Below are 57,222 nucleotides of genomic sequence, written 5' to 3'. Positions count from 1 at the left end.
CTGGCGGCGGCAGCCCTGCTGGGGCAACTCGCTCAGGCGCCTCCCCGTGGTCTGTTGTGGATCACCGCGTACCGGCCGCGGCAGATGCCCTCGCGTACGACAGCCGCGCTCGCCGCCGGGATCCATTTGAGCCGTCGGGCGGTCACCCTGACGCCGCTGGACCCGGCGAGCGTGGCCGCACTGCTCGGGCTGCCCGAGGGCCGGGCCGCGCAGCGGGTACACGCGCTCTCCGGCGGCGTACCCCGCTATGTGCTCGCCTACCGTCCGGGCGCCCTGGACGGTCCGGTCGCGGCACTTCGTGGGCTGCCCGCGGAGTTGCCCGTCGACGTCACCGGCGCGGTCCAGCTCGACGTCGACGGGTTGACCGACGAGCAACGGCGGATGCTGGAGGCCACCTCGGTGTGCGCGGAAGGCTTCGAGCCGACGTTGGCCGCCGCGCTGGCCGGCCACCCGCCGGAGTGCGCCAGCGACCTGCTCGACGCGCTGGTGGCCGCCGACCTGTTGCGGACCGACGCCACCGAGGCGTCCACCCTGCGGTTCCGGCACGAGGTGGATCGCACGGTGGTCTACCGCTCGCTGTCCCCCGGTCGGCGGCGGCGTCTGCACGCCACCGCGGCCACCGTCCTGCGCGATCTCGGACACCCGGTCATCCGGTACGCCGAACACCTGTCGGCCAGCGGTCAGTGCGCCGAGCCGGCGGCCGCAGACGCGCTGATCGAGGCGGCGGAGAGCGGGCTGGTGCCCCGCCTCGACGCGATCCGGTGGTTGGCCAACGTGCAACGGCTGCTACCCGCCGCCGGGCCGACCGACCCGCGCCGGATCCGGCTGGACTTCGCCATGGCCGACGCGCTGGTCGGTGCCGGCCAACTGCGCCAGGCCCGCACCCTGCTGCAGGAGCTCACCCGTCGCCCACTGGCCGACTGCGACCAGCGGCTACGGGCGCTGGTCGCGCGGGCGCGGGTGGAACGGTTGCTGGGCCGACCCTTCGACGCGTACGCGTTGCTGCTGCCACGTCGGGACGAGCGCGTCGATTCGTACAGCCGCTTCCTGCTGACCACCGAGGCGGCGATCGCCGGTGTCCTGTGTGGCTCGTCGGGTGCGGGCGAGCACGCACGTGGCCTGGACCTGCTGGCCGAACAGACCGGCGAGCCGGTCTGCGGCACCACGGCGGCGGTGGTGCAGTCGTTCGTGGCGGCGTACGCCGACTGCGGGATCCGGGTGAAGGAGACGTTGGACCGGGCGTCGGCCGAGGTGGACGCGTTCGCCGACACCGATCTCGCCCGATACCCGGACCTGTTGGCCCTGCTGGGCTGGGCGGAATACTTCCACGAGCGGGAACAGTCCGCGCTGCACCACTTCGACCGGGCACTGGACATCTGCTGCCGGGCCGGACTGGTGGCCCTGACCCCGTGGCTGCTGGCCGGCCGGTGCCTGGTCACCGCCAGGTTGGGCAACCTGGACCGGGCCCGGGTCGAGGGCGAGGACGCCGAAGAGGTGGCCGTGGCGATGGGTATCGACCCGTTGGTCGGGCTGGCCCGGGCGTACCGGGCGATCGCGGTGGCCTGGCGCAGCGGCCCGGTGGCGGTGCGCCAGTTGGCCGACACCGCAGTCCTGGACGCCGGCAGCCGGCGGGAGAACTGGTACGACGGCGCGAGCCAGCGGGTGGCCATTCGCCTGCGGTTCCTGGCCGGCGACCGGGCCGGCTCGACGTCGGCGCTGCTGCGCGCGTGCGGCGGGAAGGACCTCAACCAGGTCGAGCTGACCAACCGGGCGTGCTGGGCTTCGGCGCTGGCCGAGATGGCCCACAAGTCCGGCCGTCGGGACGAGGCGAGGTGCTGGTTGGACGTGGCCGAGCGGTACTCCGCGAGCCTCGGCCTGCGGGGGCAGACCGCGCTGACCCGGACCGCCCGAGCCCGGTTGACCCTCGAAGCCGATCCACGGCGCGCGGCGGAACTCGCCGCCGCCGCGGCGGACACCTTCGCGACGCTGGGTTGGCGGCTGGAGGAGGCGTCGGCGCGGCTGGTGCGGGCCCGGGCCCTGTGCGAGGCCCGGGAGTGGGCGGCGGCCGAGGTCGAACTCGCCGAGACGCGCCGGATCGCCGAACTGGTCGACTCCCCGCCGTTGCGCCGAGCGGTGGCTGGCGAGCAGAGTCGCGCGGCCGGGGCGGCGGGACGGCTGCCGGACGCGGCCGCGGGCGGCGAACTGACCCTGACCCGCCGAGAGTGGGACATCGCCCGGCTGGTCGCGGCGGGTGCGAGCAATGCCGAGGCGGCGGACCAGGTGTACGTGACCGTGAAGACGGTGGAGGCCCACCTGACCCGCATCTTCCGCAAGACCGGGGTGTCGTCGCGGGCCGGCCTGGCCGCGTTGCTGGTCTCCGGGGCGGTCGGCCATCGAGGGTCCGGTGAGGATCGTGTGGTTGCACCCCGTAGAACCCGATTTGACCACTGATACTCGCCGCACAAACGGAGATGAAGGATAGGCATCAGGTTGGGAGTGTCGGATATCTCGTCTTCTGCCTGCGGGAATCTGATATCTTGTCTCCCACTACCGACCAAACCCGACAGGGCCGGTCGGCGGGCCGGAAGCCACACTGGCTCGACCGGAGATGCGCAGGAAAGGCATCGTCGTGAGTCAATACATCATCACCATCGTGCCCGTGGAGGACGACGGTGAGGAGATCACCGGCCCGGTGGCCCAGACCGTCGTACGCCTCGAGACCGGCAACGGTCACCCGGTCGTACGCGAGCTCACCGTCCGGGCACCGCAGAGCGCCGGGCTGACCGGCGAGCTGCCGTACGTCGACTTCGACGCCCTGCTGCGCGCCTTCATCCCGCCGCAGGACCGGGACAGGGGCCGCGCGGGCGGCGATGTCGAGCCCCCCGTGCCGCGCCCGGCCGTGACCGTCGGCCCGGTCCCCGCTGCCGCGCCACGGCCGCAACCGCCCCGCCCGGCCCGGCGGGCCGGCGAACCCGACCGGCTCAGCCGCCTCAAGGCCGGCCGCGCCTACCGGCGGGCGCCGGACCCGGCGGACCTGGAGGCGGTCTACGAGCAGGTCGGCACGATCAGCCGGGTGGCCGAGCACTTCGACGTTCCGGTGCACACGGCACAGGGGTGGATCAGCCGGATGCGTCGCAAGCACGACGAGGTCAGCGCCGGCTGACGCCGGACACGTCGACCAGCGCGCCGGTGACCGCCGGCGCCGCCCGGTCCAACCAGCGTTCGATGCCGACCTCCGCCGTGTCGAACTCCCGCTCGAGCACACACAGGCCCGGCGTGGGTACGCACGCGCCCACCTCGGCCAGCAGCGCGCCCAGGTGGGTGTCCACGACGTGCTGGTGACCGGCCCGGGCGGCGGTCATCAACGGCACCGCCACCACGCCGACGAGCGCGCCCCGGGGCAGCACGTCCACGAAGAGCTTCAACAGGCCGCTGTACGCCGCCTTGAACGTGGGACTGGCCACCAGCAGCAGCCCCGGTCGGCGTACCGCCTCCAGGACCTCGTCGAGGGTCTCCGGCCGGCTGCCCTGACCGACCAGCTCGGCGGTCAACTCGGACAGGTCGACCACGGTCGGTGAGTCGACCGTGATCGGGCCGCCGGTCAGCCGGGCATGCAGGGCCGCCGCGGCGGCCAGCGCCACCGTACGGGTGCGGGAGTGCGGCTTCGGGTTACCGATCAGCACGGTCAACGGCAACTCGGCGACGGACGACGTCATCGGCCCACCGCCAGTTCCGGTGTCCGTACGGCCTCGGCGCCCAGGAGGCCGTCGTGCCGCAGCAGTGGCAGCACCCCCTCGCCGAACCAGTACGCCTCCTCCAGGTGCGGCTGCCCGGACATGATCAGGTGCTCGACCCCCGCGGCGTGGTATTCGGCGATCCGCTCGGCGACCTCCTCGTGGCTGCCCACCAACGCCGCGCCGGCGCCGGGGCGGATCAGCGAGTAACCCGCCCAGACGTTCGGGTACACCTCCATCCGGGCATTGCCGCCCGCGTGCAGCGCCGCCGCCCGCCGCTGACCCTCGGAATCGGTGCGGGCGAACCGCTGACGGGCGGCGGCGATCCGGGCCGAGTCGACGCCCGCGAGCAGCCGGTCCGCCTCGGCCCACGCCTCGCGCGCGGTGTCCCTGGTGATCACGTGCAGTCGGCTGCCGGTACGCAGTGTGCGACCCGCCTGTGCCGCGAGGTCCCGAGCTCGACCCAGCAGTTCCCCGAGCAGGGCCGGCGTCTCGCCCCAGGCCAGATAGACGTCCGCGTGCCGGGACGCGGCCCGCTGCGCGGCCGGCGACGACCCACCCAGGAAGACCTCCGGCGCGACGGCCGGCGGTCGGGCCAGCAACCCGCCCTCGACCCGGTAGTGCTCGCCACTGTGGTCGACCGGTCGACCGGCCCAGAGACCGTTCAGGACGGTGAGGAACTCCTCCGCGCGGGCGTACCGGGCGTCGTGGTCCAGCCAGTCGCCGTACCGGTGCTGCTCGTCCGGGTCGCTGCCGGCGACGATGTTGAGCAGCACCCGGTCGCCCGAGACGCGTTGCAGGGTCGCGGCCATCTGGGCGACCAGGGTGGGCGAGGCGAGCCCCGGCCGAAGGGCGATCATGAACTTCAGCCGCTCGGTCTGCGCGGCCAGCGCGGATGCCACCACCCACGGGTCCTCACAGAACAGCCCGGCCGGGGTGAGCACGCTGGTGAACCCGAGCCGGTCGGCGGCGCGGGCCACCTGGGCCAGATAGCCGATGTCCGGCGGCCGGCGGGTGACCCGGGCCGGCCTGGTGCCGCCCCTGGCCGGCTCAGCCAGGTCACGGCCGTCGCCGTGCGACGGCAGGAACCAGTGCAGGTCCAGTGGCATGGGGTCACTCCCCTTCTGGCGCGGCGTCGAAGCGCGCGGGCATCGCGGTGATGGCGTTCATGAAGTTGGTCCGCATCCGGTGCACCGGACCGGTCAGTCGGAGTCCGCCCAGGTGCGGGCGGATCGCGGTGAGGAAGGCCGCCATCTCCATCCGGGCCAGGTGTGCGCCCAGGCAGAAGTGCGGTCCGATGCCGAAGGCCAGGTGGGGGTTGGGATCGCGGCCCAGGTCCAGCCGGTCGGGGTGGGCGAACGCGGCGGAGTCCCGGTTGGCCGAGGTGTAGAAGACGACCACCTTGTCCCCGGCGGTGATCGGGGTGCCGTCCAGGATCGTGTCGCGGGTGGCGGTCCGCCGGAACTGCATGATCGGCGTGACCCAGCGCAGCAGCTCCTCCACCGCCGGCCCGGTCAGGTCCGGATCGGCGATCAGCCGGTCCCGCTGCTCGGGGTGCTCCAGCAACGCCTGCACCCCATTGGAGATCAGGTGCCGGGTGGTCTCGTTGCCGGCGATGACCAGCAGCAGCCAGAGCTGACACAGTTGCGCGTCGGTCAGGCCCCGGCCGTCGGACTCCGCGTGCACGAGCAGGCTGAGCAGGTCGTCGGTCGGTCGGGCCCGCCGCTCGGCGGCCACCTGCCGCACGTACCCGAAGGCCGCGGCGAAGGTGTCCCGGTAACGCTGCACGCTGCCCCCGCCGTAGCGCGGATCGTCGAACCCGACCAGGTTGTTGCTCCACTCGAACAGCAGCGCACGGTCCGACTGCGGCATACCGAGCAGGTCGGTGAGCACGAGCAGCGGCAGCTCGGCCGCGAGGTCCGCCACCACGTCGATCTCCCGCGCCGCCACCGCCCGGGCGACGACCTCCTCGGCGTGCCGGGTGACCAGCTCGCCGAGCCGCCCCACCGCGCGCGGAGTGAACGCCCCCGCGATCAGTCGGCGTACCCAGGCGTGCTCCGGAGCGTCCATGTTGATCAGAAGCTGCCGGTTGCGTTCCAGGTCCTGCGGAGTGCGGGGGTCGGCGAGGAACGCCCCACCGACCGCGGACGAGAACGTCGCCGGGTCCCGGGACACCTCGGACACCGCCGCGTACCGGGTGACCGCCCAGAAACCCGGGCCCCGCGAGCGGACCGCACGATCCTGGTCGGTACGGGTCAGCTCGACCTCGTCGACCCACGCCACCGGGGCCTCGCGCCGACGACGCGCGAACTCGTCGTGCGGTACGCCGGTCAGGTAGCTGGCCGGATCCGCCAGCAGACTCGACTGGTAACGGTCCCGCAGTGCCCGCCGGGGAACCTTGCCGGTGGGCTCACGGGGAATCCGGTCGACCACCTCGTACGAGCGTGGCACCTTGAAACCGGCCAGGCCGGCACGGCAGTGCGCGTCCAGGATCTTCTCGATGCCCTCGGCCGGCCACGCCGGGTCGAGTTGCACCAGTGCCCGGATCCGCTCGCCGAACTCCGGGTCCGGCACACCGATGACCACCCCGTCCTGCACGGCGGGATGGGTCAGCAGCACCGCCTCCACCTCGGCCGGATAGACGTTCACCCCGCCGGTGACGATCAGCTCCGCCGAGCGGCCGGTGAGGAACAGGTAACCGTCCTGGTCCAGGTAGCCGAGGTCACCGACGGTGAAGGTGTGCGGGGCGACGTGCGCGTTCTCGGTCTGCTCCGGGGCGTTGTGGTAGTGGAAGCCGCGGCCCGGGGGACGCCGCACGGCCACCCGGCCCGCCTGCCCGGCCGGCACCGCACGACCCTCGTCGTCGACCACCACGACCTCGGTGGGCGGAGCCGGCCGACCCACCGTGCCCGGTCGGGCGAGCCAGGTGTGCGAGTCGGCGAGCGTGACGATGCCGGCCTCGGTCGCGGCGTAGTACTCCACGAACACCGGCCCCCACCAGTCGATCATCGCCCGCTTCGTCTCCGGTGGGCAGGGACCGCCGCCGTGCCAGATCCGGGCGAGGCTCGCGCCGGAGAACGCCGCCCGGGTGGCCGCGTCGACCCGCAGCAGGCGGATGAACTGGGTCGGCACCAGGTGGCTGATCGTGATCTTCTCCTCGTCGATCAACCGCAGCACCTCGACCGGGTCGAAGCCGCGGCGGATCACCAGCGTGCAGCCGCGCAGCAGCGGGAACTGGGCGAAGAACAGCTGCGCCGAGTGGTACCAGGGGCCGACCAGCAGGGCCTGACCGTCGGTCGGGATGCCCAGCCCACCGCCGAGCGCCTCGGTGGTGGCGGCCACCCGGTCGATCGGGGCGCCGACCTTGAGCAGCGGGTTGACCACCCCCTTGGGGCGTCCACTGGTGCCGGACGTGTAGAGCAGCACCCCACCGGAGACCGCCGGCACCACCGGGCCGACCGGGAGGTCGTCCAGCGCCGTGAACCTCTCCCCGCCGTCGACCGTGACCAGCAGCTCGGGGCCGGCCGGTGTACGCCGCACGGCGTCGCGCACGACCTCGGCGTACGCCGCCTCGGTGAGCACCGCGCGGGCGCCGCAGTCGGTCAGGATGTGGGCGATCTCCGGCGCGGTGAGGTGCCAGTTGACCGGCACCGCCACCAGCCCCGCGTGTACGCAGGCGAGCAGCGCCTCGAACGTCTCGTGCCGGTTGCCGAGCACGAACGCCACCCGGTCGCCCTCGGCCAGGCCGGCCCCGCGCAGCACGCCGATCCACCGGTCCACCGACCGGTCCAGTTCCGCCCACGTGCGGGTCGTCCGCTCGTCGGTCAGCGCGACATCGCCGGCCCGGTCCCGGACCATGTTCTGCAGCAGCTCGGCCACTGGTCACTCCTGTCTGCGCGTCGTTCAGTCCGTGAGGTCGGTGCTGACGGCCAGGACGTGTTCCGCGACCGGCCGGAAGTTCAACCGGGCGATCTGCGGGGTGCCGATGTCCGAGCGGGCCGCCCGGGCGGCGTCGGCGGGGATCAGCACCAGGTCGCCGGCCGCCTGGGCGAGCAGCTGCACCTGGCAGCAGCGGTCCATCGCGAGGAACCACCAGGCGGCCTCGGCCACCGAGCCGCCCACCGTGAGCAGACCGTGGTTGCGCAGCACCACCGCCTTGGCGGTGCCCAGCGTCGCCGCGATCCGGTCCCCCTCGGCACCGTCGAGGACCACCCCGCCGTACTCGTCGTGGACCTCGTGGTCCTCGAAGAACGCGCAGGCGTCCTGGGTGATCGGCGCGAGTGGCCGGCCCAGCGCCGAGAACGCCCGACCGTGGATCGAGTGGGTGTGCGCGGCGGCCACCACGTCCGGACGGGCCTTGTGGATGGCCGAGTGGATGGCGTACCCGGCGGGGTTGATCCGGCCCGAGCCGGCGACCACGTCCCCGGTGTGGTCGACCCGGAGCAGGTCGTCGTCCCGCACGTGGCCGAAGTGCCGGCCGAACGGGTTGATCCAGAAGGTGTCCGGCTCGATCGGGTCCCGGGCGGTGACGTGACCGCCGGCGCCCTCGTCGAACCCGGCCAGGGCGAAGGCGCGCAGCGTCAGGACCAGCTGCCGACGGCGGTGGGTCCGCTCCTGCTCCGGGTCTCGTCGCTCAGCCACAGCCGCCTCCGGTGTCGGTGTCGTAACCGCCCACGCCCGCCGGCACAGGTGGCGGCGGGACCGGCGTACCGGTCCGTTCGGCGTACGCGGCGAGGAAGTCGTCCACCCGGTCCACGCCCCAGAACCGGTGCGGGCCGAGCCGCAGATAGGGGATGCCGAAGATGTCCTCCTCGTACGCCCGCAGCAGGCAGTCCACCCCGGCGGCCCGGATCGCCTCGTCCTCGACCGCGCCGAGCACCACCGTCGGGTCCACGCCGGCCCGCTCGGCGACCCGGGAGAGCACCGGCGGCGTGCACACGTCCTCGCCCCGCTGCCAGCGGGCGGCAATCACCTCCCGGTAGAACGCCTCCCCCGCGCCGTGCTGCCGGGCCGCCAGCCAGCCCAGGTGCGGCATCTCCCACCAGGGGTCGATGTCGATCGGCCAGCGCATCGGCAGGTCCAGCCGCTGGGCCTGGCGCTTGGCGTCCTGCAGCAGGTAGAGGTGCTTCGGCTTGCTCATCTGCACGTAGTGGAACGTGCCACCACGGGCGGTCAGCGCCGCCTCGGTACGCGCGTCCGGGTCCCAGTAGGGGACGAACTCCAGCACCTCCTGCGGACGGCCCAGCGCCCGGGTCAGCCGCTCCACCGCCAGCCAGCTGTACGGGCTGCGGAAGGAGAAGTACAGCCGGGGCCGCTTCGCCGCCATCACCGACCCCCGCCGGTGATGGCGGCGACGGTGTCCGGGTCGAGGGTGGCCAACCGGCCCGCCTCCGGGCCACGGCTGACCGCGTACCCGTGCAGGATGCTGGCCGTCGCCACCCGCACCAGGCGTCCGTCGCGGACCACGTGGCAGTCCATCCGCGCGTCGTACGTGACGTCCTTGAGCACGTCGGTGACGGTGAAGGTGACCCACATCGGCTCGTCCAGGCGGGCATCGCCGAGCACCTCGACGCGGGCCCGGGAGACCACCGGGATCCAACCCCGCTCGCGCAGCATCCGGGGCACCGACACGCCCCGCTCGGCGAGGTAGCGGTCGACCACCTCCTCGAGCAGCCGGACGTAGCCGGAGTGCTGCATCCGCTGCGAGTACTGGCAGTAGAAGTAGGGCACCCGCCAGGCCCAGACGAACCCCGCGCCGCCGCAGCGCAGGACCTGCGCCGGATCGCCGCCGGCCGCCGGCCCCGGCTCGCCGATGGCCGGCTCCTGCACCAGGCCGGCCAGCTCCGCCGGCACCGGCGCCGTCGGCGGTACGTCCGCCTCCCGGATCAGGGCGACCCGCACCCGGGCCCGGCAGACGGTGACGTCGGTGGCGCGTCGGACACCCATCCGGACCGCGAACCGGCCGTTGGCGGCGGGGGTCGTCACCACCGTCGCCTCGTCGTCGACGTCGAGTACGGCGGGCAGCAGCAGCGAGCAGTCCCGGATCGACAACCCCACCCCGTGCTCGTGGAAGAGCCGGCCGGGGCCGTGCCCCTGTTCCCGGAACCATTGCAGGACGCCCTGTTCCACCAGGTACGCGAAGTGCTTGAAACCGATCCAGGTGCGGATGTTCGCGCCCTCGAAGCCCGGTCGGGCGCACAGCGTCACGGACGTGTTCTGGACCGCCGTGGTCACGGCGTACCTCCTCGGATCGCGGGGGCGGGGCAGACCTTCTCGACGAAGCCCGCGACGTGTCGGGCCACCTCGGCGGCCCGGTCGAGATGACAGAAGTGGTGGTAGTCGGGCTCGACGACGATGTGCGCGTCGGGCAGGTGCGCCCGCAGCGCGCCAGCGCGCGGCCCGTCCAGGCCGGGATCCCGGCCGCCGGTGAGCACCATGGTCGGCACGGTCACCGCGTGCAGCGGCAGGCTTGCGGTCGCGGTGAAGTGGTCGAACAGCGTGGTGAATCCGACCGGTCCGATCCGGTCCACCATGATGTCCCGCATGGCGGCCAGGGTCTCCGCGTCCAACTCGGCCAGCCGGGGGCCGAGACGGTTGTGCAGCCCCTCGTCGATGATCTGGACGAAGTTGGCCTGCGCCCGATCGTGCAGCGCCCAGGTGATCGGCAGGTCGGGCGGGCAGTAGAAGGGCGCGATGAGCATCGCGCCGCGCGGTGCCACGTCCGGTTCGGTGGCCAGCATCTCCAGTACCGCGTTCGCGCCGAGCGAGTGACCGACCACGACGTCGGGCGGCGTCGCCAGGGCGCGTACGGTGGCCGCGAGCCAGGACCCCGGGGTGCCGCGACGTCGCCAGCCGTGGTCCGTGCCGGCCTTCCACGGCAGTTCGGCCGCGAGTAGCCGCCAGCCGACGGGCAGCCGTGCCGCCAGGGGCAGCCAGCTGCGCCAGGTGTCGGACATGCCGTGCGCGAGCAGCACGGTCGGCGCCCCGGACTCCGGGCCGGCGACCGGGTGCACGACGGCCGGCGGTGGTGTGCCGGTCATCGTCGGGCCGCCAGCACGCTCAGCTCACGGAAGCCGTCGACCGGGTCGCCGCAGCGGACCGTGCCGGTCGGTGTCGCGCCGGCCGTCGGTGTCGCGGTGGCCAGGCGTACGGCCAGCGCGGTGTGCACGACGCCGGCGGCTCCGTAGTGGTCGCCCGGCAGGGCGGTCCCGTCGAACAGCGGGTTACGTCCGGCACCGGCGGTGGGCTCGTTTGCGCGTACCGGTCCGAGCAGGGCCAACGGCCGTTGCGGCGCGTCGACCGGGCCGAGCAGCAGGCAGGCCGCGCCGGCCGACAGTGGACGGCCTGCGGTGGCTCCTGCCCTGGCGGCGTGCAGGGCCTGGGCCTGCGCGTCGTCGGGTTCCGTGCCGACCACCACCACCCGGTCGGCCCGCCCGGTACGCAGCAGCAGGCCGGCCAGCCAGATCGCGTCCAGGCCGGCGGTCGAGCCCGAGCAGACGGTGAGGTTGGGGCCGCCGAACCGGAACCAGATGGCGATGGCCCCGGCGATGACGTTGCTGGAGGCGTTCGGTGCCTCCAGCGGCCCGACCTCCCGCAGGCCGCCCTCGCGCAGCCGCAGGGCGATGTCGCCGACGGTGGCGACGTTGCCCAGGTTGGAGCTCACCACCACGGCGGTACGTGGATCCGCCGGGCCGGTGCGGCGGGGCGCCTTCGGTGCCAGGCCCAGTGCCCGGTGCACGGCGCAGAGGGCGAGCCGCGTCGCCGGCTCCTTGGCCAGCAGACCCTTGCGGCCGAGCAGGTCGGCGGCCCGGTCGGCAGGACAGGCCGGCTCCTCGGCGACCTGCGTCCGGTGCCCCGGCGGCAGAGCCGGCAGGTCGACGCCGGGCAGGTGCAGCGAGGCACCGAGCACGGCGACCACCGGACGGTCCCGGTCCGACACGGCGGTGGACGCCGGCATCGTCGCGAGGTGCCCGACGGCCTCGGTGCGGCCGGTCATCGCAGCGCCTCCAGGAGGGTGACGGCGTTGAGGCCGCCGAAGCCGAACGCGTCGACCTGCGCCACCCGCGGGTCGGCCCGGACCGCCGCGTCGCGGACCAGTCGCAGGCCGGCCGCCTCGGGTGCCGGCCGGGTCAGCCCGACCATCGGCGGAACCTGGCCGGTACGCAGGATCTCGACGGCGACGGCGACGCTGAGCAGCGCGGATCCGCCGGACGTGTGGCCCACCGCGCCCTTCACGGCGGTGACGAGTGGACCCGGCTCGCAGTCGGCGAAGACCTCCGCGACGACCCGTGCCTCGGTCTCGTCGTTCAGCGCGGTGCCGGTGCCGTGTGCCACCACGAGGTCGACCTGGTCGGGTCGACGGCCGGCGCGGTGGTGCGCGTCGCGTACCGCCCGCAGGATGCCCGCCGGGTCGGGTGCCGTCTCGTGCCCGGCGTCGCAGGACAGGCCGGTGGCCAGCAGTCGGGCCAGGCCCGCACCGGACCGCTCCGGCTCGACGACCAGGACGGCCGCGCCGTCGCCGAGCAGCACTCCGGCACGGTCGGCGTCGAAGGGCATGACCCGGTCCGCCGCTCGGGCGGCCACCCGGCCGATCATCGCGAGCATCGAGGCGGTGCTGCCGTCGGTGCCGCCGACCAGGACGGCGTCCGCCTCGCCGGTCTCCACCAGGTCCTGGGCCAGGGCGAGGGCGTGCCCGCCGGCGCTGCACGCGTTGGCCAGCGTGACCACCCGCTGCACCCCGGGCGCCGCGGTGCTGACCGCGCCGGCGAAGTGCAGCCGTTCGGCGGGGAAGTCGACGGACCCGTCCAGGGCGGCCCGCTCCACCTCGGCCGACTCGCGCAGCCCGGTGCCGATGAGGCTCACCACCCGGCGGCGGCGCGGATCGAGACCGGCGGCGGCGAGGGCTTCGGCCACGCAGTCGGTCAGCCAGCGGCTCGGGCCGAACGGCCGGTCGTCGGCGATCGGGTAGCCGTACCCGACGCCCACCCGCCGTGGGTCGGACCGCCGCAGCGGGGCGGCGCCGCAGTCACCGCGCAGCAGCGCCGCGAAGGTGGCCGGCCCGTCCCCGAAGCAGGTGCGGACCGCGCTGGCGGTGATGGTCGCCGGCATCCGCCTACCCCCGCACCACGGCCGCGGCCACCGCGCCGTCGCGGGACTGGCCGGTGATCAGCGCGGGCCGCCCACGCACGGCGGGATCCTCGGCGTACCGGGCCAGCAGGACGCCCAGGGCCAGCGCACCGGTGGCGGCCTGGCAGTCACCGAGCGCCGGGCGTACCGAGAGTCGCTGCGCGGCGACCGGCACCACCCCCCGCAGGCTGTCCCCGCCGAGGTCACCGCCGGCCACCGCCCAGACCTCGGCCGGACGGACACGCGCGGTGACCAGCGCACGGCGGACGCAGCCGTCGAGGCCGTCGGCGGTTCCGTCCGGAGCGAAGCCGGTGGCCACCGCGAGCACCTCCGCGCGCGGCGCGACGGCGTCCCCGGGCGTCGGGCGGCGCAGCAGGTAGACGGCCGCCGCCTCGCCGGCCGGGCCGGTGCCGGCCAGCTCCGCCGCCCATGCCGTGTTCGGCGTGTACTCCTCCACCCCGCCGACCAGCAGCGCGTCCGCGTATCCCCGGCGGATGGCGTTGAGCGCGTAGCGCAGCGCGTACAGGAACGCGAGCGGGCCGCCAGCCACGGTGGCGTTGACGCCGCGCAGCCCGTACCGGATCGCCGCCTGACCGCTCGCGCAGTTCATCACCGTGTTCGGAAACAGCACCGGGTTGACCAGGTACGGCTTGTCCTGCACCAACGTCTCGCGGGAGAAGTCCATGGTGGACTTCAGGCTGCCGGTGGTGGTGCCCAGCACCACGCCGACGCGGTGCCGGTTGTCGTCGTCCGGGGTGAGCTCCCCGTCGGCCAGCGCCCGTCCGCAGGCCACCATGGCCAGCGCGGTGGCCCGGTCCAGGAAGCTGGTGCCCTTGCGGCCGAGCAGCCGGCGTACGTCGAAGTCGGCGATCGCGGGCGCCTCGGCCGCCGGTAGCGGCTCGTCGAAGCGGTCCCGGACGTCGGTACGCACGACCGCGCCGGCCCGTACGGCGGCCAGCAGTTCGGCGCCGGTGTCCCCGGCGGCGCTGAGCACCGACCAGCCGGTCACCAGGCCGGTCACCGGATCGCCCCGAAGATCGTGATGGCGTTGTTGCCGCCGAAGGCGAAGCCGTTGTTCTGCGCCACCCGGACGGTGGCCGACCGGGCGGTGTTCGGCACCGGGTCGATCCACGGCAACTCCGGGTCGGGGTTGGCCCAGTTGATGGTCGGGGGCAGGAACCCGTGCCGGATGCCCAGGGTGGTGGCGATCGCGCCGAAGCCGCTCGCCGCGCCCATGGTGTGCCCGAGCATCGACTTGATCGAGCTGACCGGCGGCACCCGGTCGCCGAACACGGCCCGGATGGCCCGCGCCTCGCACAGGTCGTTGGCGGGCGTGCCGGTCCCGTGGGTGCTGATGTAGTCGACGTCCTCCGGCTTGACCCCGGCGTTGTCCTGGGCCAGGCGCATGCACGCCGCGACGCTCTCCTCGTTGGGCGCGACCATGTGGTGGGCGTCGCAGTTCACGCCGTACCCGAGCACCTCGGCGTAGATCCGCGCGCCCCGGTCCTGCGCGTGCTGCAGGGTCTCCAGCACCAGGGCCGCGCCGCCCTCGCCGGTGAGGATCCCGGAACGGTCCCGGTCGAACGGCCGGCACGCCCGCTCGGTCAGCGCGCCGAGGCGGTAGAAGCCCGCGTGCGCCCAGCGGCACACCGAGTCGGCCCCGCCGGCCACCATCACGTCCGCCTCGCCCCAGCAGAGCAGGTCGTACGCGTACCCGATGGCGTAGTTGCTGGCCGAGCAGGCGGTGGTGAGGGTGACCGACTCCCCGGCCAGCCCCAGCTCCGCGCTCACCGCGTAGGCCAACCGCTCGGCCGGCGCCTGCCGCAGCGCCTCGACGGACATCGCCGGATAGCCGCCGGCGACCAGCTCGGCCGTGAGCTGCTCCACCACCGTCGACTCGCCGCTGGTGGTGCCGACGACCGCGCCGATGCGCCCCGGATCGGCGGCGGGCAGCGGCAGACCCGCGTCCGTCACGGCCAGCCGGGCCGCCGCCGCCGCGAACAGCGCCGAGCGGCCCCAGTCCGCGATCCGCAGCCGGCGCAGCAACGCCTCCGGCCGGAACCCGGGCACCTCACCGGCCCAGTGGTGCGGGAAGCCGGTCGCGTCGAAGCTGGTGATGGGGGCGGCGGCGGACCGCCCGGAGCGCAGCCCGGCGGTGAACTCGTCGACACCGATGCCGATGCCGGACACCGGCCCGAGCCCGGTGACGACCACGCGGTTCACGGTCAGTCCTGCCAGCCGGCGTGCCGCGCCACCACCTCGTGCACGGCCTTGAGGCTGCGCATCTCGTTCAACTCGGCCTGCGGGATCTCCACCTTGTACTTCTTCTCGATCCGGGCCAGGATCTCGATCGCCCGCAACGAGTCCGCCTCGTACTCCTCGACGAAGTCGGCGGTGTCGGCGACCTCCTCGGGCTCCAACTCGAGCACCTCGGCCACGATCTCCCGCAGCTCGGCCATGTGCTGTTCGCGTTCACTCATCGCGGTTCCCTCTTCCTCTCATTCTCGGGCTCCGGCGATGGCGTCGGCCGGTCGGACGACCGCCATCATCGAACCGAACTCCGCCACCTGGTCGGTCCCGACCCAGCTGGACCCGGAGGCGAACGCGGCCCCGTGGACGACCTGTTCCAGCCGGACCCGGTGCCGGATCACGTCGCCCGGGTACACCGGGCGCAGCAGCACGCAGTCGCGGGCCGCGGTGAACATCGGCAGCCCGGCCGTTCCCGGTTGGCGCGACAGCAGCCAGAGCACCGCCGCGCCCTGACCGAAGGACTCGATCAGCAGCGAGGCGGGGTACGCGTACCGGTCGGTGGGCTGCCCCTCGGCGATCCCCCGGTAGCAGGGTTCGCAGCCGGTGACCGCCTTGACCGCCTCCAGGGTCGTTCCCGGCTCGACGCTCTCGACCCGGTCGAGTAGCAGCATCGGGTACCGGTGCGGCAGCAGGGCCCGCAGTTCGCCGTGTTCCAGTCTCATCAGCCGCCCTCCCCGTCCGGGGTCGGCCAGCGGAACACGGCCCGGACCGTCGCCGCGCGTACGCCGTCGCCGCGTACGCACTGGGCGGCGACCTCGAACGACTGGTCGGCGGCGACCGGGCTGACCGACGCCTCGACGGTCAGCGTGTCGCCGGCCAGCAGCGGGGCGAGGAACCGGGCCGACCGCAACCGGTGCAGCTGGGGCAGCCGGCCGGCGCAGTAGCCGACCGCCGCGGTCACCGCCTGCTCGATCGTCTCCAGGGTGAACACGCCCGGATAGACGGTCAGCTCCGGGAAGTGCCCGCCCAGGTAGACGTCGGCCGGATCGACCGTGGTTCCGGCGCGCAGGCTGATCCCGCCGCGCGGGCCGGCGGACACCTCGACCCAGTCGATCGCCGGCAGCGGCGCCGCCGCCGGGTAGATGTCGGCGGGGCGGGTCCCGGCGCTGAAGGTGGATGCGGCGGTCACAGGACGATCCCCCCGTCCACCCGGACGACCTGGCCGGTGACATAGCTGGCCCGCTCGGAGAGCAGGAACTCGACCAGCTCGGCGACGTCGGCCGGTGCGCCGAAACGGCCCAGCGGGATCTGTCGCAGGGCCGTGTCGCGCAGCTTGGACGGCAGCGCGGCGGTCATGTCGGTGTCGATGAAGCCGGGTGCCACCACGTTGACCCGTACGCCGTACCCGGCGACCTCCTTGGCCAGCGACAGGCTGAGCCCGATGATGCCGGCCTTGCTGGCGGCGTAGTTGGTCTGCCCGGTGTTGCCGGTGACCCCGGCGACCGAGGAGAGGTTGACGATGGCCCCCCGGCGTCGCTTGAGGAAGCGGAACGCGACGGTCCGGCAGGTGTTCCAGGTGCCGGTGAGGTTGGTGCCGATCACGTCGTGCCACTCGTCCGGGGCCATCAGCACCAGCGGCCGGTCCCGGGTGATGCCGGCGTTGTTGACCAGCGCGGTGAGCGGCCCGAGGTGCTGCTCCGCGGCGGAGACGAACTCGTCCACGGCGGTCGGATCGGTCACGTCGCACGGCCCGAACCAGGCCCCGACCCCGTACGCCTCGACCTCGGCCCGGGTCTTGTCCGCGGCCTCGCTGGGCGCGCTGTAGCAGCCCGCCACCGCGTACCCCTCGGCGGCCAGCCGCAGCGCGACCGCCCGGCCGATCCCCCGGGACACCCCGGTCACCAGCGCGCAGCGCGGCGCGTCGCCTGCCGTTGCCATGTCACCTCCGCCTCATCCGATCGCCCGTTGCGCGCGTAGCCGTTCCCGGGTGGCCGCGTCGACGAACACCTCGTCGAGGATCCGTTCGGTGTCCGCCCCGGGTTCCGGGGCGCCGGAACGGACCGCGGTCGGCGTCCGGGAGAACTTGACGGCCGGGCCGGTCAGCGGGGCGGTGCTGCCGTTGGACAGCACCGTCTCCTGCACCATGGCCCGGGCGTGCACCTGCGGGTCGGTCGCGGCCTCGGCGAAGGTACGGACCCGCTCGGCCGTGATCCCGTTCGCGTCCAGGGTCTCGACCACCTCGGCACAGCCCCGCTCGGCACACCAGTCGGCGACGACCGCGTTGACCGCCTCGCGGTTGCCGCGGCGTTCCTCGTTGGTCGCGTACCCGGGTGCCCGGGCCAGCTCGGGTCGGCCGATGACCTCGGCGAGTCGACGCCAGGAGCGGTCCAGCGGGACGGCGACGTAGACGTGGCCGTCGGCGCAGCGGAAGCAGCCGGCCGGCACCACGAAGTCGGCCTGGTCGCCCCAGCGGCGCAGCGGCACCCCGGTCGCGCCCAGAGTGAGGTAGCCGTTGCTGGAGAACAGCAGCGCGTCCAGCATGCTCACGTCGACGTGCTGGCCCTCGCCGGTCTGGTCGCGGTGGCGCAGCGCGGCGAGCGCGCCGATCACCGCGTGCAGGCCGGCCAGATCGTCGGCGAGGAAGGTGGGCGACTTCAACGGCGCTCCGGCGGGCTCGCCGTTGAGCGCCATCCAGCCGGCGGCGGCCTGGGTGGTCGGGTCGTACCCGGGGCGGCCCGCGTCGGGGCCGAACTGGCCGTAGCCGGAGACCGAGACCAGCACGACGTCCGGCCGGACCGCCCGGCAGGCCTGGTAGCCGACGCCCCAGGCGTCCAGCGTCCCGGGCTTGTAGTTCTCCACCACCACGTCGGCGGTGGCGACGAGCCGCAGGAACACCTCGGCCGCGCCGGGGCGGCGCAGGTCCAGCCCGATGCTGCGTTTGTTGCGGTGCACGCTCTGCCGGAACCAGGACAGCCCGGTGCCGGGGATCTCCGGGGGCATCAGCCCCTCCCGGTTGCCGGGCATCTCCACCCGCAGCACGTCGGCGCCGAGGTCGGCCAGGACGCAACTCGCCACCGGGCCGGACCAGACCTTGGTGACGTCCAGGACCCGTACGCCGTGCAACGGTCCCGGCAGGTCGTGCCGTGCATCGGCGTAGAAGCCCGCGGCGTCGCGGGCCTCGGAGCCCGGCGGTGTCGGCGCGGAGCGCAGGTCGGTGTCCATGCCCGGCTACTCCCGCACCAGCAGCGACGCCGTGCCGAGCGAGCCGCCGCAGCACATGGTGACCAGGGCGACCTCGCCGCCGCCACGTTCCAACTCGTGCAGGGCGGTGACCAGCAGCCGGCTGCCGCTGCTGCCCAGCGGGTGCCCGAGCGAGATGGCGCCACCGTTGACGTTGACCCGGTCCAGGTCGGCGTCGTGGTGCTGCGCCCAGGACAGCACGACGGCGGCGAACGCCTCGTTGACCTCGACGACGTCGACGTCGTCGAGGTTCATCCCGGCCCGTTTGAGCAGCTTGCGGGTGGCCACGGTGGGGCCGTCGAGCAGGTAGTAGGGGTCGGCGCCGGTGACCACCTGGTGGGCCAGCCGGGCCCGGGGCCGCAGGCCGTGCGCGGTGGCCCGTTCGCGGGACATCCACAGCACGGCGGCCGCGCCGTCGGAGATCTGCGAGGTGGTGCCGGCGGTGTGGATGCCGTCGGGGACCACCGGTCGCAGGGCCGCCAACCCGTCGAGAGTGGTCTCCCGGATGCCCTCGTCGGCGCGGACCGGCGTGCCGTCCGGCAGCGGCACCGGGGTGATCTCCCGGTCGAAGCGGCCCTCGTCGCGGGCCCGCGCCGCGCGTTGCTGCGAGCGCAGCCCGTAGGCGTCGGCGTCCGCGCGGGTCAGCCCCTGCCGGGCCGCGATCCGCTCGGCGCCGCCGAACTGCGCCTTCGGCGGATCGTCGTACGGGTAGTCGGGCGTCTTGTAGTGCCCGGGCCCCTGGTAGAGGTTGGTGCCGACCGGTACCCGGCTCATCGACTCCACCCCGCAGGCGATGCCCACGTCGATGGCGCCCGCGGCGATGAGCGCCGCGATCAGGTGGTTGGCCTGCTGCGCCGAGCCGCAGGAGGCGTCCACCGTGCTCGCCGCCACCTCGTAGTCGAGCCCGCTGTTGAGCCAGGCGTTGCGGGTGACGTTGAGGCTCTGCTCGCCCACCTGTGTGACGCAGCCGCCGATGATCTGCTCGACCTCGCCGGGTTCGATGCCGGCCCGGCGGACCACCTCGACCTGCACGTGCCGCAGCAACTCCACGGCCTTCAGGCCGGACAGCACACCGTCGCGCCGGCCGATCGGCGTCCGGACCGCCTCGACGATCACCGCCTCCGGCATGGACTCCCCCTCCTGGTCGGCGCGTGGTTCGGGTGCTCAGGCCGGAACGAGCCGTACGCGCAGCTCCTCCAGGCCCCGGAAGGTGCTGCTGTGCCGCCACTCCAGGTCGATCTCGTCGGCGTCCGGGTCGGCCAGCTCGATCACCGCGAACCGGTCCACCAACCGGCGGAAGGCGATCTGCCCCTCGGCGCGGGCGAGCTGCGCGCCGAGGCAGTGGTGCGGTCCCCAGGCGAACGACAGCGGTGTCTCAGGCGGTTCGGCGCCGGCGAACCGGGCGATGTCGAGCACGTCCGGGTCGGCGTAGCGGGCCGGGTCGCGGTTGGCCGCGCCGATCAGGGTGATGACGTGCTCGCCGCTGGCCAACTTGGTGCCGTCGACGAAGGTGGTGTCCTCGAACGCGGCCCGCCCGAGCACGTGCACCGGGGAGTCGAAGCGCAGCAGTTCCTCGACGGCGGATCGGGTCAGCTCGGGCTCGTCGCGCAGCCGCTGGAGCTGCTCGGGGTTGCGGCACAGCGCGTGCGTGCCGAGGCCGATCAGGTCGGTCATGGTCTGGAAACCGGCGCCGAAGAGCAGCACGATGACCTGGATCAACTCGTCGACCGAGAGCCGGTCACCGTCGATCTCGACCTGGCCGAGCGCGGAGGCGAGATCGTCCAGGGGGTCCTCACGGCGCTTGCGGACCAGGTCGGCGAAGTACTCCTCCATCTCGCCGAGCGCCTGGTCGGACGCCTTGAGCACCTCCGGCGGGGCGAAGATCTCCAGCCCGCCGGACGCGGCGCGGGTCAGCCGGCGCAGCAGCGGCCAGTCCGCCGGCGGCACCCCGACCAGCTCACCGATCACCATGACCGGCAGCGGGAAGCCGAACGAGCCGACGATGTCGACCTCGCCGCCGCCCGGGCCGATCTGGCGGGTGATGTCGTCCAACAGCCCGTCCACGAAGGCGGTGAGCCGGGGGCGCAGGGTCTCGGTGCGTCGGGGGGTGAACACCCGGCTGACCAGGCCGCGCAGCCGGGTGTGCTCCGGCCCGTCCAGGAAGAGCAGGGTACGGGCGCCCTCGCGGCCACGCGAGTCACCCATCCGGGGCCGCTGCGCCGACTTGTCCAGCGACGGGTTGCGTAGCGCGGCACGACAGTCGTCGTACGACGTGAGCACCCATCCGACGCCCTGACCGGGCTGTTCCATCCGGTACTTCGGTGCTGCGCTGCGCAGCGCGTGGTAATGCGGATACGGGCTGCTGACGGTGGCCGGGGCCTTCATCAGCAACTCCATCGCGATGATCCGGGGGTCAGCGCTCACCACGGTCTCGGTCATGGCTCGGAAGCCTAGTAGTGTTTCGCGTATCTCGGAAGTACTTGTTTCTCGTATCTTTGGTTGAGCATACTGACGGGCATGACCTCGGCCCGTACCGGCATGCCGCCGAGATTCGACGCCCGCGACCCCGCCGTGGTGGCCGACCCCTACCCCACCTACGCGGCGCTACGGGCGGCCGGCCCGCTGTGCCGGATGGGCCCGGGCAGTTGGGGTGTCACCCGGTACGCCGACGTCGCCCGGTTGGTCCGTGACCCGCGCCTGGGCAGTGAGTTTCCGGCGGCGTACCACCGGATGTCGGCCGGCGACGGCGCCGCCGGCTCCTTCTTCGGCAGCATCATCCTCTATCGCGATCCACCCGAGCACGGCCGGCTGCGGCGGCTGATGGCCAAGGCGTTCAGCCCTGCCCTGGTACGTCGGCTCCGGCCGAGCATCGAGGTGATGGTCACCGAGCTGCTGGCCCCGGCGCGACGCGCCGGCCGGTTCGACGCGGTCTCGGATCTGGCCTTTCCCCTGCCGGTGATGGTGGTCTGCGCCCTGATGGGCATCCCGCCCGCCGACCACGAACGCATCCGGCCGTACGCGCTGGATCTGAGCAAGGCGTTCGCCGCGATCGTGCCGGACGCCGACCGCCCGGCCGCCGACCGGGCCGTCGAGTGGCTGCGCGGCTACCTCGGTGAGATCCTCGACCGCCGCCGCGCCGAACCCGGCGAGGATCTGCTGTCCCGGATGCTCGCCGCGACCGACGACGACGGCGCGGTGCTCGACCACGACGAGATCGTGGACAACGCGGTGTTCGCGTTCTTCGCCGGCTTCGAGACCACCACCAACCTGATCGCCACCGGGGTTGCCGCCCTGCTCGACCACCCGGATCAGCTGAGCCTGCTCCGGTCGGACCCGACACTGGTCCCCCGGGCCGTGGAGGAGTTCCTCCGCTACGACGCGCCCATCCAGGGCGTCGCCCGGCTGGTCCGGGAGGACATCGAGGTCGGCGACCGCACCATCCGGGCGGGGCGGGTGCTGATCCTGCTGCTCGGCAGCGCCAACCGCGACCCGGAGCAGTTCCCGACGCCGGACCGGCTCGACATCACCCGGCCGGAGAACCCGCACCTGTCCTTCGGCGGCGGCATCCACCACTGCCTCGGCGGCTACCTGGCCCGGGTGGAGGCACAGGTCGCGTTCGAGACCCTGCTGCGCACCTTCGCGGTGCTCACCCCGGACGGGCCGGCCCGCCGACAGACCGACGGGACGCTGCGCTCGTACGCCAGCGTGCCGGTGGCGGTGCGGCCGTGAGCCCCGCCGGACGGGTCCTGCCGGCGCGGATGGACCCGCTCGCGCCCGAGGTCGTCGCCGACCCGTACCCGACGTACGCGCGGATGCGGGCCGCCGGTCCGCTGTGCCGGTTCGGTCCGGCGAGCTGGGGCGTGACCCGGCACCGGGACGTGGCCGCGCTGCTGCGCGACCGCCGGCTGAGCAACACCTTCCCCGAGGACGACCCGCAGTTCCGGATGGCCCAGGACCTCTCCCGGGAGGTGTTCCGCCGGATCATCCCCACCCGCGACCCGGACGACCACAGCCGGCTGCACCAGCAGATCGTCCGGGCGTTCAGTCCCGGCGTGGCCCGGCGTACCGCGACCCGGGTCGGTGAGCTGGTCGACGAACTGCTCGCGCCAGGCCTGGACACCGGGCGGCTGGACGCCGTGGCCGACCTGGCCTTTCCGGTCGCCGCGACGGTGGTCTGCGAGCTCATCGGGCTGCCGGCCGCGCGGACCCGGGCCGAGGTGTGGCCCCGCTCGGCGGCGTTGGGCCGAGCCTTCACCCCGTTCCTGCCCGAGGCCGACCGCGCGGCGGCCGACGAGGCGTTGACCTGGCTGCGGGGGTACGTCCGCGACCTGCTCGCCGATCGGCGCGCCGATCCGGACGGCGATCTGCTCGACCGGATGCTCGCCGTGGCGGACCCGACCGAGGGGGTCGAGGAGGTCGTCGACAACATCGTCTTTCTCTGCTTCACCGGCTACGAGACCACCATGAACATGGTCTGCACCGGCAGCATCGCGCTGGCCCAACGGCCCGACGAATGGCGTCGGCTGCGCGCGGACCCGTCGCTGGCCGGCACCGCGGCCGAGGAGTTCGTACGGTTCGACGCCCCGATCCAGTACACCGCCCGGCTGGCGTTGGAGCCGATCCCGGTCGGCGACCGGGTGATCCGGGCCGGCCGGTCGGTGTTCCTGCTGCTCGGCTGCGCCAACCACGACGAGGACGTGTTCACCGACCCGGGCCGCGTCGACATCGGCCGCCACCCCAATCCGCACGTCGGCTTCGGCGGCGGCGTACGCGGGTGCCTCGGCGCCGCGCTGGCCCGGATCGAGGGGGCGGTCGTCTTCGAACGGCTGGCCCGACTCCTCTCCGGCATCGACCTGGCCGCCGCGCCGGTACGCGAGCCCAGCGCCCTGTTCCGGTCGTACGCGTCGATCCCGCTCACGGTCGGCCCGGCCTGACCCGGCGGAACCAGGAGTCGTAGATGTCATTGATCGGCCGATCGGTTCGGCGTACCGAGGACCGCGCCCTGCTCACCACCGGCGGGACGTACGTCGACGACGTGGTCCTGCCCGGCTGCCTGGAGCTGGTCTTCGTCCGCTCCGGCGTGGCGCACGGCCGACTGCGTGGGGTGGACGCCGAGGCCGCCCGCCGGGCGCCCGGCGTGGTCGCGGTGTTCACCGCGGCGGACGTGGACCTGCCGCCGCTGCCGCCCGAGGCCGGTGTGCTGAACCAGAAGATGACCACACCGGTGCTCGCCGACGGCGTGGTGCGGTTCGTCGGCGAACCCCTTGCCGCGGTGCTGGCCACCGGCCGGGCCGAGGCGGTCGACGCCGCCGCCCTGGTGCAGGCCGACATCGTGCCGCTGCCGGCCCTGGTCGACGTCGACCAGGCGCTCGCCGACGAACTGGTGCTGCACCCCGAGGCCGGCACCAACATGGTGCTCAAGCTCGGCTTCCGCCGCCCGGCCGGACGTGCCGAGCTGCACGAGGGCGCCGAGGTGGTGATTCGGCAGCGGATGACCAACCAGCGGGTCGCGCCGTGCCCGCTGGAGGCCCGGGCCGGGCAGGCCGAGTGGGGGCCGGACGGGTTGCGCTACCGCGCGGGCAGCCAGGCCGTGCACCTGTGGCGTGGGCAGCTCGCCGCCGCGCTCGGCGAGCCGGAGGAGCGGGTCCGGGTGGTCAACGGGGACGTCGGCGGCGCGTTCGGCTCCAAGGCGATGGCCAGCCGGGAGGACGTGTTCGTCGCCTGGGCTGCCCGGCGACTCGGTCGCCCGGTGCGTTGGGCGGAGACCCGCAGCGAGAGCATGATCGCCGCCGGGCACGGCCGGGCCCAGCACCAGAGCGCGGAGCTGGGCGGCACCCGCGACGGGCGGATCATGTCGTACGCGCTGGAGGTGGTGCAGGACGCCGGGGCGTACCCGCGCATCGGCGCGATCCTGCCGTTCTGGACCCGGACCATGCTGACCGGCCCGTACGGCATCAGCCGGGCGAAGTTCAGCTCGTCCAGCGTCACCACCACGACCACGCCGGTGGTGTCGTACCGGGGCGCCGGGCAACCCGAGGCGGTCGCCGCGCTGGAACGGATGGTCGACCTGTACGCGGCGGAGATCGGCATGGACCCGGCCGAGGTACGCCGGCGCAACCTGCTGCCACCGGAGAGCTTCCCGGTCACCACGATCACCCGCGCCCGCTACGACACCGGCGACTACCCGGCGGCGCTGGAGCGGGTGCTGGCCGAGGCCGGCTATCCTGCGCTGCGCGCGGAGCAGGCGGCCCGGCGTACGCGTGGCGACGTCGAGCAGCTCGGCATCGGCCTGTCCACCTTCGTGGAGATCACCGGCGCGGACACCCGCAGCGAGTACGCCTCGGCCCGGGTCGATCGGGCCGGCCGGTTCACCGTCCACTCCGGCACCTGCCCGCACGGGCAGGGCCACGGCACGGCCTGGGCGATGATCGCGGCCGACGTGCTCGGTGTGCCGCTGGACCGTGTCGACGTGCATTACTCCGACACCGGAACCGTCGCCCAGGGCGGCGGCACCGGCGGCTCACGGTCGTTGCAGACCGGCGGAATGGCGGTCCGCGAGGCGGCTCTGGCTCTCGTCGAGCGGGCCCGGGACCTGGCGGCCGTACGCCTGGGCGTGCCCCGCGACGAGGTCGAGTTCACCGGTAGACGGTTCCGGTCCGCCGGCGCGGACGCCGTCAACTGGACCGAGCTGGCCGCCGTCGTGACCGACGACGCCGCCGAGCCCGGCGGCGGATTGTCCGCCGAGGCGACCTTCCAGCCGTCCGCCGCGACCTGCCCGTTCGGCGCGCACCTGGCCGTGGTGCGGGTGGACACCGAGACCGGCCAGGTGACCCTGCTACGCGTGGTGGCGGTCGACGACGCGGGCGTGCTGCTCAACCCGCTGCTGGCCGAGGGGCAGGTGCACGGCGGGCTGGCACAGGGCGCCGGCCAGGCGCTGGTGGAGGAGGTCCGGTTCGCCACCGACGGCACGCCGCTGCACGGTGACCTGCACCGGTACGCCATGGTCGGCGCGGCCGAGCTGCCCTCGTTCGAGACGGTCGCCATGCAGACCCCCACCCCGGTCAACCCACTCGGCGCCAAGGGCCTGGGCGAGTCGGGGGCGGTGGGGCTTCCCCCGGCGGTGCAGAACGCCGTCGTCGACGCCGTACGCCACCTCGGCGTCCGGCACATCGACATGCCGCTGACCGCCGAGCGGGTCTGGACGGCCATCCAGGCGGCGGGCGTCGCCCGCTAGCTCGGACGCGTTCGGCCAACACAGGCCAGCGGCCGGTTCGAGTCGCAGTGGGCGTCGCGGGTCATCGGGTGAGCCCGATGCGGGTGGCCAGTCGGGCGACGCTGGCGACCGCCGGGCCGTGGTGGGCAATTTCGGTGACGAGGGTACGGGCGGCAGGGCGCAAGCGGACTTCGGCGGGTGCGACGGCATCGGCCGCGGCCAACGTGTGCCCGCCTTTGGCGAGGTCGCCAGTCTGAAGGTAGGCGCGGGCGGCGTCGATGAGGTGGGCCGCTCGATGTTCGGCGGGTAGCAGGCGCCAGTCGTCGCGGCGGACGGCCTGCTCGTGGCGGTACACGGCTTCGTCGGCGTCGCCGAGGTGCAGGGCGGTGAGGAAGCGGGCCAGCAGCACCGCGATCGGGCCGAACGTGGTGTGGTGCGGATCGTCGTGCACGGTGTGGCGGTCGGCCAGTGTGGCGGCGTGGTCGATCAGGTCCTCGACGCGGCGGCACTCGCCACAGCCGGCTGCGGCCATCGCCGCCTGCAGGAGCAGCGTTCCGCGTACCCCATCGTCGGCGGCCGTGCCCGCGCCGGCGACGGCCGCCGTGAGGGCGAGGCGGTCGCGGCCGAGGGCACGCAGCGCCTGGGCGACGGCGATGGTGGCGGTGCCGGTGCCGATGGGGTCGCCGGTGGCGGCGGTGACAGCCCGGTCGGCGGCGAGCCAGGCGAGGTCGGCCTCGCCGAGCTTGACGAGGACGCAGGCGGTGATCCGGTACGCGGGCAGCAGCAGGCTCGGTGTGGTGTGGGCGGCGTCGAGCAGGTTGGGCAGTGCCCGCAGGAGTTGGGTGTAGTGGGCGTGCTGGTAGGTGAGCCAGGCGTGCGCGACGTGCCGTTGCACCTCGTCGACGGGGACGACTCGGATGGGGCGTTGGTGGTAGTGGGCCAGAGCGGCGCGGATCGCGTCGACGCCGTCCAGGCCGGTGGCCGCAGCCGGTGGCGGCTTGCGGGGGTCAAGCAGTACGGCTGGGTCGACGCGCAGCACCTCGGCGATCTCCTGCGCGACGGAGTAGCGCAGCAACCCGAGCAGAAAACCCGGTACCAGCCCACCGAACACCATCGCCACAACTCCGGACGTCATGCAGGAAATGCTGCCGGCGTGTCACGGACGGTAGTACCGCTCGGGTGTGACCCTGAGGGGACGTCTACGAAAGGTCCCCTGGCATGGCGCGAAATGACGTACTGAAATGGGCGATCGTGAAGGCGGGTTTCACCGTGGTCGATCTCGCCGATCGATGCAACGTGGACGCCAAGACCGTCGAGCGTTGGATCAGCCGAGGACGCCTGCCCCATCCTCGCTCCAGGGTGCGCGCAGCCGAGGTGTTGGGCGAGGATGTTGGTGTGCTGTGGCCTGAGATGATCCGACGTGCGGTGAAGGTGGGAACCGACCGTGAACTGGTCGCCCTCTACCCTCGCCGCGCCGACCTGCCCCGGTCGGTTTTCCGTGAGGCGATCGAGGGCGCGAACTCCCGGCTCTGGTTCGGCGGCTACACGAGCTACTTTCTCTGGCTGGAGGTAACCGGTGCTGCCGGCATGCTGACCGCGAAGGCTAACTCCGGGGCGGACCTGCGATTCCTGCTCGGTGATCCGGCCAGCCCGGTTACCGCCGAGCGTGAGCGGCTGGAAGACACGCCGCTAACCTTGGCAACACGGATCGCGATGACGCGTGCGGAAATTGGCAGGCTCCCTGCCGTGATCCCGGTACGTCTGTCTGACCGTCACATCGCCATGTCCGTCTGGGTCTTCGACGATGAGGCTATCGTCGCAACCCATATCGGTTCCGGGCTCGGACAGGATTCCGTGACGCTGCACCTCCGGCGAGGGCAGGACGGCGGGGCGTTCGATCGGTACGTCGAGCACTTCGAGGCGCTGTGGGTCGACGGCACGCCACCCGACCCAAATGACCGCCAAGACCGCCACCCCGGATGACCGTCGGTAGCCGTTTCTTCTTTGGTCACAGACCAGCTATCGCGTTCGGTCCGTCTCCACATACGGACAATCGCGATTGGAGTCGTCAGGAGGTTGAGCGAGGATGCAACGTAACGCCTGGCGCGCGTCGAGTCGGTCCGGCAGCAAGCGGCGAGACATCACTGCTACACCCCGGCATCCATCGGCAGCTATATTGCGGGCGTGCCCGGTGGGTGAGAGGTAGCACCCCCGCTCTCTAACGATGTTCAGCAGCGAGTTGCTCTGCCTCCGCGATGAACTCGTCGAGCTCGGCCGGAGCGAGCTTGGCCTCCACAAGGATCCGCCCGAGCATGAAGAGCTCGGCTCCGAGGGCGGTTTCGGGGTTGATGCCGTCGACCAACTCGGCCTCGCCGAGGGCCGCCCGGATCAGGCCCTCCATCTCCAGGGCGGGTAGGTCTTCTCCCCCCCTGTTCTGGGCGCGAACGTCGGCGACCCATCGGGCTACATCGGTGGGGGTGGTGTCGGGCCCGAACCGTTGGTCAACGGCGATCGCGAAGGCAGCACCGATGACCTGAAGGCCATTCGCCAGACCGTGTTGACCGATCTCCACCACCAGAGCATCGACCGCATCCCAGTCAGCCCTTGCCAGAGCCCGGATCAGTTCGCTGAGCGGTTGTTTCGTCACGTCTGCTGAACCTCGCTAACCATGTGCTCACCACTGTGAGGGTTCGATGCGCTGCGACACCAGCCAACAGGCCGACAACCACGAGATTTCCCGCGGCCTCCGCGCCATCTATCTTCTGCCGTGCTGGGGGACCTGGCACGCTGGGGGTGCCTGTGCCGGTCGAGTGGGTTCCGGAGGGGCCATCGAAGTCCCGTAGGGCCTTCGCACCCTTCTGAAGTGCGTCTGTGCCCGCTGAGACATGCTCCTGGATGTCATCCGCCCTTCGCACCGAGCGGGTGAGAAAGCTCCGCCGCGCGAGGTCCCGTCGGTCGCTGTCCGCCAGGAGGTCCTCCCCAGATGGTGGCCCGGAGGCGGCCGCCTCCGGCTGCGGCGCCGAACCGGGAGATATGGCGTGCAGGAAGTCGGCGACGTTCCGGGCGGCCTCGCTGCTCAGCCGGGCAAGCCGGTGGGCCTTGTCGGCTCCGGTGCGGCTCTGGCTCACCGCCGCACGCAACTGCGGATGATCGGTTCCTCTTCCGACAGCGGCATAGCGGGCGTTTCCCTCGGCGATATCGGTGGCGGCACGGTTCGCCTGGACCGCGAGTGCGTCAAGCCGGTCGATCGTGGATCTGAGTTGCGCCACGACCTGAGCGAGCAGGCCACTCACCCCAGCGCCCTCCGGAAATCGTCACCACTTTCCTGCGCGGCGGTAATGACCCGGAGGGCCAACTTCACCTCGCGTACCGCCTCGGCGACGGCTCTGCGGGCTTTCTCTGCCTCGTCCCGACCACTGTCATGCAGGGTGGCGAGCATGAGCTCAGCAGCCTCATTCAGGGAATCGCCGATGCCTTCGACCGTTGTTCTGCCCTGGTCGAGCAGTTGACTCGCTTCATCGAGGGCTGCCTTGACCTCGCCGATGCTCACGGTCAGCCAAGGATGCTGATGTACTGCCGGGCCGCCGCGGTGCTGCCCTGAAGGGTCGTGGCCGCCTCGATCAGGCGTTGCTTGCTCTGCTCGGCTCGGGATATCGCCTCGGAGAGGGCAGGGTGCCCGGTGCCGGCAGACACCGCGCGCAGACGGGCGAGCACCTGGTCGGTGCCCTCGATGGCGGCGCGGATCTGGCTTGTCGTCGTGTTTCCCTGCTCGGCTGCCTGGGCGAGAGCGGCTTTGACTTGCTCGATGCTGGCCATGCCGTCCTTCCGGTCGAGTGCGGCGGGGTGCCGGCGTTCTGCACTCGCAGTAGCGACGCAGACACTACCCAACATGAATCCCTCTCCGTGGCCCCGTCCTCGGCGTGGGCTACGGCCCGTACAGCGTTGCGCCCAGATGTTCGGGACAACACCGAACAAGCCTGCGAGCAGCCCGGACAGAGGCGTGCTGTCCGGGACACACCGGAACGGTGGTGGCCAGCCGAAACACGCCCATAGCCTCGGCTCAGATCCAGCGGATCCCTCGTGACGAGCGGGATCGCGGCATGTGGCCCGTCCTGGGTGGGCGGGCCGTCACCTCTTCCGAAAGGAAACCCGTGCGGTATCCGAGACTGCTCAGAATGCTCGTCGGCGTACTCACCTTGGCGACGGTGACGCTCGTCGCCCCGACCCCGGCCCAGGCCGCGAACCGTTGCAGCACCGGCAGCGCCACCGTCTACAGCCCCACCGGAGGAGTCGGTGCCACCGCGAGCGCGCGGGTCTGCATCAACAACTACCGGCCCACTCTCGACACCAGCAGGTACAACTACGTCAAGGACCAGAAGGCCGACGGGTACGCCGCCCGCGCCTGGTTCCGGTACTACGACACCTGGTACGGGTACTGGGCCACGAGCGGGCCGTTCGTCGCCGATGACACCTCCACCCCGACCGGCGCGGAGATCCCGAACTACGGGTGGCCCGTCGAGGACGTGGACCAGGCGGAGGTGTGGGTGTGCCTCGGCATGGCCCGTCCGGGGTACGGGTCCGAGGACCGCTGTTCGTTGATCACGTACGTCGAGTACTACGAATAGCGCTGGTCGCCCGCTCCCCGTTCGACGGGGAGCGGGCGTCAGTCGTCCACGACGGACAGCGCCTGCTTCGGGCAGCGGCGCGCGGCTTCGCGTACCCGCTCACCCAGGGAGCCCTCCAGCGGCTCCTCGGTGATGTGCAGTCGGTCGTCCTCGCCGACGTCGAAGACCTCCGGCGCCTGACCGACACAGATTGCGTTGCTCTCGCATCGGGAGAAGTCCACGACCAGTCGCACTGCTCACGCCTCCGTCTTGGCAACGATCTCGAGGATGGGGAACATCATGGTGGGCACGCTGCGCGCGAGCCGCAGGTCGGCGGCGTCCAGCAGCCGTTCGATGTGCTCGCGGGAGCGGGCCCCGCCGCCGACCATGGCCAGCAGCAGCAGGTCGTAGAGGCGGCCGACGTCGAACCGGTCACCGGCCTCGACGACCGGCTCCAGCACCAGCAGCCGGCTGTCCGGGCGCATCGCCGCCCGCACGGCCCTCAGCAGCCGTAGGGCGTTGTCGTCGTCCCAGCCGTAGAGGATCCGCTTGAGCAGGTAGGCGTCCGCGCCGGCCGGAACGGTCTCGAAGAAGCTGCCGCCGGTCACCGTGCACCGCTGCGCGACACCGAGCTTCTGCAGCACCGGCTCGGCGTCGGCGACCACGTGCGGCAGGTCGAACAGGGTGCCCCGCAGCGCCGGGAACCGGGCCATGATGCCGCCGAGGAAGGCGCCGTTGCCGCCGCCGACGTCGACCACCGTGGCCAGCTCGCCCCAGGGGTACGCGGGCAGCGCGGCCCGCAGCTCCAGCCGGGTGGCCGCCTGCTGGGAGGCGTCGAACCGGGCGCTGTCGTGCGGATGGGCGGCCATGTACGGCCAGTAGCCCTCGGGGTGGACCTGGTCGAAGGACGCCTGGCCGGTGCGGATGCTGTGGTCGAAGTGGGCCCACGCCTCGATGTCCGGTTCGAGCAGGGGGTACGCCTCGCGCAGCGACAGCGGATGGTCGGTACGCAGGGGTTCGGCCAGCTTGGTCAGCCCGAAGACCTCCGGTTCGACCTCGGTGAAGATGCCCTTGCCGGCCAGTGCCCGCAGGGCGCGCAGCAGCGACGGCGCGTGCGCCCCGGTCGCCTCGGCCAGTTCGGTCACCGGCCGGGGCCCGTCGACGAGCTGGTCGGCGACGCCCAGCTCGGCGACCGCGCGCACGGTGAACGGCACGATGTAGTCGGCCAGCTCGGTCAGTCGGAACACCGACTCGATGTCGATCCGGGGTCGGGTCGGGGCCATCGATACCTCCTAGGGGACGTCGGCCGCGGCCGACGCGGGGCCGGCGGCGATCACGGTGAGCGTGGGGGTGGGGACGATCCGGTCCAGTCGTAGGCCGGCGCCGGCCAGCAGGTCGACGAGCTGGGCACGGGTGCGGTGCCGGCCGCCGGTGAGCACCAGGGTGTGCAGGTCGACGAGCTTCGCGACGTCGAAGGCGTCGCCGGCCGGGATGATCGCCTCCAGCAGCAGCAGCCGGCTGTCCGGTCGCATCGCCTCGGCGATCCGGCGCAGGATGGCCGAGGCGTCGGCGTCGTCCCAGCCCGGCAGGATCGTCTTGAGCACATACAGGTCCGCGCCCGCCGGCAGTGGGTCGAAGAAGCTGCCCGGGACGATCCGACAGCGCTCGGCCACCGCGGCCTGGGCGAGCAGCGCCGGCGCGGCCGCCACCACGTGCGGCAGGTCGAGCACCGTGCCGCGCAGCCCCGGGCAGCGGGTGAGCAGGCCGGCCAGGAACGCGCCGTCGCCGCCGCCGACGTCGACCACCTCCTGTGCCCGCGCCCACGGCCACGCCGGCAGCACGGTCCGCAGGTGCAGCCTGGTCAGGCTGGACATCCACCGGTCGACGGCCAGGCTGTCGGCCGGATGCCCGGCCAGGTACGACCAGTAGTCGGTGCCGTGCACCCGCGGAAAGGTGGCCTCCCCGGTGCGCAGACACCGGGCGAGCCCGGCCCAGGCGCGTACGTCGGCGGCCATCAGGGGGTACGCGTCGCGCAGCGACAGCGGATGGTCGGTACGCAGGGGTTCGGCCAGCTTGGTCAGCCCGAAGACCTCCGGTTCGACCTCGGTGAAGATGCCCTTGCCGGCCAGTGCCCGCAGGGCGCGCAGCAGCGACGGCGCGTGCGCCCCGGTCGCCTCGGCCAGCTCGGTCACCGGCCGGGGACCGTCGACCAGTTCGTCGGCCACGCCCAGCTCGGCGATCACCCGGATGGTGAACGGCACGATGTAGTCGGCGAGTTCGGTGAGCCGGGTCAGCGCACCGAGGTCGGTACGGGGCCGCGCCGCCAGCATCAACCGCCTCCACTATCACGTGTCTTGTATCTCGCGTATCTGCACACTAGCTTGTGTTCCGGGTCGCTGTCACCGTCGTCGCGGGAGGCTCTGGATGCTGGACGGGGTTGTGCGTTGGCCGCAGGAGTTGGCCGAGCGATACCGCGCCGAGGGCTACTGGCGCGGCGAGGTGCTCGCCGACCTGGGCCGGGAGTGGGCGCGTACGGATCCGGAACGCACCGCGCTGGTCACCGGCGACCAGCGGGTGAGCTACCGCGACCTCGACCGGCGGGCCGACCGGCTGGCAGCCGGGCTGCGAGCGCGTGGCATCGGCCGGCACGACCGGGTGGTGGTCCAACTGCCCAACAGCGTCGAGTTCGTGGTGGTGTGCCTGGCGCTGTTCCGGCTGGCCGCCCTGCCGGTGCTGGCCCTGCCGGCGCACCGCAGGGCCGAGATTGGGCACCTGTGCGCGCACACCGAGGCGGTCGCGTACGTGACCGTCGACCAGGTCCAGGGGTTCGACCTGCGCAAGCTCGCCGCCGACGTGCGCGCCGAGAACCCGGCCCTGCGGGACGTGTTCGTGGTCGGCGACCCGGGCGAGTTCACCGCACTGGCCGAGGTGGACGCCGAGCCCGTCGAGCTGCCCGCGCCGGACCCGTCGGACGTCGCGTTCTTCCTGCTCTCCGGCGGCTCGACCGGTCTGCCGAAGCTGATTCCGCGCACCCACGACGACTACGCGTACCAACTGCGGGCGACCGCGGCGGCGATGGGTTTCGGATCGGACGGTGTCTATCTGGCCGCGCTGCCGGTGGCCCACAACGCGGCCCTGGGCTGCCCCGGCGTGCTCGGCGCGTTGAGCGTCGGCGCCACCGCCGTGCTGGCCGGCAGCCCCAGCCCGGACGAGGCGTTCCGGTTGATCGCCCGCGAGCGGGTCACCCTGACCACGTTGATGCCGGCCTTCCTGCCACTGTGGGCGGACCTCGCGCCGGTGCTCGGGGCCGACCTGACCGGCCTGGTGGTCGAGGTGGGTGGCGCCAATCTCAGCCCGGAGGTGGCCGCCCGGGTGACCCGGGAGCTGGGGATCCGACTGGCGCACTTCTTCGGCATGGCCGAGGGCCCGATCTGCTGCACCCGCCCGGACGACCCACCGGAACTCGCCGCGCACACCCAGGGTCGGCCGCTGTCGGCCGCCGACGAGTTCCGGATCGTCGACGACGCCGGGCGCGACCAGCCGAGCGGCGAGGTGGGCGAGCTGATCGTGCGCGGCCCGACCACCCTGCGCGGCTACTACCGGGTCCCGGAGTACAACGCGCACACCTTCACCCCGGACGGCTTCCTGCGCACCGGGGACCTGGTCCGCTGGACCCCGACCGGTGAGCTGGTCGTGGTCGGTCGGATCAAGGAGGTGGTCAACCGGGGCGGCGAGAAGGTCCCCGCCGGCGAGGTGGAGGAGCACCTGCTCGCACACCCGGCGGTCCGCGAGGTCGCCGTGCTCGCCGTGCCTGACCGGGTGCTCGGGGAGAAGACCTGTGCCGTGGTGGTCCCGCGCGACGACGCACCCACGCTGGGGCAGCTGCGCGACTTCCTCACCGAGCGCGGGCTGGCCGCGTACAAGCTGCCGGACCGGTTGGAGCTGCGCACCGCGTTGCCGTACACGGGCGTGGGCAAGGTGGACAAGCGGGCGCTGGGCGCCGAGCTGACGGGCTGAGCCGCTGGGCTCAGCCCGTCAGGTGGTACAGCCGGTGAAAGCGGTCGTCCACCGGGACGATCTGCACGTCGGCGTAGCCGGCCTCGGTGGCGAACCGGCGGACCTGAGCGGGCCGCAGGACCGTGCCGGTGGCCGTCGAGCCGGGCCCGGCCAGACCGGCCGGCAGGCAGTGCAGCACGCTGGTGGCGTACTGGAAGCGCTCGATCTCGTCCCCCGGAGCGACGAACCGGTGCGCCACCTTGGCGTCGAGCACCAGCACCGCGCCGCCGTCGCCACGCAACCGGCGGCAGGCCCGCAGCACCGACACCGGCTGGCTCATCTCGTGCAGCGCGTCGAAGACGCAGACCAGGTCGTACCGGCCGGCCAGCTCCGGGTCGGCGGCGTCGCGCCGGTGGAACCGGACCCGGTCGGCCACGCCGGCCGCCGCGGCGTTCGCGTCCGCCGCGGCCAGCGTCGGCGCGTCCAGGTCGTAACCGTCCACCTCGGCCAGCGGGTACGCCCTGGCCAGCGCGATCGCCGCCCAGCCCGCGCCGCAGCCGACGTCGGCGATCCGGCTCGGCGCGGCGGTGAGCCGCTGATGGATCTCCGGCAGCGACGAGGAGAGCCAGCCAGGCAGGGCGTACGTGAACAACGACCGGTTGGCGCCGGAGTGGCCGTGCCGCCAGTCGTCGCCGTACACCTCGTCCGGTACGCCGGCCCCGGTGCGGTACGCCTCCAGCAGCGCCGGCAGCGCCCCGGCCACCCCGCCCAGCGGCAGCATGGTCAGCGAGACCAACGACAGCGGGCTGTCCGAGGCGAGCAGCACCTCGGCGTGCCCGGGCGGCAGCCGGTAGACCCGTCGCTCGGGCGCGGCGGCCACGTCGTCCACCTCGATGAAACCGGCCACCGCCTGCTGTTCCAGCCACTCCCGCGCGTACCGGGCGTCGATCCCGGTACGCGCGCAGAGCTCGCCGACGTCGGCCGGTCCACGGTCGAGCGCCTCGTACAGGCCGAGCCGGGCACCCAGGTAGCCGGCCAGCAGCTCCTGGGTGTGCAGCATGGCCAGGAAGAGCCGCAGCGACAGCGCCGTCAACTGGCCAGCTCGCCGCGGTCCCGCAGGATCTCGTTGACGTGCGCCACCACGGCGTCGATGGTGACGATCTTGCGTGCCGTCGTCTCGTCGATCGGCGGGAGGTCGAACTCGTCCTCCAGGGTGAAGGCCAACTCCAGCAGCGCGAGGGAGTGGAAGCCGAGATCCTCGACCAGCCGCGAGTCACCCGCCCCCTCGGTCTGCTCCGGGTTCGGCGCCAGCTCGGTGACGATCGCCGTGACCGAGTCGCGCACCTCCTCCTCGGTACGTACCTCGGCCGTCGTCGACCTGGTCGCGTCGGTCATTCCCGCCTCCTGTCCGGACGTCCCTCAGGACGCCGTCGTCGTCTGCTCGGTCTGGTCCCGCTGCCCGTGCGGTGCCGTGGTGATCACGGTTCCGGGCAGCCGGTCATCGACGAACGCCTGCCACAGCTGGCGTCGTTTGGGTTTGCCGCTGGAGGTCCGGGCGATGGTGCCGCGCGGCGCGTCCACGATGACCACCTGCGCGCCCTCGGCCCGGCGGCGCAGCTCCCGCTCCGCCTGCGCCAGCCACTCGGGCTGGGCCTGCTCGAACACCGCCACCACGGTCGCGGTGCCGGCCCGGTGGCCCAGTAGCGCGGCCATCCGCTGGGCCGGCACCCCCGGGCGGCAGATGGCCCATTCGAGGTCCTCGGCGAAGACCGCCCGGCCCCGGACCTTCATGCTGTCGCCGAGCCGGCCGAGCACGTGCAGCTGGCCGTCGTGCAGGAAGCCGGCGTCGGCGGTACGCAACACGCCGCCGCCGAGCGTGGTCTGGGACGCCGAGTCGGCCTCGTTGACGTACCCCTGGGCGACGGACGGGCCGTGTACCTCGATCTCACCGACCACCCCGTCGGGCAGGGGCGCGCCGGCCTCGTCGACGATCCGCACCCGTACCCCGGTCACCGGCCGGCCGCAGCCCACCACCGGGTACGTCTCGACGTCGCCGTCGACCGGCTCGGCGGGGTCCGGCACCGCCCGGGCACCCAACCGCAGCCGGTCGGGTCGCAGCTCGACGGCGTGGTACAGCTCGTCCAGGGGCAGCCCGGTGACCGCCAGGGTCGCCTCGGCCAGCCCGTACGCGGGCAGCAGGGCACGCGGGTCGAAGCCGTACGGGATGAGCAGAGCGCAGAACCGGCGCAGCGCCTCGGCGTCGATCCGCTCGGCACCGACGATGACCGCGCGCCAGTCGGAGAAGTCCAGCCCGGTCAACGCCTCGCGGCGGACCCGCCGGGCGATGTACTCCAGCCCGAAGTTCGGCATCGAGGTCAGACGCGCGCCGCGCGCGCCGAAGCAGCGCAGGTAGCGCCCGGGGTTGCGGACGAACTCCTCCGGCGGCATCAGCCACAGGTCGCTGGTGTTCACCACCGGGGTGACGAGGCACCCGATGAGGCCCATGTCGTGGTGCACCGGCAGCCAGGAGGCCGTCGGGTCGTCCGGGGTCATGGCCAGCCACCGCCGGATGGCCGTGACGTTGGCGGCCAGCGCCGCGTGCGGCACCTGCACGCCCCGGGCGCGACCGCTGGAGCCGGAGGTGAACTGGAGCAGGGCCAGCGGGCCCGGCGCGGCGACCGTGCCCCGCGCCCCGCCGGCGGCCTCGGCCAACTCGTCGGCGCACAGCACCCGGCGGACACCGGCGGTCGCGGCCAGCGGCTCGACGGACGCGGTGAGGCTGGTCGCGCAGACCACCACCCGTGGCGCGGCGGCACGCAGGAGACCCAGCACATGCTCGCCGTAGACCTCGCGGTCCTGAAAGGCCAGCGGCGGAGCGATCGGTGAGGGTGCCGCCCCGGCGGCCATCGCGGCGAACAGCGTGGCGACGAAGTCGGGGCCGGCCGGCTCGACGACGGACACCACGTCACCCGGGACCACCCCGACCGCCCGCAGGCCGGCCAGGATCACCCGGGTGCGGTCGGCCAGCTCGGCGTACGACAGGAAGGTCCAGTCATCGCCGGCCGCGGCGAAGTGCACGCCCCGGTCCGACCGGGGCCTCTCCAGCCAGCTCAGCAGCGGCGAGCCCGAAACGGCGTGTGCGCTCATCGACCCGTCACCTCCTCCCCCAGTACGTCTATCCGAGATTGATACCAGATACAAGGCTAAACAAGATACGAGGAAGGCGATAGAGTGCATCCGTGACCAGTACGCTGCCGCGCGTCGACGGACTGCTCCCCGCACTCGCCGAGCGGGCACCGGAGATAGACCGGGCGGGCCGGGTCCCGGACGACGTCATCGCCGACCTCACCGCCGCGGGCTGCCTGCGGATGCTGGTGCCCTCCGCGTACGGCGGCGCCGACCTGCCGCTGAGCGAGGCGCTGCGGGTGATCGAGCAGCTCTCCACTGCGGACGCCTCCACCGGCTGGCTGATCGGCCAGGTCGGCCTGGCGCACCTGCTGTTCGCCTGCTTCCCCGAGGCCGCCCGCGACGAGATCTACGCGAGCGGTCCGGACGTGCTGGGCGCCGGCGCGGTCGCGCCGAAGGGCCGGGCCGCCCCGGACGGCGCCGGCGGTTGGCGGGTCAACGGTCAGTGGCCGTTCGTGACCGGCAGCCCCCAGGCGAGCTGGATCTACCTGAACTGCATCGTGCTCGACGGCCGGACCCCGCAGACCCTGCCCAACGGGGCGCCGCTGACCCGGATGGTGCTCTTTCCCGGCGGCGAGCTGGAGCTGCTGGACACCTGGCAGGTGCTCGGCCTGCGCGGCACCGCCAGCCAGGACGTGCGCGCGGCCAGCCGGATCTGCCCCGAGCACCGCGGCTTCAGCCTGGTCGGCGACGGCGACGACGTACGCCGCACGGTCTTTCGGATCGCCCAGGCCGGTCTGCTCATCGCCGCGGTCGACCTCGGCATCGCCCAGGGCGCGGTACGCGACGCCGCCGACCTGGCCGCCGCCGGCCGCCGCCGTACCTTCAGCACCCGGGCGCTGGCCGACTCCCCGGTGTTCCACGACCGCCTCGGTGAGGCGCACGTGGCCCTGCGCGCGGCCCGGGCGCTGCTGCACTCCGAGGCCGGGGCCGCCTGGGAGACCGCCCGGCGCGGCGAGGTGCTCAGCCCTCTGGACCGGGCCTGCCTGCGAGCCACCGCCGCGCAGGTCACCGCCGCGGCACACCAGGCCGTGCAGACGGCGTACGCGCTGGCCGGCGCGTCGACCGTGTTCGACTCCTCGCCGCTGCAACGGCGGCTGCGCGACATCAACACCGCGACGCAGCACTTCGTCAACGGCCGGGACAGCTACGCCACGGTCGGCGCGCTGCTGGCCGGTGCGGCCGTCGACACCACGATGTTCTGACCACCGCGCAAGGCCAGGCCGGTCAGCCGCGCGCGGCGGCCGGCTCGACCGGCGCGGGCACCCCGTCCTGCGGGTCCAGTGCCGGCACCCGGGCCGGCACCGGCGCTCCGGCGCCGAAGTAGCGCTCGCGCAGGGTCCGCTCGGCCGGGTCGTACGCCCTGCGGAACAGTCCACGGCGCTGCAACTCCGGCACCAGCAGGTCACAGATGTCGTCGATGCCCTGCGTGGTCGGGCAGGGGATCAGGTTGAAGCCGTCCACGTCGGCCACCGACAGCCACTCCTCCATCCGGTCGGCGACCTGCTCGACAGTGCCGAAGAGGGTCACCGGGGCGCTGGTGCGGGGCCGCCGGGCGGTGGCCACCAGGTAGCGCACGTCGCCGACCGTCCAGGTGCGCTCGGGGCCGAGCCGGCGCAGGAAACCCACGAAACTCTGGCTGCCCTGCCCGGCGATCTCGGCCACCGGCGTCTCGTCCGGAAACGCGGCGAGGTCCACGTCCATCCACCCGCACCACTTGGCCAGCTGCCCCTCCCCGCTCCACAGGGCCACGTACTCCTCGGCCCGCCGACGGGCCTCCGCGCGCGTCGGGGCGACCATCACCATGCTGCCCTGCAACGCCTTCACCGAGCGCGGGTCACGCCCGTGCGCGGCCACCAGCGACCGCAGCCGGGCCACCTGCGGCGCGCCGCTGGCCGGGTCCGCCATGGTCAGGAAGACGACCTCGGCGTGCCGGGCCGCGAAGGTCATCCCCCGCCCGGACGCGCCGGCCTGGTAGAGCACCGGGGTGCGCTGCGGTGACGGTTCGCACTGGTGCGGGCCCCGCACCGAGAACCAGCGGCCCTCGTGGCCGATCTCGTGCACCCGGTCCGGGTCGGCGAACACGTTCGCGGCGGCGTCCCGGACCACCGCGTCGTCGTCCCAGCTCTCCTCCCACAGCCGGCGGGCCACCTCGACGTACTCGTCGGCCCGGTCGTAACGCTCGTCGTGGTCCAGGTAGGAACCCAGCCCGTTCGCCGACGCGGACCGCAGATAGGAGGTGACGATGTTCCAGGCCACCCGCCCGCCGGTGAGGTGGTCCAGCGAGCTGAACACCCGGGCACACTCGTACGGGGCGTGGTAGGTCGTCGAGTAGGTCACCGCCAGGCCCAGCCGGGAGGTGGTGGCCGCGATCGCGGGCAGCACGAGCAGCGGGTCGATCGACGGGATCTGCACCGCGTTGCGCACGGCCGCCCGCCAGGAGCCCTGGTAGACGTCGTACGTCCCGTGCACGTCGGCGAAGAACAGCGCGTCCAGGCAGGCCGCCTCCAGCCGTCGGCCCAGCTCGACCCAGTAGCCGAGGTCCCGGTAGCCGGTGGCGCTGCGGTCGGCCGGATGCCGCCAGAATCCCTTGAACTGCGGCGACGGCGAGCACTGGGTGAACACGTTGAGATGCACGTATCAAGTGTCTCGTATGCTATCTGGTATCGCAACGCCGGACCGGATACGGTACGAACATGTCCGCGACGCCTCGCATCGACCTCGCGTCGGTCACCCGACTCACCGAACTGGCCGACTACATCGTTCCGTTCACCATCCGGGTCATGTGCGACCTGGCGGTCGCCGACCACCTCGTCGAGGGCCCGTTGCCGGTCGACGTGCTGGCCCGGCGGATCGGCGCCGACCCCGCGGCGCTGACCCGAGGGCTGCGCGCGCTGGCCGGCCGGGGCATCTTCACCGAGGTCGAACCCGAGGTCTTCGGGCTCACCCCGCTGGCCGAGCCGCTGCGCAGCGACCATCCCTTCTCGGTACGCGAGTGCTTCCCGCTCATGCCGCCGGACATCTACTCGTGGGCCCGGTTGACGCACAGCCTGCGTACCGGCGAGACCGCGTTCGGGCACGTGCACGGCGGCACCCGCTACTACGACCACTTCGCGGACCACCCCTACGAGTGCGTCCGGTTCGAGCGGTCCGCCGAGAGCGTCAACCCGTTCGTGCTGCGTACCGTGGCACCGGCGCTGGACCTCGCGGCGGCCCGGACGATGGTGGACGTGGGCAGCGGGCACGGCACCTTCGCCGCTGGCCTGCTGGTCCGCCACCCCGAGCTACGCGCGACCCTGCTCGACCTGCCGCACGTGGTGGCCGAGGCGCCGCAGGTGCTGGCCCACGCCGGCGTCGCCGACCGGTGCGAGATCCGCGGCGCGAGCTTCTTCGACCCGCTGCCCGCCGGCGCGGACGTGTACCTGCTCAAGACGATCATCCACGACTGGCCGGACGAGCGGGCCGCCGCGATCCTGCGCAACGTCCGCACCGCGGCCCGGCCGGACAGCCGGCTGGTCATCATCGAGTCGGTCAGCCGCTACGGCAACCACGACGACACCGGCAAGGTGATGGACGTCAAGGCGCTCGCCCTGTTCGGCGGCCGTACCCGCACCGAGCAGGAGTTCCGTGCCCTGCTCGATGACGCCGGGTTCCGCCTGCTGCGGGTGACGCCGACCTCGTCGATGTCCGTGCTCGAAGCCGTGCCGGCGGTCCCCGTACCCGAGAACGGGCCGACGGCCGGCAGCCCGGCCGTGGCGGCTGCCGGCCGGTCGGTCTGAGGAGGCCCCGATGCCGCGCCTGGACGGTCGCAACCACATCAACCTCACCGTCGTCGACCTGGAGCGCAGCACCTCGTTCTACTGCTCCGTGTTCGAGATGGTGGTGGTCAACGACGTCACACCGCCGGACTCCGGCTTCCGCTTCCGCACCCTGCTGCACACCGCGTCGTTCGCCTCGGTCGTGCTGGGCTGCGTCCAGGAACCGGCCGAGGGTGAGGCCGCCGCCGACCGCTTCGACGAGCGGCGCCCGGGGCTGCACCACCTGGCCTACCACGTGCCGGAGCGGGGTGACCTGGACGAGTGGGTCGCCCACCTGGACGCCATCGACGTCGCGCACTCCGGCATCACCACCTCCAAGCACGAGGCGGGATCGCAGATCTGGCTCCGCGACCCGGACAACATCTGGCTGGAGTTCTACTGGGTGAACAGGGACTTCTTCGTCGACCGGCTCCGGCAGGTGTGGCGCCGCGACCGCCGGATGGCCCGCGCCTGAGCATCGACCCGCGAAGGGGCCGCCCCGACCGGGGCGGCCCCAACTCGTCAGGCCGGCAACTCGCTCTCGCTGCGGGCCACCACCGCGTCGCCGAGCACCAGCAGGTCGATCTCCTTGGCCCGGACGAAGGTGTCCACCGCGTCGGCGGCCGAGTTCACGATCGGGTCACCGGCCAGGTTGAACGAGGTGTTGACCACCGCCGGCACCCCGGTGAGCTGCCGGAACTGCTCGATGAGCGCCCAGTAACCGGGGTTGGTGTCGCGGTGCACGGTCTGCGGCCGGGCCGAGCCGTCCACGTGCGTCACCGCCGGGATCCGCAGCCGGGCGTCCGGGCGCAGCGAGGCGGCGGCCAGCATGAACCTCGACGGGTCGCCGACCGGACCGTCGATCAGCTCGGCCACGTGCTCGGCGAGGATGCTCGGCGCCACCGGACGCCACATCTCCCGCCCCTTGAGCACGTTGAGTCGTTCCAGGCTGCGCCGGGCACGCGGGTCGGCCAGCAGGCTGCGCGCGCCGAGCGCCCGCTGCCCGATCTCAGCCCGGCCGCGCGCCCAGCCCACGATCCGACCCCGGGCGAGCTCACCGGCCACGGACCGGGCCAACTCGTCGTCGCCGAGTCGGCGGTGCACCATCCCGGCCCGCCCGGCGGCCGCCTCGCCGGCCTCGGTGGTGATCGGCTGACCCCAGTACGCGTGGTCGATGCGGGTGGGCGCGAACGGCCCGCACTCCCGGGCGGCGACCAGCGCGGCACCCAGGGACACGCCCGCGTCGGTCGGCACCGGCGGGACGTAGACCCGGTCGAACAGTCCACTGCGGACCAGGACGCCGATCATGGTGCAGTTCATCGCCACCCCGCCGGCGAGCGCCAGCACCGGGGTGTCGACCCTACGCCGCAGGTCGGCGGCCAGCGACAGCACCGTCTCCTCCAGCCCCTGCTGGATGGTCGCGGCGAAGTCCGCGTACGCGATCGGCTCCTCGCCGGTACGCGACGCGTACGGGAACAGCTTGCCGAACTCGGGTTTGAGCGACTCGGCGACGGCCGGGTAGTACGCCATCAGCGGGCCGAGGGTGGCGGCCCGCCGGGTGGGGACCTCGGCGGTGGGCGTGCCGCGGACCAGCTCGTACCCGCCGGGCACGGCGCGCACCGGCGCACCGGGACCGGGCCTGCCGTAGGCGGCGAGGCCCATCAGCTTGCCGGTGCCCCAGTAACCCAGCCCCGCCCACTCGGCGGCGGCGTTGTAGTAGAAGCCCAGCGACTGCTCGACGGGCCAGTCCCGCAGGATCTCGATCTCCCCGTCGGCGTACCGGCCGAACGAGGTCGACTGGGTCTCACCGGCCCCGTCGAGGACCAGGACCGCCGCCTCGTCGCAGTCGTAGCTGTACACCGCGCTGGCCGCGTGCGCGACGTGGTGCGGGACCCAGCGGATCGCCGGCATGCTCAGGTCCTCGTGACCGGGGAAGAGCATCGCCCGCAGCCCTTCGGCGGTGAACCGCCGGTTGCGCCCCAGCGGGATGTCCCGAAAATCCCACCCGATGGCGACCGTGTCCACCTCTTGCGGGCCGATGCCGGCCATCGCCAGGCACGCGGCGACGGCCTCGGCGGGCGGTTGACCCACCGCGTGCTTGCGGCGGCTGACCCGCTCCTGTTCGACGAGGCCGCAGAGCGCGCCGTCGCGTACCAGCGCGGCGCTGGAGTCGTGGAAGCCGATGTTCACCCCGAGTACGTAGCGCGCCGACATGGTCGGCCTCCTTTCCGGTGTCTGGCGGTCATCGGACCTGCCGGGCCTCGTCGAGGGCGAGCACGGCACGGACGATGTTGTGGTAGCCGGTGCAGCGGCACAGGTTGCCCTTCAGGGCGTACCGGACGTCGTACTCGGTGAGCGGCCCCGGGTTCTCCTGCAGCAGGCTCACCACCGCCAGCACCATGCCGGGGGTGCAGAACCCGCACTGCAGCGCGTGGTGCTCGCGGAACGCCTCCTGCACCGGGTGCAGGCGCTCGCCGTCGGCCAGGCCCTCGACGGTACGGATCTCGGTGCCGTCGGCCTGCGCGGCGAGCACCGTGCACGACTTGACCGACCGCCCGTCCAGCAGCACCGTACAGGCACCACAGGAGGAGGTGTCGCAGCCGACCGTCGCGGCGGTCAGCCCCAGCTCCTCGCGCAGCAGATGGACCAGCAGGGTACGAGCCGGCACCCGCCGGCTGTCCGGGCGACCGTTGACGGTGGCGGTGACCGCCACGGTGCTCGTGCCGGGCCGGGCGTCGATGCTCATCGGGGTTCCTCCACGGCGGTGTCTCGGTCGGCCAGGGCGCGGGCGACCAGCACCCGGCTCAGGTGCCGCCGGTAGGCGGCCGAACCGCGTACGTCGTCGGACGGGTCACAGCCCTCGTCGGCACGCGCCGCCGCCGCCGCGACACCGGCACCCTCGGCGAGGGCCGCCTCGACCCCGTACGCCCGCCGGATGGTCGGACCCATTCCGGCCAACGCGACCCGGTCGTCGGCCACGGCGACGGCCACCAACGACCACTCCAGGGCCGGCCGGGCGAAGGTCCGGTAGCTCCACAGCGCCGGACCGGGCAGTGGCACCCGTACCTCGGTGACGAGTTCGTCGGGCCGGCAGACCGTCACGCCGGGCGCGACGGCCAACTCGGCGGCGGGCACCTGCCGGGCCCCGGCCACACTGCGCAGCACCACGACGGCGTCCAACGCGACCAGGGCCAGCGGCAGGTCCGCGGCCGGGTCGGCCTGGGCGAGCGCCCCGCCGACGGTTCCGGCGTGGCGCACCTGCGGGTCACCGACCGCGGCGGCGGCGACCGCCAGCAGCGGGGCGTACCGGTCGACCAGCGGGTCGGTGAGCAGCCGGTGGTAGCGGGTCAGCGCACCGACGGCCAGGTGGTCGTCGCGGTGCACGACGTACGACAACTCGTCGACCCGGCCGAGGTCCAGCAGGGTGTCGACGCGGTCGCGGCGCAGCTTGAGCGCCGGCAGCAGCGACTGCCCGCCGGCCAGCGGTCGCAACAGGTCGCCGTACGCCTGGCGCAGCCGCAACGCCTCGGTCAGGTCCCGGGCCCGGTGGTAGTGCAGGTTCGCCGGGATCACGGGCCGGCCGCCGACCAGGTGGGCACCGGGCTGCGGTGCGTGGCGCGCAGGATGGTGTCGATCAGCTGGTTACGACGCGCCAGCAGATAGAAGTGGCCGCCGGCGAAGGTGTGCAGGCTGAAAGCCCCCCGGGTGCGGTGGGCCCAGTCGCCGGCCTCCTGCGGGGTGACCTCGGGGTCGTCCGCGCCGATGCAGGCCAGCACCGGCACCCGTAACGGCACCGGCGGCTGCGGCTGGTAGGTCTCGGCGATCCGGTAGTCGGCGCGCAGCACCGGCAGGGCGATCGCGCGTACCCCCTCGTGTTCCAGGGCCTCGCGGCCGGTGCCGCCGAGCCGCCCGGTCTCCGCCCACAGCGTGTCGTCGTCGGCCAGGTGCACGCTGGTGGCCCGTAACCGGTCCGGGCCCGGCCGGCCGGAGACCACCAGCGCCCGCAGCCCGGAGCCGGGGCCGTTCAGACGACGTGCCGTCTCGTACGCCACCGACGCGCCGAGGCTGTGTCCGAACAGGACGACCGGCGCGTCGGCCGGCAGCGCCCGGACCGCCTCGGTGACCTGCTCGGCCAGGGTCGGCAGGTCGGGCGCGAACGGGTCGGCGGCCCGGTCCATCCGGCCCGGGTACTGCACACCGTGCACCTCGACGTCGTCGGGCACCTGACCCGCCCAGGACCGGTAGAAGGCGGCGTTCCCGCCGGCGTGCGGGAAGCAGATCAGGCGCAGCGCCGGCCAGCGCAACGGCCGGGGACAGCGCAGCCAGGTACGCACAACGGCGGTCACGAGCGGGCTCCGATCCGCACCGGCTGGACCTCGGCCGGTGGCGGGTCGAGCGCTAGGGCGGCGGCGTCGGCCAACTCGGCCACCTCGGCGGGTACGAGCATCCGTGGCGGAACCGAGTGCACCAGGTCGGGCGGCCCCAGCCGGGCGGTGACGTCCTGCCACAACTGGCACAGGGTCAGGTGGTACTGGCCGTGCCGGGCCGGCTTCTCCCCGCCCAACGCCGCCCGGTGCAGGTTGCCCAGCGCGTACCCGACACCGGCCGGCCACACCTCATCGAAGACGGTGCGGTAGCTGGGAGCGACCGCGTCGGCCAGCGGCTGCGCGCTCGGCACGTCCAGGTGGTCGGGTTCGGCCCCGACACCGTCGGCGAAGTGCGCCCGGCCCACCCCCCGGTCCTGCACCTGCTGCGGGAAGTCCGGCCGAGGGCTCCACACGGTCGGCCCGTGCGTGCCGACCAGGGTCAGGTTGCCGGCCTCGGTGCCGATGGTGACCCGGTGCAGCAGGTGCGCGTAGTTGTCCGGGTCGGCCGGGTCCATCTGGTTCTGCACCCGCAGGGTCAACGGCACCCCGGCGAGCACCCCGTCGATGCTGCGGAACGGCACGTCCACCCGGGACAGCCGGCGTACCTGCTCGGGCAGCTCGACCGGCGGGGCCAGGCCCCACGGGCGTACCCCGCCGAGGGCCTGGCCGAGGATGTCCAGCAGCGCGTACGCGACCTGGAAGCCGCAGGCCGCGTCGACGTAGCGCGCCGGTTGCCGGGCCAGCAGCGCCCGGGCGGCGGCGAGGAACCGGCGCACCGGCGCGGTGTGCACGTAGAACGAGTTCAGGTGGTAGACCACCCCGGCCCGCCCGGCGGTACGCAGGCACTCGACCAGCTCGTCGTGGTGCAGCGGATGCTCCTGCAACACGTGCAACCCGCGCTCCATCAACGCCCGGGCCACCTCACCGCCCGGCCCGCCGAGCAGGCCACCACGGATCACCACGCAGGCCAACGTGACGTCGTCGGGCACCTGCGCCACGTCGGTCCACAACGGAACGTCGTAGTGCCGCGCGCATGCCACCGAACGCGCGCTGCCGCCGGCGAGGATCCCGGCCAGCTCGAACGGAAAGTCGGGTTGCCGGAACGCCTGCAGGTACACCTGGCCGAACTTGGTACCGGCGACGAGCACCCTCGGTTTCACGCCACCCCCTCCTCGATCAGGTCGTGTGACCCCAGCGGGCCGTCGTCGACGTGCAGCGAAGTGACCGCCGCGCTGGTGGTCAGCAGGTCCACCGCCCAGCGCGGGTCCACCGCCTCGGCGAGGTGGTGCACCCCGGGTGGCACGGCGTCGGCGGCGACCGCCACCGCGCCGAGCGCCACCGCCGCGCCGGTGAGCGCGTTCGCGCCGATTCCCCGGCAGGCCAGCACCCGGCTGCCCGCCGCGCCGGTCATCTCGATGACCAGGAGCTGGTAGCGGGGTCGGCCGAAGGTGTCCAGCTCGGCGGCCCGGCACAGCTCGGCCGCCGCGTCGGTGAGCTGCGCCGCCGTCGCGCCGGCCCGCCCGGCGCCCGCGGCGAGCGCGGCCGGCAGCCGGGTGCCGGCGAACGCCGAGTACCAGTCGACGTCGGTGAGGCCGAGTCGGCGGGCGACCCGCTCGGTCTCGGTGCTCAGGTACGGCTGCAGCAGCACCGGCTCGTCGAAGAACGGCACCGGCGCCGCGCCGCGTACGGCGAGGGCACGGCTGCGCCGGGCACCGTCGCGCCACGCGGCCAGCGGCTCGCCATAGTCGGCGCTGCCGGCGGCGAGGAAGTCCAGGGCCGCGCCGGGCGTGAACCCGTCCCGGCCACCCACGTACCCGGTCATCCGTCGCGCTCCCGGCACCTGCGCGGCGAGGTGGGCGGGGAGCAGCCCGGACAGCCCCGGCATCAGGCCGGCGGAGAGCACGGCGACCCGATCGGCCGGCGCGGGCAGGGCGGCCACCGCCGCGTGCAGTGGGTCGTCGCCGGCCGCGTCGACGTAGCCCGCGCCGCCGCGCGCCGCCGCCCGGGCCACCGCGTCGCCGATCGTGGCTGCCGGACCGGCGCAGTTGACGACGGTGTGGGAGCCGGCGCAGAACGCGTCCAGGCTCGCGGGATCGGTGACGTCCACCGCCTGCACCTGGACGCGCGGATCGTCGGTGACGAGCCGGGCGGGATCGCGGGTGCCGGCGCGTACCGTGTCGGTGCTCCAGGCCAGCAGGTGCGTCAGGGCGTGCCGGCCCACCCCGCCGGTGGCGCCCACCAGGGCGATCGTCCCGGCCACGTCAGCCGCCCCCGGCGATCGGGCCGGCCCAGCTGGTCGGGTCCTGCGGCACCCGGCGTACGGTCAGCTCGCCCAGGCACACGTCGCGCCACCAGTCGACGCTCGTCGGGTCCGGCTCGTCCGGGCAGAGCAGCGTGACGTCCCCGGCGTACGGGGAACTGCCGTAGCCGTCACCGGTGTACGGGTCGACGACGACCAGCCCGGCCACCTCGGCCCCGGATTCGGTGAGCTGGCGGGCCAGCTCCAACGCCAGCACCCCGGCCTCGCCCCGGCCCACCACCAGCAGTGGTTCGGTCGACAGGTGCTCGGCCAGCGCCGAGGTGTAGTCGGCGGCGAGACGCTGCACCAACGGGGCCGGGTCGAGACCGGCGTACCGGTGCAGGCCGGCGTCCACGATCCCGCACACCGCCCCCGCGTCGGCCAGCGGCGCGGCCAGTCCGGCGTACCCGTCGAGGCTGCCGCTGCCGTCGTGCACGAGGACGTACCGGGGTGCGCCGTGCCCGGCCAGCGACACCACCTCGCCCGTGTCGGCCTGCGCCGGTTCCTCGGCGGGCCGGGCGGCACCGGCGGCGGACAGGTGGTCGGCCAGTGCGGCGACGGTCGGGTGCTCCAGGATCCGGCGCAGCAGCTCGTCGAAGAAGACCTCGGCGGCGGCCGGAACCCGCTCGGCGAGCTGACCGGCGAGCTTGGCGGCGAGCAGCGAGTCGCCACCGAGGGCGAAGAAGTCCGCGTCCCGCCCGACGCGATCCACCCGCAGCACGTCCGCCCAGACGGCCGCGATCTCCTGCTCCAGGTCGGTGAGCGGTGCGGCGGCGGCCTCCTCGGGGCCGGCGGTGGTGGCCGCCACCAGCCGGCGTACGGCCGAACGGTCCAGCTTGCCGTTCGCCGTTCGGGGCAACTCGTCGAGGACCTGCAGCACGCTCGGGATCATGTAGTCGGGCAGCCGGTCGGCCAGGTGGGTCCGCAGCTCGTCGGGCACCACCCGACGCCGGTCCGCCTTGACCTGCGCGGCGATGATCCGCATGCCGAGCCCGGCCATCGGGTCACCGGCCGGCGGCAGGTCGAGCACGGGCGACGCGCCCGCGTCGGCGAGTACGCCACGCCACTCGTCGCCGGTGAGGAACGTACGGTCGGTGCCCCGCCGCAGGTCGGCGAAGTCCCCGAGGTCGTCGTCGAGTCGTACGAGCAGTTCCAGCGACGTCATGATCTGGTAGTGCTCGCGGGTCATCTCCAGCAGCACCAGGTGCCCGCCGGGGGCCAGCAGGCCCCGCAACCGCGCCAGGGTGGCCGGTACGTCCCGGGTGGCGTGCAGGACGTCGCCGGCGATCACGAGATCGGCGCTGTTCGGCGCCATCCCCTGCCCGGCCAGGTCGGCGTCCAGGTCCAGCAGCGCGAAGCGGACCCCCGGCCGGTCGGCGAAGCGCTGTCGGCCGGCGCCGAGGAAGAACGCGGACAGGTCGGTGTAGAGGTAGTCGACGTCGAGCCCGTCCAGCGCGTCGAGGACCGCCGCGGTCGTACCGCCGGATCCGGCGCCGACCTCGACGACCCGTACCGGCCCGGTGAGCCGCTCGGCCAGGGCCCGGACCGTCGCCGCCGCGACCGCGTTGGCCCACCGGTTGAACAGGGCGTCGGCATACAGGTTGTCGGACACCGCCAGCTCACCGCCGGGAAAGAGCAGCGCGAGGGGGTCCTCGTCGCCGCGCAGCAGCGCCGGTAGGGCCACGGCGCTGGCCCGGAAGTACCGCACCAGCTCGGCGGACTCCCCGACCGACGCGGCCCGCTCGGCCGCCGCGTCCCAGGCCCGAGCGGACGGCGGCGGCGCGGCCACCAGCCGGTACCCGTCGTCGTCCTGGCGCAGCACACCGGAGTCGGTGAGCGCCCGCAGCCAGCGACGCAGCAGCCGACGGTGCCGGGGCGCGACGCGGGTCGCCGCGTACACCTCGGCCAGGGTGTGCGGACGGTCGTCCAGGGCCAGACCGGCGGCGCGCAGGGTGTCCAGCATGGCGGCCAGGCCGAGGCGGTCCAACTCGTGCAGGTACGCCGCGTACGCGCCCAGGTCGGTGCCGGCGACCAACGCGGACCCGGCCGCGGTGGGTCCGGTCGGGTCGACCGGCCGCCCGGGGCCGGGCTCGACGGCGGCGGGCCGCACGACGGCCGCGAGCCGCCTCTCCAGTGGACGGTCACCATCCACCACCGCGATCGCCGCACCGACGGCGGGGTACGCCAGCAGCGCCGACTCGACCTCGGCCAGTTCGATCCGATGGCCCCGGATCTTGACCTGGAAGTCCTCCCGGCCGAGGAACTCGATGGTGCCGTCGGGCCGGTAGCGGCCGAGGTCGCCGGTGCGGTACAGCCGTTCACCGGTGCCCGGGTCGGTGACGAACCGCTCGGCGGTGCGTGCCTCGTCGCCGAGGTAGCCCAGCGCCAGGCCGGCCCCGCCGATGTAGAGTTCCCCGGTCACCCAGTCCGGCCGGGGCCGCAGTCCGGCGTCGCGGACGTGCCAGCTCTGGTTGGTCAGCGGCACCCCGTACGGGATGCTGCGCCAGGCCGGGTCGACCCGACCGATCGGGTGGATGATCGACCAGATGGCGGCTTCGGTCGCACCGCCGAGGCTCACCACGGCCAGCCCGGGGACCAGGTCGCGAATCTCATCGGGCAGGGTGACCGGGATCCAGTCGCCGCTGAGCAGGGCCAGCCGCAGCGAGGGAATCCGGACCATCGGCGCGGCGGCGAGGTAGTCGGCGAGCATCTGCAACTGTGCCGGCACCGAGTTCCAGAGCGTCACCTCGTTCGCGGCGACCAGCTCCGCCCAGTGCGTGGGGTCGCCCCGCCGCTCGGGCGCGGGCAGCACCAGGGCCGCACCCACCGCGGGCGGCCCGAACAGGTCGTAGACGGACAGGTCGAACCCGAGGTTGGCCAGGCCGAGGACCCGGTCGTCCGGGGTCACGTCGAACCGGGCGTTGATGTCCGCCACGGTGTTCAGGGCCGCCCGGTGGGTGATCACCACGCCCTTGGGCGTACCCGTCGACCCGGAGGTGTGGATGACGTACGCGCGGTCGTCCGGGCCGACGGTGCGGGCCGGCAGCGCCGTAGGGGCCGGGCCGTCGTAGCCGTCCACCGCGATCGGCCGCACCTGCGCGGGCCACTCGTCGTGCACCCGGGCGGCCTCGGTGAGGACGTGCCGGATCCCGGCTCCCCGCAGGATCAGGTCCCGGCGAACGGGCGGCTGGTTGGTGTCGATCGGCACGTACGCGGCACCGGCCAGCAGCGCCCCGAACACCGCGACCACCTGCCGCCAGCCCTTGTCGGCGACCACCGCGACCAGGTCACCGGGCCGGCAGCCGTCGTCGGCGAGCCCGGCGGCCAGCGCGGCGGCCCGGCCGGCGAGCTGCCGGTAGGTGAGCGTGCCGTCCGCGGCCACCACGGCCACCCGGTCCGGGGTACGCAGCGCCTGCGCGAGCACCCCCTCGTGCAGCACCCCGTCCGGCAGCGGCGCGGCGGTGGCGTTGACCTCGGTACGGCGCCGGGCGCTCGCCTCGGGCAACGCGACCGGAGCGACCTCCTCCCACGCCTCGTCGGTGCTGGCCAGCCGACGCAGCAGCACGGCGTACGCGGCGAACATCTCGTCCACCACGCCGTCGGGAAAGACGCCGTCGCGTACGTCCCAGTTGGTGGCGAGCCCGCCGGAGCGCTCGATGTTCTGGCAGTCGATCCACACCTGCGGGGTCTGGCTGATGCCGTACCCCAGCTCACCGAAGCCCTCCACACCGGTGTCGCCGCCCAGCCCGATCGCGCTGGTGAAGACGATCGGCATCAGCGCGGCGTCGCCGCCCCGCCGGCGGGCCAGTTCCCGGACCACGTCGACCCCGGAGAAGCGGCGGTGGTCCAGATCGGACCAGAGCTGCGCCTGGATCCGCTTGGCCCGCTCCTGCACCGGCGCGTCCGGGTCCTGCTCGACGGCCAGCAGGCTGACCGAGGTGAAGTCGCCGACGATCCGGTCCACCTGCGGGTGCGTCGGGGTCCGGTTGAGCAGGGTGACGTCGACGGTGAAGCGCGGGTGGGCGCTCCACGCCGCGATCACCTCGGCGTACGCGGCGAGCACCGCCCCGGACGGGCTGACGCCGTGCCGCCCGGCGCGCTGCTTCAAACCGGCCCACTCGGTCGGGTCCAGCCGCAGGTCGAGGCGGCGGAACCGGGGCGGTACGGCGGTGCCGTCGACGCGCAGCGGCAGCTCCGGCGCGGGCGGCAGGTCGTCGAGCCGGGCCAGCCACCAGTCCCGGTCGGCCTCGTACCGGGGGCCGCCGCGCAGCGGCTCGGTGGCCAGCAGGTGGTCGCGGAAGGTCAGCGTCAGCTCGTCGGCGGGTGGGTCGGCGGCGTACCGGCGATCCAGCTCGTCGAGCAGGATGTTGATGCTGACGAAGTCGCAGATCAGAAAGTCGATCGAGAAGTGCAGCACGGACCGCTGCGGGCTCCGGGTGACCCGCAGCGCGAACAGCGGCCACTGCTGCGGGTCGTACCGGCGGTGGTCCAGTTCGGCACGGGTGTCGGCCACCGCGTCGGCGAAGCCGGCCGGGTCGGCGTCGATCACCTCGATCCGGTACGCCGGGACATCCGGGCGTACCTGCTGGGAGCCGTCCCGGTTGACCACGGCCCGCAGCATGTCGTGTCGGGCGACGACCTCGTGCCAGGCGCGTTCCAGCCGGTCGACGTCCAGCTCGGGAAAGCTCAGCTCGCCGTACCCGTGGCAGCCGACGCCGCCGTAGGCGAAGGTGTCGCTGCGCCCGAGCAGGTACGCGCTCTGCACGTCGGTGAGCGGGAACGGCTCGTACCGCTGCTCGGGGTGCGGCACCGCGGTGGGCACGGCGGCGTCACGCAGCACGGCCAGCACCTGTTCCTTGTGCTGGCGCAGCGCGGCACGTCGCTGTTCGGTGAGAACGCCGGTGGGGGCCCGGAAGCGGAGCTGGCCGTCCTCCTCCCAGAGTTGGACACCGATTTGCGCCAGCTCGGCGATGAGGTCCTGCCCGTTCATATCGCCCCTTCCTCGTACGTGCCGGTGGCGTGCTGCACGGCGGTGGCCAGATCCGCGATGGTCGGTCGGTCCAGCAGGCCGCGCATCGGCAGGTCGACGCCGTACCGCTCGCGTAGGACGGCCAGCAACCGGGTGGCGAGCAGGCTGTCCCCACCGAGGCTGAAGAAGTTCCGGGTGCGGCCGGGGACGGGGCAGCCCAGCAGGTCGGCCCAGAGCGTCCCGAGGTCGCCCTCCAGGCCGTCGCGGGGTGGCTCGTCCGCCGGCGCGCTGTCACCGGTGGCGAGCAGGGTGGCCACCGCGCCCCGGTCGATTTTGCCGTTGCCGCTCAGCGGCAGCCGGTCGAGCACCGCGACGTGTTCGGGCACCATGTACGCGGGCAGCCGGTCGGTGACGAACGCGCCGGTGACGACCGGATCGAGCGTGGTGTCCGGCTCGGCGACGACGGCGGCGGCGAGCCGGCGGGTGGTGCCGCCGACGGCGACCACCACCGCGTCGCGTACTCCGGGGCACCCCAGCAGTGCGGCCTCGACCTCGCCCAACTCGATGCGGTGTCCGCGGATCTTGACCTGGAAGTCGGCCCGGCCGAGGAACTCCAGGGTGCCGTCCGGCCAGTACCGGCCCAGGTCACCGGTGCGATACCAGCGCAGCCCGTCGTGCGTCACGAACCGCTGGGCGGTGCGCTCGGGATCGCCCCGGTAGCCGGCCGCCACCCCGGTTCCGCCGATCCACAACTCCCCCACCACCCAGTCCGGACAGTCCCGGCCCCGACCGTCGACCACCCGGTAACGCTGGTTGGGCAGCGGAACCCCGTACGGGATGGACCGCCAGTGCGCCGGCACCGCGCCCACCTCGAAGGAGTTGGACCAGACGGCAGCCTCGGTGGCGCCGCCCAGGGCGATCAACCGGGCGTCCGGGCGGCGGGCGACCAGCCGGTCGCGCAGGTCCAGGCCGACCCAGTCGCCGGAGACCAGGGCGCTTCGCAGCGCGCCGAGCGGTTCGTCGCCGGCCGCGGTGAGCAGCATGTCGAGCAGGGCCGGCACGGTGTTCCAGACGGTGACGTCGTGCTCGCGCACGAGCCGCAGCCAGGTCCGGGCGTCGCGCCGCTGCCCCTCCTCGACGAGCACCACGGCCCCGCCGACACCGAGGAGCCCGAAGATGTCGAACACCGACAGGTCGAAGTCCAACGCCGACACGGCCAGCACCCGGTCGTCCGCGCCGAGACGCAGCAGGTCACCGACCGCCGCGAGGGTGTTCAGGGCCGCCGTGTGGGACACCTCGACGCCCTTGGGTTCGCCGGTGGAGCCGGAGGTGAAGATGACGTACGCCAGCGCGGCCGGGTCGACCGGTACGCACCCGTCGAGGGCCGGGCCGCCGTCGCCGGTCGGGTCGAGCCCGCCGTCGCCCACCACGACCGCCACGCCGGCCCGCTGCCAGATCCGGCCGCGCCGCGCGGTGGGCTGGTCCACGCCGACCGGCACGTACACGCCAGCGGCGGCGAGCACGCCCAGCACCGCGACGACCTGGTCGACGCCCTTGGGCAGGCACACGCCCACCGCGTCACCCGGGGCAACGCCGGCCCGCGTCAACGCCCCGGCCAGGGTCAACACCCGTCCGGCCAGCTCACCGTAGGACACCGCCACCTGATCGCCGAGCAACGCCGGGCGTCCCGGCTCCCGTGCCGCCCAGGCGAAGAACCCGTCGTGCAGCCGGCCGTGCGGAATCGGCGCGGTGGTCGCGTTGACCCGGTCGCGGACCACCCGCTGCCCCTCGGGCAACCCGACCGGCACGCTCTGCGCCCACTGTCCGCCGGCGAGGGTGGTCAGCAGGTCGACGTACGCCGCGAACATCGTCTCCACCACGTCGGGCGGGAACAGTTCGGCCACCACGTCCCAGTTGATGCTGAGCCCGCCGTCGCGTTCCATGACCTGGTTGTCCAACCACACCTGCGGGGTCTGCGACGCTCCCCAGATCTGCTCGCCGAACGGCAGCGACATGTTGACCAGCTCGTCGCTGATGCCCAGCGCGCTGGTGAAGACCACCGGCATGGTGGCGGCGGCCGCCCCGGTGCGGCGGGCGATCTCCCGCAGCACCCAGATGGCGGACACCGCGTTGTGTTCCATGCCGTCCCACATCCGCTCCTGGAGGCGGCGGACCAGGGTCAGGAAGTCGTCGGCGGTGTCGGGCCGGTGCGGCACGAGCAGCAGCGAGGTGAAGTCACCGAGCACGTGGTCGATGTCGGGGTGGACCTCCCGGCGGTCGAACAGGGTCAGATTGAGGGTGAGGTCCGCCCGTCCGCTCCAGGCCGAGAGCACCTCGGCGTACGCGGTGGCGAGCACGGCGGCCGGACTCACCCCGTGGGTGCGGGCCGTATCCACCAGGGCGGTCCACTCGGCGGGGGTGAGTCGGGCCTCGTGGCGGACGAAGCGGGGCGCGCGTACCCGCTCGGGATCCACGGCGAGCGGTAGCTGCGGCGCGGGCGGCAGCTCGGCGGCCCGCGCCGACCAGTAGGTCTGGTCGGCCGCGACGGTGGCCTCGTCCGGCTGGGCGGTGAGCACGTAGTCGCGGAACGACACGCCGATCGGACGCAGTGGCGCGTCGAGGTCGACGTAGAGGGCGGACAGTTCGGCGAAGACGGTGACGATGCTGAGCGCGTCCAGCACGATGTAGTCGAAGCTGAACGCCAGCCGGACCCGGCGCTCGCCGTACCGGACGGCCTCGATGGCGACCAGCGGCCATCGGGTCGGGTCGGCGATCCGGTGCGACAGCCGTTCGCGCAGGTCGGCGAGCGCGGCCTCGCCCTCGCCGACCGGGATGGTCACCTCGGGCACCTCGGGCTGGACGCGCTGGCGCCCGTCGGGGTCGAAGACCGCCCGCAGCATCTCGTGTCGCCGGACCAGCCGGTTCCAGGCCGCGGTGAGCCGGTCGAGGTCCACGTCCTCGCCGTCGAACTCCCAGTACCAGTGCGACCCCACCTCACCGAGGGCGAAGTCGCCGGTCCGTCCCATCCAGTAGGCCCGCTGCACGTCGGTCGCGGGAAACGGGTCGTAGCGGTGCCCGGGGTCGGCGACGAAGCTCGCGGTCAGCCCGGCCATCGGGTCCAGCCGGACCCCGGCGGCGAACCCGGCGAGCGTCGGCGCGGCGAAGAGGCGGCGCAGTTGACCGCCGGCCAGCCCGGCGGCCCGCATCCGGCCGAGCAGCCGGGTGGCGAGCAGGCTGTCTCCGCCGAGGGCGAAGAAGCTGTCGCCGCGTCCGACGGTCGGTACGCCGAGCAGGTCGGACCAGGCGGCGGCCAGTGTCGTCTCGACCGGCCCGACGGGTGGCTCGACGGTGCTGGGCCGGTCGGCCCGCTCGGCGAGCCGCTCGGTCAGCGCCGGCCGGTCGATTTTGCCGTTGCCGCTCAGTGGCAACCGGTCGAGCACGGCGATGTGCTCGGGCACCATGTACGCCGGCAGCCGCTCGGCGACGAACGCCCGTACCGCCTCGGGGTCCACCTCGGACGTGTCGGGCACGATCGCGGCGGCGAGTCGACGGGTGGTGCCGCCGACGGCGACCACGACCGCGTCGCGTGCGCCCGGGCAGTCGACCAGGGCGGCCTCGACCTCGCCCAGCTCGATGCGGTGTCCGCGGATCTTGACCTGGAAGTCGGCCCGGCCGAGGAACTCCAGGGTGCCGTCCGGCCAGTACCGGCCCAGGTCACCGGTGCGATACCAGCGCACCCCGTCGTGCGTCACGAACCGGTCGGCGGTGCGCTCCGGGTCACCCCGGTAACCGGCCGCCACCCCCGATCCGCCGATCCACAACTCCCCCACCACCCAGTCCGGACAGTCCCGACCCCGACCGTCCACCACCCGGCAGCGCTGGTTGGGCAGCGGAACCCCGTACGGGATCGACCGCCAGTGCGCCGGCACCGCGCCCACCTCGAAGACGGTGGAGTGGATGGCGGTCTCGGTGGTGCCGCCCAGGGCGACCAGCCGTGCGTCGGTGCGCTGCGCCACCAGCCGGTCGCGCAGGTCGAGCCCCACCCAGTCGCCGCCGAGCAGGGCCAACCGCAGGTGCTCCAGCCCGCTCTCGGTCTCGGCGGCGGTCAGCAGCATGTCCAGCAGGGCCGGGACGGACTGCCAGACGGTGACCCGGTGCGCGTCGACGAGTCGACGCCAGGCGCTCGCGTCGCGCCGCTGCTCCTCGCCGATGAGCACGAGGGCGCCGCCGACGCCGAGCAGGCCGAAGATGTCGAACACCGACAGGTCGAAGTCCAGCGCGGACACCGCCAGCACCCGGTCGTCCGCGCCGATGCCGAACCGTCGGCGAATCGCCTCGATGGTGCTGCCGGCGGCCGAGTGCGGCACCTCGACGCCCTTGGGTTCGCCGGTGGAGCCGGAGGTGAAGATGACGTACGCCAGCGCGGCCGGGTCGACCGGCA

48 protein-coding genes (1 of these 48 only partly in view) are annotated in these 57,222 nt (G+C 73.4%); 11 read left to right on the top strand and 37 right to left on the bottom strand.

Going from position 1 to position 57,222, the window contains the following annotated elements:
* Together ACFQGL_RS22985 and ACFQGL_RS22980 are read left to right on the top strand one after the other, a co-directional pair.
* Positions 1-2,451: the 3' portion of a helix-turn-helix transcriptional regulator gene (locus tag ACFQGL_RS22985; RefSeq protein WP_377514412.1), read on the top strand. Its footprint begins 378 nt before the window's first position; the window shows 2,451 of its 2,829 coding nt (coding positions 379-2,829); the start codon falls outside the window, past its left edge; the stop codon is at positions 2,449-2,451.
* 178 nt (positions 2,452-2,629) lie between these two features.
* Positions 2,630-3,163 (top strand): hypothetical protein, encoded by a 534-nt coding sequence (locus ACFQGL_RS22980; RefSeq protein WP_377514411.1) that lies wholly within the window; start codon positions 2,630-2,632, stop codon positions 3,161-3,163.
* Here the strand turns inward: ACFQGL_RS22980 and ACFQGL_RS22975 are convergent.
* From ACFQGL_RS22975 to ACFQGL_RS22890, 18 genes are read right to left on the bottom strand one after another with little or no spacing between them, the layout of a single operon-like run.
* The gene (locus ACFQGL_RS22975) at positions 3,150-3,716 is read right to left on the bottom strand and encodes an NAD(P)H-dependent oxidoreductase (protein WP_377514410.1); all 567 of its coding nucleotides are present in this window, start codon (positions 3,714-3,716) and stop codon (positions 3,150-3,152) included. The two genes, ACFQGL_RS22980 and ACFQGL_RS22975, sit on opposite strands and share 14 nt — an antisense overlap.
* Complete coding sequence (locus ACFQGL_RS22970) at positions 3,713-4,843, bottom strand: LLM class flavin-dependent oxidoreductase (protein ID WP_377514409.1); 1,131 nt, start codon at positions 4,841-4,843, stop codon at positions 3,713-3,715. Before ACFQGL_RS22970 ends, ACFQGL_RS22975 begins: the two co-directional genes overlap by 4 nt.
* 4 nt (positions 4,844-4,847) lie before the next feature.
* Complete coding sequence (locus ACFQGL_RS22965; RefSeq protein WP_377514408.1) at positions 4,848-7,613, bottom strand: cytochrome P450; 2,766 nt, start codon at positions 7,611-7,613, stop codon at positions 4,848-4,850.
* A gap of 24 nt (positions 7,614-7,637) precedes the next feature.
* Positions 7,638-8,375 carry a class II aldolase/adducin family protein gene (locus ACFQGL_RS22960; protein WP_377514407.1) on the bottom strand — a complete coding sequence of 246 codons (738 nt, stop codon included), beginning with the start codon at positions 8,373-8,375 and terminating at the stop codon, positions 7,638-7,640.
* Positions 8,368-9,060 carry a 2-hydroxychromene-2-carboxylate isomerase gene (locus ACFQGL_RS22955; protein ID WP_377514406.1) on the bottom strand — a complete coding sequence of 231 codons (693 nt, stop codon included), beginning with the start codon at positions 9,058-9,060 and terminating at the stop codon, positions 8,368-8,370. The genes ACFQGL_RS22960 and ACFQGL_RS22955 overlap by 8 nt, the downstream gene beginning before the upstream one ends.
* Positions 9,060-9,968, bottom strand: a complete 909-nt coding sequence (locus tag ACFQGL_RS22950) for an acyl-CoA thioesterase (protein WP_377514405.1) — start codon at positions 9,966-9,968, stop codon at positions 9,060-9,062. Before ACFQGL_RS22950 ends, ACFQGL_RS22955 begins: the two co-directional genes overlap by 1 nt.
* On the bottom strand, positions 9,965-10,774 hold the full coding sequence (locus tag ACFQGL_RS22945; RefSeq protein WP_377514404.1) for an alpha/beta fold hydrolase: 810 nt from the start codon (positions 10,772-10,774) through the stop codon (positions 9,965-9,967). The genes ACFQGL_RS22950 and ACFQGL_RS22945 overlap by 4 nt, the downstream gene beginning before the upstream one ends.
* Positions 10,771-11,730: a beta-ketoacyl synthase N-terminal-like domain-containing protein gene (locus tag ACFQGL_RS22940; protein ID WP_377514403.1), complete on the bottom strand. Its 960-nt coding sequence runs from the start codon at positions 11,728-11,730 to the stop codon at positions 10,771-10,773. Before ACFQGL_RS22940 ends, ACFQGL_RS22945 begins: the two co-directional genes overlap by 4 nt.
* Positions 11,727-12,842, bottom strand: coding sequence for a beta-ketoacyl synthase N-terminal-like domain-containing protein (locus ACFQGL_RS22935; protein ID WP_377514402.1), 1,116 nt, complete (start codon positions 12,840-12,842; stop codon positions 11,727-11,729). Before ACFQGL_RS22935 ends, ACFQGL_RS22940 begins: the two co-directional genes overlap by 4 nt.
* Before the next feature lie 4 nt (positions 12,843-12,846).
* Complete coding sequence (locus ACFQGL_RS22930; RefSeq protein ID WP_377514401.1) at positions 12,847-13,881, bottom strand: beta-ketoacyl synthase N-terminal-like domain-containing protein; 1,035 nt, start codon at positions 13,879-13,881, stop codon at positions 12,847-12,849.
* Positions 13,878-15,083, bottom strand: coding sequence for a beta-ketoacyl-[acyl-carrier-protein] synthase family protein (locus ACFQGL_RS22925; RefSeq protein ID WP_377514400.1), 1,206 nt, complete (start codon positions 15,081-15,083; stop codon positions 13,878-13,880). Before ACFQGL_RS22925 ends, ACFQGL_RS22930 begins: the two co-directional genes overlap by 4 nt.
* Before the next feature lie 2 nt (positions 15,084-15,085).
* Positions 15,086-15,340 carry an acyl carrier protein gene (locus ACFQGL_RS22920; protein ID WP_377514399.1) on the bottom strand — a complete coding sequence of 85 codons (255 nt, stop codon included), beginning with the start codon at positions 15,338-15,340 and terminating at the stop codon, positions 15,086-15,088.
* 18 nt (positions 15,341-15,358) lie between these two features.
* On the bottom strand, positions 15,359-15,832 hold the full coding sequence (locus ACFQGL_RS22915) for a 3-hydroxyacyl-ACP dehydratase FabZ family protein (RefSeq protein ID WP_377514398.1): 474 nt from the start codon (positions 15,830-15,832) through the stop codon (positions 15,359-15,361).
* Positions 15,832-16,299, bottom strand: a complete 468-nt coding sequence (locus ACFQGL_RS22910) for an ApeI family dehydratase (RefSeq protein WP_377514397.1) — start codon at positions 16,297-16,299, stop codon at positions 15,832-15,834. Before ACFQGL_RS22910 ends, ACFQGL_RS22915 begins: the two co-directional genes overlap by 1 nt.
* Complete coding sequence (gene fabG, locus ACFQGL_RS22905; protein WP_377514396.1) at positions 16,296-17,048, bottom strand: 3-oxoacyl-[acyl-carrier-protein] reductase; 753 nt, start codon at positions 17,046-17,048, stop codon at positions 16,296-16,298. Before fabG ends, ACFQGL_RS22910 begins: the two co-directional genes overlap by 4 nt.
* A 12-nt stretch (positions 17,049-17,060) precedes the next feature.
* A complete protein-coding gene (locus ACFQGL_RS22900; RefSeq protein WP_377514395.1) occupies positions 17,061-18,332 on the bottom strand; it encodes a CaiB/BaiF CoA transferase family protein in 1,272 nt (423 codons plus the stop codon).
* 6 nt (positions 18,333-18,338) lie between these two features.
* On the bottom strand, positions 18,339-19,478 hold the full coding sequence (locus ACFQGL_RS22895; protein ID WP_377514394.1) for a steroid 3-ketoacyl-CoA thiolase: 1,140 nt from the start codon (positions 19,476-19,478) through the stop codon (positions 18,339-18,341).
* Positions 19,479-19,514: 36 nt separating this feature from the next.
* Positions 19,515-20,789: a cytochrome P450 gene (locus tag ACFQGL_RS22890; protein WP_377514393.1), complete on the bottom strand. Its 1,275-nt coding sequence runs from the start codon at positions 20,787-20,789 to the stop codon at positions 19,515-19,517.
* Positions 20,790-20,867: 78 nt separating this feature from the next.
* On the opposite strand from ACFQGL_RS22890, the gene ACFQGL_RS22885 reads away from it, so the two are divergent.
* Genes ACFQGL_RS22885 through ACFQGL_RS22875 form a run of 3 tightly spaced genes read left to right on the top strand, consistent with a single transcriptional unit; the run spans position 20,868 to position 25,584 of the window.
* Entirely contained in the window at positions 20,868-22,079 is a 1,212-nt protein-coding gene (locus ACFQGL_RS22885; RefSeq protein ID WP_377514392.1) for a cytochrome P450, read from the top strand.
* Positions 22,076-23,284 carry a cytochrome P450 gene (locus ACFQGL_RS22880; protein ID WP_377514391.1) on the top strand — a complete coding sequence of 403 codons (1,209 nt, stop codon included), beginning with the start codon at positions 22,076-22,078 and terminating at the stop codon, positions 23,282-23,284. Before ACFQGL_RS22885 ends, ACFQGL_RS22880 begins: the two co-directional genes overlap by 4 nt.
* Before the next feature lie 23 nt (positions 23,285-23,307).
* A complete protein-coding gene (locus ACFQGL_RS22875; RefSeq protein WP_377514390.1) occupies positions 23,308-25,584 on the top strand; it encodes a xanthine dehydrogenase family protein molybdopterin-binding subunit in 2,277 nt (758 codons plus the stop codon).
* A 61-nt stretch (positions 25,585-25,645) separates the two neighbouring features.
* On the opposite strand, the gene ACFQGL_RS22870 is transcribed toward ACFQGL_RS22875, so the two are convergent.
* Positions 25,646-26,698, bottom strand: a complete 1,053-nt coding sequence (locus tag ACFQGL_RS22870) for an XRE family transcriptional regulator (protein ID WP_377514389.1) — start codon at positions 26,696-26,698, stop codon at positions 25,646-25,648.
* An 83-nt stretch (positions 26,699-26,781) separates the two neighbouring features.
* Between ACFQGL_RS22870 and ACFQGL_RS22865 the strand changes: the two genes are divergently transcribed.
* The gene (locus ACFQGL_RS22865) at positions 26,782-27,546 is read left to right on the top strand and encodes a helix-turn-helix domain-containing protein (protein ID WP_377514388.1); all 765 of its coding nucleotides are present in this window, start codon (positions 26,782-26,784) and stop codon (positions 27,544-27,546) included.
* Positions 27,547-27,781: 235 nt separating this feature from the next.
* Here ACFQGL_RS22865 and ACFQGL_RS22860 read toward each other — a convergent pair whose 3' ends face one another.
* The 3 genes from ACFQGL_RS22860 to ACFQGL_RS22850 all read right to left on the bottom strand — a co-directional run bounded on the left by ACFQGL_RS22860 (position 27,782) and on the right by ACFQGL_RS22850 (position 29,379).
* A complete protein-coding gene (locus ACFQGL_RS22860; protein WP_377514387.1) occupies positions 27,782-28,210 on the bottom strand; it encodes a hypothetical protein in 429 nt (142 codons plus the stop codon).
* 642 nt (positions 28,211-28,852) lie between these two features.
* Complete coding sequence (locus tag ACFQGL_RS22855; RefSeq protein WP_377514386.1) at positions 28,853-29,113, bottom strand: hypothetical protein; 261 nt, start codon at positions 29,111-29,113, stop codon at positions 28,853-28,855.
* A gap of 2 nt (positions 29,114-29,115) precedes the next feature.
* Positions 29,116-29,379: a hypothetical protein gene (locus tag ACFQGL_RS22850; protein ID WP_377514385.1), complete on the bottom strand. Its 264-nt coding sequence runs from the start codon at positions 29,377-29,379 to the stop codon at positions 29,116-29,118.
* A 335-nt stretch (positions 29,380-29,714) separates the two neighbouring features.
* On the opposite strand from ACFQGL_RS22850, the gene ACFQGL_RS22845 reads away from it, so the two are divergent.
* Positions 29,715-30,188, top strand: coding sequence for a hypothetical protein (locus tag ACFQGL_RS22845; RefSeq protein ID WP_377514384.1), 474 nt, complete (start codon positions 29,715-29,717; stop codon positions 30,186-30,188).
* A 38-nt stretch (positions 30,189-30,226) separates the two neighbouring features.
* Here ACFQGL_RS22845 and ACFQGL_RS22840 read toward each other — a convergent pair whose 3' ends face one another.
* Genes ACFQGL_RS22840 through ACFQGL_RS22830 form a run of 3 tightly spaced genes read right to left on the bottom strand, consistent with a single transcriptional unit; the run spans position 30,227 to position 32,497 of the window.
* On the bottom strand, positions 30,227-30,421 hold the full coding sequence (locus tag ACFQGL_RS22840; protein ID WP_377514383.1) for a ferredoxin: 195 nt from the start codon (positions 30,419-30,421) through the stop codon (positions 30,227-30,229).
* Positions 30,422-30,424: 3 nt separating this feature from the next.
* Entirely contained in the window at positions 30,425-31,450 is a 1,026-nt protein-coding gene (locus ACFQGL_RS22835; RefSeq protein WP_377514382.1) for a methyltransferase, read from the bottom strand.
* 9 nt (positions 31,451-31,459) lie between these two features.
* Complete coding sequence (locus tag ACFQGL_RS22830; RefSeq protein WP_377514380.1) at positions 31,460-32,497, bottom strand: methyltransferase; 1,038 nt, start codon at positions 32,495-32,497, stop codon at positions 31,460-31,462.
* Positions 32,498-32,591: 94 nt separating this feature from the next.
* On the opposite strand from ACFQGL_RS22830, the gene ACFQGL_RS22825 reads away from it, so the two are divergent.
* On the top strand, positions 32,592-34,184 hold the full coding sequence (locus tag ACFQGL_RS22825) for a (2,3-dihydroxybenzoyl)adenylate synthase (protein ID WP_377514378.1): 1,593 nt from the start codon (positions 32,592-32,594) through the stop codon (positions 34,182-34,184).
* Between the two features lie 10 nt (positions 34,185-34,194).
* Here the strand turns inward: ACFQGL_RS22825 and ACFQGL_RS22820 are convergent, their stop codons facing one another.
* Genes ACFQGL_RS22820 through ACFQGL_RS22810 form a run of 3 tightly spaced genes read right to left on the bottom strand, consistent with a single transcriptional unit; the run spans position 34,195 to position 37,310 of the window.
* The gene (locus ACFQGL_RS22820; RefSeq protein WP_377514377.1) at positions 34,195-35,256 is read right to left on the bottom strand and encodes a class I SAM-dependent methyltransferase; all 1,062 of its coding nucleotides are present in this window, start codon (positions 35,254-35,256) and stop codon (positions 34,195-34,197) included.
* Positions 35,253-35,558, bottom strand: a complete 306-nt coding sequence (locus ACFQGL_RS22815) for an acyl carrier protein (protein ID WP_377514376.1) — start codon at positions 35,556-35,558, stop codon at positions 35,253-35,255. The genes ACFQGL_RS22820 and ACFQGL_RS22815 overlap by 4 nt, the downstream gene beginning before the upstream one ends.
* Positions 35,559-35,582: 24 nt before the next feature.
* The gene (locus tag ACFQGL_RS22810) at positions 35,583-37,310 is read right to left on the bottom strand and encodes an AMP-binding protein (RefSeq protein WP_377514375.1); all 1,728 of its coding nucleotides are present in this window, start codon (positions 37,308-37,310) and stop codon (positions 35,583-35,585) included.
* A 92-nt stretch (positions 37,311-37,402) separates the two neighbouring features.
* Here ACFQGL_RS22810 and ACFQGL_RS22805 point away from each other — a divergent pair, with 92 nt between their 5' ends.
* Entirely contained in the window at positions 37,403-38,554 is a 1,152-nt protein-coding gene (locus ACFQGL_RS22805; RefSeq protein WP_377514373.1) for an acyl-CoA dehydrogenase family protein, read from the top strand.
* Between the two features lie 22 nt (positions 38,555-38,576).
* On the opposite strand, the gene ACFQGL_RS22800 is transcribed toward ACFQGL_RS22805, so the two are convergent.
* Positions 38,577-39,986, bottom strand: a complete 1,410-nt coding sequence (locus tag ACFQGL_RS22800) for an LLM class flavin-dependent oxidoreductase (RefSeq protein WP_377514371.1) — start codon at positions 39,984-39,986, stop codon at positions 38,577-38,579.
* A gap of 59 nt (positions 39,987-40,045) precedes the next feature.
* Between ACFQGL_RS22800 and ACFQGL_RS22795 the strand changes: the two genes are divergently transcribed.
* Both ACFQGL_RS22795 and ACFQGL_RS22790 read left to right on the top strand, forming a co-directional pair.
* Positions 40,046-41,128 (top strand): methyltransferase, encoded by a 1,083-nt coding sequence (locus tag ACFQGL_RS22795; RefSeq protein ID WP_377514369.1) that lies wholly within the window; start codon positions 40,046-40,048, stop codon positions 41,126-41,128.
* A gap of 10 nt (positions 41,129-41,138) precedes the next feature.
* Complete coding sequence (locus tag ACFQGL_RS22790) at positions 41,139-41,621, top strand: VOC family protein (protein ID WP_377514368.1); 483 nt, start codon at positions 41,139-41,141, stop codon at positions 41,619-41,621.
* 47 nt (positions 41,622-41,668) lie between these two features.
* On the opposite strand, the gene ACFQGL_RS22785 is transcribed toward ACFQGL_RS22790, so the two are convergent.
* From ACFQGL_RS22785 to ACFQGL_RS22750, 8 genes are all read right to left on the bottom strand, one after another.
* Entirely contained in the window at positions 41,669-43,360 is a 1,692-nt protein-coding gene (locus ACFQGL_RS22785; RefSeq protein ID WP_377514366.1) for a carbamoyltransferase family protein, read from the bottom strand.
* Between the two features lie 28 nt (positions 43,361-43,388).
* Positions 43,389-43,892 carry a (2Fe-2S)-binding protein gene (locus tag ACFQGL_RS22780; RefSeq protein ID WP_377514364.1) on the bottom strand — a complete coding sequence of 168 codons (504 nt, stop codon included), beginning with the start codon at positions 43,890-43,892 and terminating at the stop codon, positions 43,389-43,391.
* The gene (locus ACFQGL_RS22775; RefSeq protein WP_377514363.1) at positions 43,889-44,719 is read right to left on the bottom strand and encodes an FAD binding domain-containing protein; all 831 of its coding nucleotides are present in this window, start codon (positions 44,717-44,719) and stop codon (positions 43,889-43,891) included. Before ACFQGL_RS22775 ends, ACFQGL_RS22780 begins: the two co-directional genes overlap by 4 nt.
* Complete coding sequence (locus tag ACFQGL_RS22770; RefSeq protein WP_377514361.1) at positions 44,716-45,492, bottom strand: thioesterase II family protein; 777 nt, start codon at positions 45,490-45,492, stop codon at positions 44,716-44,718. The genes ACFQGL_RS22775 and ACFQGL_RS22770 overlap by 4 nt, the downstream gene beginning before the upstream one ends.
* Positions 45,489-46,673, bottom strand: coding sequence for a Gfo/Idh/MocA family oxidoreductase (locus ACFQGL_RS22765; protein WP_377514360.1), 1,185 nt, complete (start codon positions 46,671-46,673; stop codon positions 45,489-45,491). Before ACFQGL_RS22765 ends, ACFQGL_RS22770 begins: the two co-directional genes overlap by 4 nt.
* On the bottom strand, positions 46,670-47,773 hold the full coding sequence (locus ACFQGL_RS22760) for an NAD(P)H-binding protein (RefSeq protein WP_377514358.1): 1,104 nt from the start codon (positions 47,771-47,773) through the stop codon (positions 46,670-46,672). Before ACFQGL_RS22760 ends, ACFQGL_RS22765 begins: the two co-directional genes overlap by 4 nt.
* Position 47,774: 1 nt before the next feature.
* Positions 47,775-52,802: an amino acid adenylation domain-containing protein gene (locus ACFQGL_RS22755; protein WP_377514357.1), complete on the bottom strand. Its 5,028-nt coding sequence runs from the start codon at positions 52,800-52,802 to the stop codon at positions 47,775-47,777.
* A partial coding sequence (locus ACFQGL_RS22750; protein WP_377514355.1) for an amino acid adenylation domain-containing protein occupies positions 52,799-57,222 on the bottom strand: 4,424 nt, incomplete at its 5' end. The genes ACFQGL_RS22750 and ACFQGL_RS22755, both read right to left, overlap by 4 nt.

This window comes from Micromonospora vulcania, from assembly GCF_042658605.1.
GTDB lineage: Bacteria > Actinomycetota > Actinomycetes > Mycobacteriales > Micromonosporaceae > Micromonospora > Micromonospora vulcania.
Note: the sequence above shows the minus strand (reverse complement) of the source record. Positions and strands in the feature narration are given on the sequence as shown.

What these genes read in the sequence shown, in the direction of transcription:
- ACFQGL_RS22975 (WP_377514410.1), bottom strand. Translation starts at nt 3,716, where the DNA reads ATGACGTCGTCCGTCGCCGAGTTGCCGTTGACCGTGCTGATCGGTAAC.
- ACFQGL_RS22970 (WP_377514409.1), bottom strand. Translation starts at nt 4,843, where the DNA reads ATGCCACTGGACCTGCACTGGTTCCTGCCGTCGCACGGCGACGGCCGT.
- ACFQGL_RS22955 (WP_377514406.1), bottom strand. Translation starts at nt 9,060, where the DNA reads ATGGCGGCGAAGCGGCCCCGGCTGTACTTCTCCTTCCGCAGCCCGTAC.
- ACFQGL_RS22945 (WP_377514404.1), bottom strand. Translation starts at nt 10,774, where the DNA reads ATGACCGGCACACCACCGCCGGCCGTCGTGCACCCGGTCGCCGGCCCG.
- ACFQGL_RS22940 (WP_377514403.1), bottom strand. Translation starts at nt 11,730, where the DNA reads ATGACCGGCCGCACCGAGGCCGTCGGGCACCTCGCGACGATGCCGGCG.
- ACFQGL_RS22935 (WP_377514402.1), bottom strand. Translation starts at nt 12,842, where the DNA reads ATGCCGGCGACCATCACCGCCAGCGCGGTCCGCACCTGCTTCGGGGAC.
- ACFQGL_RS22920 (WP_377514399.1), bottom strand. Translation starts at nt 15,340, where the DNA reads ATGAGTGAACGCGAACAGCACATGGCCGAGCTGCGGGAGATCGTGGCC.
- ACFQGL_RS22915 (WP_377514398.1), bottom strand. Translation starts at nt 15,832, where the DNA reads ATGAGACTGGAACACGGCGAACTGCGGGCCCTGCTGCCGCACCGGTAC.
- fabG (WP_377514396.1), bottom strand. Translation starts at nt 17,048, where the DNA reads ATGGCAACGGCAGGCGACGCGCCGCGCTGCGCGCTGGTGACCGGGGTG.
- ACFQGL_RS22900 (WP_377514395.1), bottom strand. Translation starts at nt 18,332, where the DNA reads ATGGACACCGACCTGCGCTCCGCGCCGACACCGCCGGGCTCCGAGGCC.
- ACFQGL_RS22895 (WP_377514394.1), bottom strand. Translation starts at nt 19,478, where the DNA reads ATGCCGGAGGCGGTGATCGTCGAGGCGGTCCGGACGCCGATCGGCCGG.
- ACFQGL_RS22890 (WP_377514393.1), bottom strand. Translation starts at nt 20,789, where the DNA reads ATGACCGAGACCGTGGTGAGCGCTGACCCCCGGATCATCGCGATGGAG.
- ACFQGL_RS22885 (WP_377514392.1), top strand. Translation starts at nt 20,868, where the DNA reads ATGACCTCGGCCCGTACCGGCATGCCGCCGAGATTCGACGCCCGCGAC.
- ACFQGL_RS22875 (WP_377514390.1), top strand. Translation starts at nt 23,308, where the DNA reads ATGTCATTGATCGGCCGATCGGTTCGGCGTACCGAGGACCGCGCCCTG.
- ACFQGL_RS22870 (WP_377514389.1), bottom strand. Translation starts at nt 26,698, where the DNA reads ATGACGTCCGGAGTTGTGGCGATGGTGTTCGGTGGGCTGGTACCGGGT.
- ACFQGL_RS22865 (WP_377514388.1), top strand. Translation starts at nt 26,782, where the DNA reads ATGGCGCGAAATGACGTACTGAAATGGGCGATCGTGAAGGCGGGTTTC.
- ACFQGL_RS22850 (WP_377514385.1), bottom strand. Translation starts at nt 29,379, where the DNA reads ATGGCCAGCATCGAGCAAGTCAAAGCCGCTCTCGCCCAGGCAGCCGAG.
- ACFQGL_RS22835 (WP_377514382.1), bottom strand. Translation starts at nt 31,450, where the DNA reads ATGGCCCCGACCCGACCCCGGATCGACATCGAGTCGGTGTTCCGACTG.
- ACFQGL_RS22830 (WP_377514380.1), bottom strand. Translation starts at nt 32,497, where the DNA reads ATGCTGGCGGCGCGGCCCCGTACCGACCTCGGTGCGCTGACCCGGCTC.
- ACFQGL_RS22825 (WP_377514378.1), top strand. Translation starts at nt 32,592, where the DNA reads ATGCTGGACGGGGTTGTGCGTTGGCCGCAGGAGTTGGCCGAGCGATAC.
- ACFQGL_RS22815 (WP_377514376.1), bottom strand. Translation starts at nt 35,558, where the DNA reads ATGACCGACGCGACCAGGTCGACGACGGCCGAGGTACGTACCGAGGAG.
- ACFQGL_RS22810 (WP_377514375.1), bottom strand. Translation starts at nt 37,310, where the DNA reads ATGAGCGCACACGCCGTTTCGGGCTCGCCGCTGCTGAGCTGGCTGGAG.
- ACFQGL_RS22795 (WP_377514369.1), top strand. Translation starts at nt 40,046, where the DNA reads ATGTCCGCGACGCCTCGCATCGACCTCGCGTCGGTCACCCGACTCACC.
- ACFQGL_RS22790 (WP_377514368.1), top strand. Translation starts at nt 41,139, where the DNA reads ATGCCGCGCCTGGACGGTCGCAACCACATCAACCTCACCGTCGTCGAC.
- ACFQGL_RS22785 (WP_377514366.1), bottom strand. Translation starts at nt 43,360, where the DNA reads ATGTCGGCGCGCTACGTACTCGGGGTGAACATCGGCTTCCACGACTCC.
- ACFQGL_RS22780 (WP_377514364.1), bottom strand. Translation starts at nt 43,892, where the DNA reads ATGAGCATCGACGCCCGGCCCGGCACGAGCACCGTGGCGGTCACCGCC.
- ACFQGL_RS22755 (WP_377514357.1), bottom strand. Translation starts at nt 52,802, where the DNA reads ATGAACGGGCAGGACCTCATCGCCGAGCTGGCGCAAATCGGTGTCCAA.